Origin of the sequence: Variovorax sp. Root434 (assembly GCF_001426595.1) — a bacterium.
Lineage (GTDB): Bacteria > Pseudomonadota > Gammaproteobacteria > Burkholderiales > Burkholderiaceae_C > Variovorax.
This window is the reverse complement of the sequence record NZ_LMEK01000011.1, coordinates 1-56,812: the sequence shown is the minus strand read 5'-3', so window position 1 is coordinate 56,812 and position 56,812 is coordinate 1. Positions and strand designations below refer to the sequence as shown.

Annotated in this window: 49 protein-coding genes and 4 pseudogenes (1 of these 53 cut by a window edge); 37 read left to right on the top strand and 16 right to left on the bottom strand. The window is 66.8% G+C overall.

Features of this window, described 5'->3' with window-relative positions; all coding sequences use genetic code 11:
• Together istA and istB are read left to right on the top strand one after the other, a co-directional pair.
• Positions 1 to 513: the end of an IS21 family transposase gene (gene istA / locus ASD05_RS10500; RefSeq protein WP_056591479.1), read on the top strand. Its footprint begins 1,014 nt before the window's first position; the window shows 513 of its 1,527 coding nt (coding positions 1,015–1,527); its start codon lies off the left edge, out of view; its stop codon occupies positions 511 to 513.
• A gap of 40 nt (positions 514 to 553) precedes the next feature.
• Complete coding sequence (gene istB, locus ASD05_RS10495) at positions 554 to 1,318, top strand: IS21-like element helper ATPase IstB (RefSeq protein WP_056591476.1); 765 nt, start codon at positions 554 to 556, stop codon at positions 1,316 to 1,318.
• Positions 1,319 to 1,478: 160 nt separating this feature from the next.
• Here the strand turns inward: istB and ligD are convergent, their stop codons facing one another.
• From ligD to ASD05_RS10480, 3 genes are all read right to left on the bottom strand, one after another.
• Entirely contained in the window at positions 1,479 to 4,031 is a 2,553-nt protein-coding gene (gene ligD, locus ASD05_RS10490; RefSeq protein ID WP_056591473.1) for a DNA ligase D, read from the bottom strand.
• A 34-nt stretch (positions 4,032 to 4,065) separates the two neighbouring features.
• Positions 4,066 to 4,998: a Ku protein gene (locus ASD05_RS10485; protein ID WP_056591471.1), complete on the bottom strand. Its 933-nt coding sequence runs from the start codon at positions 4,996 to 4,998 to the stop codon at positions 4,066 to 4,068.
• Positions 4,999 to 5,165: 167 nt separating this feature from the next.
• Positions 5,166 to 5,531: a hypothetical protein gene (locus ASD05_RS10480; protein ID WP_157610066.1), complete on the bottom strand. Its 366-nt coding sequence runs from the start codon at positions 5,529 to 5,531 to the stop codon at positions 5,166 to 5,168.
• 186 nt (positions 5,532 to 5,717) lie between these two features.
• Between ASD05_RS10480 and ASD05_RS10475 the strand changes: the two genes are divergently transcribed.
• A complete protein-coding gene (locus ASD05_RS10475) occupies positions 5,718 to 6,212 on the top strand; it encodes a glycine zipper domain-containing protein (RefSeq protein WP_056591468.1) in 495 nt (164 codons plus the stop codon).
• A gap of 632 nt (positions 6,213 to 6,844) precedes the next feature.
• On the top strand, positions 6,845 to 7,870 hold the full coding sequence (locus ASD05_RS10470; protein WP_056591541.1) for an IS110 family transposase: 1,026 nt from the start codon (positions 6,845 to 6,847) through the stop codon (positions 7,868 to 7,870).
• Positions 7,871 to 8,616: 746 nt separating this feature from the next.
• Here ASD05_RS10470 and ASD05_RS10465 read toward each other — a convergent pair.
• Positions 8,617 to 11,934 carry an EAL domain-containing protein gene (locus ASD05_RS10465; RefSeq protein WP_056591465.1) on the bottom strand — a complete coding sequence of 1,106 codons (3,318 nt, stop codon included), beginning with the start codon at positions 11,932 to 11,934 and terminating at the stop codon, positions 8,617 to 8,619.
• A gap of 1,083 nt (positions 11,935 to 13,017) precedes the next feature.
• Between ASD05_RS10465 and ASD05_RS10460 the strand changes: the two genes are divergently transcribed.
• From ASD05_RS10460 to ASD05_RS10440, 5 genes are read left to right on the top strand one after another with little or no spacing between them, the layout of a single operon-like run.
• Positions 13,018 to 14,805, top strand: a complete 1,788-nt coding sequence (locus tag ASD05_RS10460; RefSeq protein ID WP_056591461.1) for a sensor domain-containing phosphodiesterase — start codon at positions 13,018 to 13,020, stop codon at positions 14,803 to 14,805.
• 35 nt (positions 14,806 to 14,840) lie between these two features.
• Entirely contained in the window at positions 14,841 to 16,526 is a 1,686-nt protein-coding gene (locus ASD05_RS10455) for a PAS domain-containing sensor histidine kinase (RefSeq protein ID WP_056591458.1), read from the top strand.
• Entirely contained in the window at positions 16,523 to 18,787 is a 2,265-nt protein-coding gene (locus ASD05_RS10450) for an EAL domain-containing protein (RefSeq protein WP_056591455.1), read from the top strand. The genes ASD05_RS10455 and ASD05_RS10450 overlap by 4 nt, the downstream gene beginning before the upstream one ends.
• Before the next feature lie 58 nt (positions 18,788 to 18,845).
• Positions 18,846 to 19,289, top strand: coding sequence for a hypothetical protein (locus ASD05_RS10445; protein WP_056591452.1), 444 nt, complete (start codon positions 18,846 to 18,848; stop codon positions 19,287 to 19,289).
• 16 nt (positions 19,290 to 19,305) lie between these two features.
• Positions 19,306 to 19,824, top strand: a complete 519-nt coding sequence (locus tag ASD05_RS10440; protein WP_056591449.1) for a GNAT family N-acetyltransferase — start codon at positions 19,306 to 19,308, stop codon at positions 19,822 to 19,824.
• A gap of 53 nt (positions 19,825 to 19,877) precedes the next feature.
• Here the strand turns inward: ASD05_RS10440 and ASD05_RS29440 are convergent.
• Positions 19,878 to 20,182, bottom strand: a pseudogene (locus tag ASD05_RS29440) (integrase core domain-containing protein); the annotation flags it as partial.
• A gap of 253 nt (positions 20,183 to 20,435) precedes the next feature.
• Between ASD05_RS29440 and ASD05_RS10435 the strand changes: the two are divergent.
• From ASD05_RS10435 to ubiM, 3 genes are read left to right on the top strand one after another with little or no spacing between them, the layout of a single operon-like run.
• A complete protein-coding gene (locus ASD05_RS10435) occupies positions 20,436 to 20,918 on the top strand; it encodes an OsmC family protein (protein WP_056591446.1) in 483 nt (160 codons plus the stop codon).
• Complete coding sequence (locus tag ASD05_RS10430; RefSeq protein WP_056591437.1) at positions 20,915 to 21,559, top strand: hemerythrin domain-containing protein; 645 nt, start codon at positions 20,915 to 20,917, stop codon at positions 21,557 to 21,559. Before ASD05_RS10435 ends, ASD05_RS10430 begins: the two co-directional genes overlap by 4 nt.
• Before the next feature lie 35 nt (positions 21,560 to 21,594).
• The gene (ubiM, locus tag ASD05_RS10425; protein WP_082572024.1) at positions 21,595 to 22,815 is read left to right on the top strand and encodes a 5-demethoxyubiquinol-8 5-hydroxylase UbiM; all 1,221 of its coding nucleotides are present in this window, start codon (positions 21,595 to 21,597) and stop codon (positions 22,813 to 22,815) included.
• On the opposite strand, the gene ASD05_RS10420 is transcribed toward ubiM, so the two are convergent.
• Entirely contained in the window at positions 22,812 to 23,279 is a 468-nt protein-coding gene (locus ASD05_RS10420) for a bacteriohemerythrin (protein ID WP_056591419.1), read from the bottom strand. The two genes, ubiM and ASD05_RS10420, sit on opposite strands and share 4 nt — an antisense overlap.
• Before the next feature lie 35 nt (positions 23,280 to 23,314).
• Positions 23,315 to 23,965, bottom strand: coding sequence for a YitT family protein (locus ASD05_RS10415; RefSeq protein WP_056591416.1), 651 nt, complete (start codon positions 23,963 to 23,965; stop codon positions 23,315 to 23,317).
• A gap of 195 nt (positions 23,966 to 24,160) precedes the next feature.
• Between ASD05_RS10415 and ASD05_RS10410 the strand changes: the two genes are divergently transcribed.
• The 12 genes from ASD05_RS10410 to ASD05_RS10355 are packed head-to-tail and all read left to right on the top strand — an operon-like array spanning position 24,161 to position 40,623.
• The gene (locus tag ASD05_RS10410) at positions 24,161 to 25,426 is read left to right on the top strand and encodes an MFS transporter (protein ID WP_056591413.1); all 1,266 of its coding nucleotides are present in this window, start codon (positions 24,161 to 24,163) and stop codon (positions 25,424 to 25,426) included.
• Positions 25,423 to 27,075, top strand: coding sequence for an MFS transporter (locus tag ASD05_RS10405; protein WP_056591410.1), 1,653 nt, complete (start codon positions 25,423 to 25,425; stop codon positions 27,073 to 27,075). Before ASD05_RS10410 ends, ASD05_RS10405 begins: the two co-directional genes overlap by 4 nt.
• 33 nt (positions 27,076 to 27,108) lie before the next feature.
• Positions 27,109 to 30,897 carry a nitrate reductase subunit alpha gene (locus ASD05_RS10400; RefSeq protein ID WP_056591407.1) on the top strand — a complete coding sequence of 1,263 codons (3,789 nt, stop codon included), beginning with the start codon at positions 27,109 to 27,111 and terminating at the stop codon, positions 30,895 to 30,897.
• Positions 30,898 to 30,914: 17 nt separating this feature from the next.
• Positions 30,915 to 32,447, top strand: a complete 1,533-nt coding sequence (gene narH / locus ASD05_RS10395; RefSeq protein WP_056591404.1) for a nitrate reductase subunit beta — start codon at positions 30,915 to 30,917, stop codon at positions 32,445 to 32,447.
• 15 nt (positions 32,448 to 32,462) lie between these two features.
• On the top strand, positions 32,463 to 33,146 hold the full coding sequence (narJ, locus tag ASD05_RS10390; protein WP_056591401.1) for a nitrate reductase molybdenum cofactor assembly chaperone: 684 nt from the start codon (positions 32,463 to 32,465) through the stop codon (positions 33,144 to 33,146).
• Positions 33,143 to 33,937, top strand: a complete 795-nt coding sequence (gene narI / locus ASD05_RS10385) for a respiratory nitrate reductase subunit gamma (RefSeq protein ID WP_056591399.1) — start codon at positions 33,143 to 33,145, stop codon at positions 33,935 to 33,937. Before narJ ends, narI begins: the two co-directional genes overlap by 4 nt.
• The gene (locus tag ASD05_RS10380) at positions 33,934 to 34,812 is read left to right on the top strand and encodes a peptidylprolyl isomerase (protein ID WP_056591396.1); all 879 of its coding nucleotides are present in this window, start codon (positions 33,934 to 33,936) and stop codon (positions 34,810 to 34,812) included. The genes narI and ASD05_RS10380 overlap by 4 nt, the downstream gene beginning before the upstream one ends.
• Positions 34,809 to 35,489, top strand: coding sequence for a carbonic anhydrase (locus ASD05_RS10375; RefSeq protein WP_056591393.1), 681 nt, complete (start codon positions 34,809 to 34,811; stop codon positions 35,487 to 35,489). The genes ASD05_RS10380 and ASD05_RS10375 overlap by 4 nt, the downstream gene beginning before the upstream one ends.
• Entirely contained in the window at positions 35,473 to 36,705 is a 1,233-nt protein-coding gene (locus tag ASD05_RS10370; protein ID WP_056591391.1) for an NAD(P)H-dependent flavin oxidoreductase, read from the top strand. The genes ASD05_RS10375 and ASD05_RS10370 overlap by 17 nt, the downstream gene beginning before the upstream one ends.
• Positions 36,702 to 39,116 carry an adenosylcobalamin-dependent ribonucleoside-diphosphate reductase gene (locus ASD05_RS10365; RefSeq protein WP_056591388.1) on the top strand — a complete coding sequence of 805 codons (2,415 nt, stop codon included), beginning with the start codon at positions 36,702 to 36,704 and terminating at the stop codon, positions 39,114 to 39,116. The genes ASD05_RS10370 and ASD05_RS10365 overlap by 4 nt, the downstream gene beginning before the upstream one ends.
• Entirely contained in the window at positions 39,113 to 39,751 is a 639-nt protein-coding gene (locus tag ASD05_RS10360) for a nitroreductase (RefSeq protein ID WP_056591385.1), read from the top strand. Before ASD05_RS10365 ends, ASD05_RS10360 begins: the two co-directional genes overlap by 4 nt.
• Positions 39,751 to 40,623 carry an acyltransferase gene (locus ASD05_RS10355; RefSeq protein WP_056591383.1) on the top strand — a complete coding sequence of 291 codons (873 nt, stop codon included), beginning with the start codon at positions 39,751 to 39,753 and terminating at the stop codon, positions 40,621 to 40,623. The genes ASD05_RS10360 and ASD05_RS10355 overlap by 1 nt, the downstream gene beginning before the upstream one ends.
• 10 nt (positions 40,624 to 40,633) lie before the next feature.
• Here the strand turns inward: ASD05_RS10355 and ASD05_RS10350 are convergent, their stop codons facing one another.
• Positions 40,634 to 41,119, bottom strand: a complete 486-nt coding sequence (locus ASD05_RS10350) for a ribonucleotide reductase subunit alpha (protein ID WP_235507932.1) — start codon at positions 41,117 to 41,119, stop codon at positions 40,634 to 40,636.
• A gap of 68 nt (positions 41,120 to 41,187) precedes the next feature.
• Here ASD05_RS10350 and ASD05_RS10345 point away from each other — a divergent pair, with 68 nt between their 5' ends.
• From ASD05_RS10345 to ASD05_RS10320, 6 genes are all read left to right on the top strand, one after another.
• The gene (locus ASD05_RS10345) at positions 41,188 to 41,487 is read left to right on the top strand and encodes a DUF2249 domain-containing protein (RefSeq protein ID WP_056591378.1); all 300 of its coding nucleotides are present in this window, start codon (positions 41,188 to 41,190) and stop codon (positions 41,485 to 41,487) included.
• 33 nt (positions 41,488 to 41,520) lie between these two features.
• The gene (locus tag ASD05_RS10340; protein WP_056591375.1) at positions 41,521 to 43,833 is read left to right on the top strand and encodes a nitric-oxide reductase large subunit; all 2,313 of its coding nucleotides are present in this window, start codon (positions 41,521 to 41,523) and stop codon (positions 43,831 to 43,833) included.
• Between the two features lie 16 nt (positions 43,834 to 43,849).
• Entirely contained in the window at positions 43,850 to 44,317 is a 468-nt protein-coding gene (locus ASD05_RS10335) for an RrF2 family transcriptional regulator (RefSeq protein ID WP_056591372.1), read from the top strand.
• Positions 44,314 to 44,649 carry a metal-sulfur cluster assembly factor gene (locus tag ASD05_RS10330; RefSeq protein ID WP_056591370.1) on the top strand — a complete coding sequence of 112 codons (336 nt, stop codon included), beginning with the start codon at positions 44,314 to 44,316 and terminating at the stop codon, positions 44,647 to 44,649. The genes ASD05_RS10335 and ASD05_RS10330 overlap by 4 nt, the downstream gene beginning before the upstream one ends.
• Before the next feature lie 62 nt (positions 44,650 to 44,711).
• Positions 44,712 to 45,806, top strand: coding sequence for a hypothetical protein (locus tag ASD05_RS10325; protein WP_056591366.1), 1,095 nt, complete (start codon positions 44,712 to 44,714; stop codon positions 45,804 to 45,806).
• A complete protein-coding gene (locus ASD05_RS10320) occupies positions 45,806 to 47,002 on the top strand; it encodes an NnrS family protein (RefSeq protein ID WP_056591532.1) in 1,197 nt (398 codons plus the stop codon). Before ASD05_RS10325 ends, ASD05_RS10320 begins: the two co-directional genes overlap by 1 nt.
• An 11-nt stretch (positions 47,003 to 47,013) precedes the next feature.
• Here ASD05_RS10320 and ASD05_RS29435 read toward each other — a convergent pair.
• A pseudogene (locus ASD05_RS29435) lies at positions 47,014 to 47,466 on the bottom strand (GTP 3',8-cyclase MoaA); the annotation flags it as partial.
• Between the two features lie 32 nt (positions 47,467 to 47,498).
• On the opposite strand from ASD05_RS29435, the gene ASD05_RS10315 reads away from it, so the two are divergent.
• Together ASD05_RS10315 and ASD05_RS30360 are read left to right on the top strand one after the other, a co-directional pair.
• A complete protein-coding gene (locus tag ASD05_RS10315; protein WP_056591364.1) occupies positions 47,499 to 48,266 on the top strand; it encodes an acetate--CoA ligase family protein in 768 nt (255 codons plus the stop codon).
• Between the two features lie 35 nt (positions 48,267 to 48,301).
• Positions 48,302 to 48,751 (top strand): annotated as a pseudogene (locus tag ASD05_RS30360) (histone deacetylase family protein); the annotation flags it as partial.
• Positions 48,752 to 48,787: 36 nt separating this feature from the next.
• On the opposite strand, the gene ASD05_RS10305 reads toward ASD05_RS30360, so the two are convergent.
• Together ASD05_RS10305 and ASD05_RS10300 are read right to left on the bottom strand one after the other, a co-directional pair.
• Entirely contained in the window at positions 48,788 to 50,542 is a 1,755-nt protein-coding gene (locus tag ASD05_RS10305; RefSeq protein WP_235507931.1) for a cation acetate symporter, read from the bottom strand.
• Entirely contained in the window at positions 50,539 to 50,859 is a 321-nt protein-coding gene (locus ASD05_RS10300) for a DUF485 domain-containing protein (RefSeq protein WP_056591358.1), read from the bottom strand. The genes ASD05_RS10305 and ASD05_RS10300 overlap by 4 nt, the downstream gene beginning before the upstream one ends.
• A 124-nt stretch (positions 50,860 to 50,983) precedes the next feature.
• Here ASD05_RS10300 and acs point away from each other — a divergent pair, with 124 nt between their 5' ends.
• Positions 50,984 to 52,960, top strand: a complete 1,977-nt coding sequence (acs, locus tag ASD05_RS10295; RefSeq protein WP_056591355.1) for an acetate--CoA ligase — start codon at positions 50,984 to 50,986, stop codon at positions 52,958 to 52,960.
• A 16-nt stretch (positions 52,961 to 52,976) separates the two neighbouring features.
• Here acs and ASD05_RS10290 read toward each other — a convergent pair.
• Positions 52,977 to 53,207: pseudogene (locus ASD05_RS10290) on the bottom strand (MBL fold metallo-hydrolase); the annotation flags it as partial.
• On the opposite strand from ASD05_RS10290, the gene ASD05_RS30670 reads away from it, so the two are divergent.
• Positions 53,181 to 53,321, top strand: a complete 141-nt coding sequence (locus ASD05_RS30670; protein WP_414930042.1) for a DUF6691 family protein — start codon at positions 53,181 to 53,183, stop codon at positions 53,319 to 53,321. The pseudogene ASD05_RS10290 and the gene ASD05_RS30670 sit on opposite strands and share 27 nt — an antisense overlap.
• A gap of 2 nt (positions 53,322 to 53,323) precedes the next feature.
• Here ASD05_RS30670 and ASD05_RS10285 read toward each other — a convergent pair whose 3' ends face one another.
• Together ASD05_RS10285 and ASD05_RS30665 are read right to left on the bottom strand one after the other, a co-directional pair.
• Positions 53,324 to 53,842 (bottom strand): universal stress protein, encoded by a 519-nt coding sequence (locus ASD05_RS10285; protein ID WP_235507930.1) that lies wholly within the window; start codon positions 53,840 to 53,842, stop codon positions 53,324 to 53,326.
• A gap of 39 nt (positions 53,843 to 53,881) precedes the next feature.
• Positions 53,882 to 54,127 (bottom strand): hypothetical protein, encoded by a 246-nt coding sequence (locus ASD05_RS30665; protein WP_235507929.1) that lies wholly within the window; start codon positions 54,125 to 54,127, stop codon positions 53,882 to 53,884.
• On the opposite strand from ASD05_RS30665, the gene ASD05_RS10280 reads away from it, so the two are divergent.
• From ASD05_RS10280 to ASD05_RS10270, 3 genes are read left to right on the top strand one after another with little or no spacing between them, the layout of a single operon-like run.
• A complete protein-coding gene (locus ASD05_RS10280) occupies positions 54,126 to 54,587 on the top strand; it encodes a universal stress protein (protein ID WP_056591345.1) in 462 nt (153 codons plus the stop codon). The two genes, ASD05_RS30665 and ASD05_RS10280, sit on opposite strands and share 2 nt — an antisense overlap.
• 44 nt (positions 54,588 to 54,631) lie before the next feature.
• Positions 54,632 to 55,255, top strand: a complete 624-nt coding sequence (locus ASD05_RS10275) for a hypothetical protein (protein WP_056591342.1) — start codon at positions 54,632 to 54,634, stop codon at positions 55,253 to 55,255.
• A gap of 31 nt (positions 55,256 to 55,286) precedes the next feature.
• Positions 55,287 to 55,550 (top strand): BON domain-containing protein, encoded by a 264-nt coding sequence (locus tag ASD05_RS10270; RefSeq protein WP_056591339.1) that lies wholly within the window; start codon positions 55,287 to 55,289, stop codon positions 55,548 to 55,550.
• Between the two features lie 24 nt (positions 55,551 to 55,574).
• Here the strand turns inward: ASD05_RS10270 and ASD05_RS10265 are convergent, their stop codons facing one another.
• A complete protein-coding gene (locus ASD05_RS10265; protein ID WP_056591336.1) occupies positions 55,575 to 56,417 on the bottom strand; it encodes a universal stress protein in 843 nt (280 codons plus the stop codon).
• The coding region (locus tag ASD05_RS10260; protein WP_235507928.1) for a hypothetical protein at positions 56,414 to 56,812 on the bottom strand (399 nt) is incomplete at its 5' end. The genes ASD05_RS10265 and ASD05_RS10260, both read right to left, overlap by 4 nt.

Genomic DNA, 56,812 nt, shown 5'->3' with positions numbered 1-56,812 from the left:
GTGGAGATCGAGGGTCACCGCTACAGCGTGCCCCAGAACCTCGTGGGCCTGTTGCTGGAGGCGCGCGTCACGGCTCACGCGGTCGAACTGCTGCACCGCGGACAGCGTGTGGCCGCGCATCAGCGCAGCGCACACAAGGGTGGCTTCACGACCGTCGTCGCCCACCTGCCGGCGGCGCACCGCGCGCATCTCGAGTGGACGCCCGAGCGCCTGGTCCATTGGGGCCAGAGCATCGGCGTGGCCACGGGCCGCCTGGTGACACGTCTGATCGAGGAGCGTCGCCATCCCGAGCACGGCTACCGGGCATGTCTTGGGCTGCTATCGCTGGCGCGTCGCTACGGCAAGGAGCGCCTGGAGGCGGCCAGCCTGATCGCGCTGGAACTGGGCACGGCGAAGTACGTGCATGTGAAGGCCATCCTGGTCAACGAGCGCGACAAGGCGGTCGCGAGCACGGCACCGAGTTGGACCAGTCCGCCTCACGAGCATGTGCGTGGCCCGGCGTATTACCAGTGACCACCGGACTGCATCCGGCACTCGAACCAAAGGAATTCCAATGATGATGAACACGACCCTGGATCAACTGCGCAGTCTGAAGTTGCTGGGCATGGCGGCGGGACTGCAAGACCAGCTCACCAGCGCCGGCATGACGGCCATGAGCTTCGAGGAACGCACGGCCTTGCTGGTGGAGCGCGAAGTGCACTGGCGCGGGGACAAGCGACGCGAGCGGCTCTTGAAGGAGGCGCGCCTGAAGTATCCGCAGGCGGCCATCGAGGACATGGATGCTCGTGCCGGTCGCGGCATTGATCGCAAGGCCTTGATGAGCCTGGCGCTGAGCGACTGGATCGATTCGGGCCACAGCGTGCTGATCACGGGACCGACGGGTGCGGGCAAGTCGTGGCTTGCATGCGCGCTGGCGCAGTATGCGTGCCGGCGCGGTCGTTCCGCCTACTACCAGCGCATGCCGCGGCTGGGCGAGGAACTGCGCATTCGCCACGGCAACGGGACCTTCGGCAAATGGCTGATCCAACTGGCCAAGACCGACGTGCTGCTGCTCGACGACTGGGGCATGGCCGCGCTCGACGTTCAAGCCCGCAGCGATCTGCTAGAGATCATCGACGACCGGGCGGCCAGCAAGGCCACCATCATCACCAGTCAACTGCCGATCGAGCACTGGCATGCATGGGTCGGAGACGCCACCATTGCCGACGCAATCCTCGATCGCCTGATGCAGCAGAACCACCGACTCACCCTCACGGGTGAATCATTGCGGCAGACCGCAAAAACGCCCCAAAAGGAGAAGAACAAAGACCCATCGTGACCGCCACTTCTACAATCTGAACGCGCAACTCAGCACGCATGACGATCGGTCACGATAGAGCGGAATCGACGGTCACGTTCGCCGGAATACGCAACGGTCGGGTGAGACAGGCGGCATCGGCGACAAATGGCCCGGTCGTTCCTGAATCCGGAGGACTCCGTCACGCCCGTCTTTGGTAGCCCGGGCGCTTCATGGGCTCGGCCAGTGCCTGGCGCCTTTTCCAGTAGCCCGCCCAGGGATCCACGGTCTGGAAAGACAGGTGCTCCCGTGCCGTCCGGACATTCCACTGCGATCCGCTCTTGAGCGCGCCCAGGTCGTCCCAGGCGATCGGGATCGAAACGCCCATTCCCGGTCTCGCGCGCGCGGAGAAAGCGGTGGCCGTCGTCGCACCATGGCCGTTGCGCAAATAGTCCACGAACAGTTTCCCGATCCGGTTGCTTGGCCCGCTCTTGGCCACGAAGCGCGAAGGAATCGTCTTGGTCAGGTGCTGCACGATCGCCTGTGAAAACCCCTTGACGGTGTCGTAGTCGTACCGCGGCGCCAGCGGGACCACGACGTGCAGGCCCTTGCCCCCGCTGGTCTTCAGCCACGCCTCCAGGCCGAGGGCTTCGAGCATCGCGCGCACCAGCATGGCCGCTTCCTGGACGTGTTCCCAGCGCGTGCCTTCGCCGGGATCGAGATCGAAGACCATCCGGTCGGGCTTGTCGATGGCCCTGGCCGAGGAATTCCAGGTGTGGAACTCGATCACGTTCATTTGCGCCGCACCGACGAGGGCCTTCGCGTTGCCGATCTCGAGCAAGGGGGCGTGGCCCGGCCACAGGCCGGCCGGCAATTCGATGATGCCCGGGATGCCGATCTTCTCGCCATGCTTCTGGAAGAACAGCTCGCCGGTCACGCCCGTGGGGCCGCGCACCAGGGAGCAGGGGCGCCCTTTCAAGTGCGGCAGGATGAACGCCGCGACGGACTCGTAGTAGCGCACCAGGTCCAGCTTGGTGACGCCCGTGCTCGCGTCGATGACGCGTTCGCCATGGCTGACCTTGATCGACGCGCCCGATCCGGATGCGCCGGCCTTCTTGTCGTTCGCCGAGGCTGCGGGCGCGCCGATCGCCTTGGGCCGCTCGCGCACGATGACTCGCGCTGGCTTGTCGTCGCGCAGTCCGATGAAGGAGGCATGGCGTATCTGGTCATCCGGTGTCCATTCCGCGAAGCTCACCTCCGCCAGCAGCTGCGGCTTGACCCACCGCTCGGTGCCCACCTTGCGCTTGGACCACCGGCCGGGCTTCGAATCGCCTTTCTCGAAGGGCGAACTGGCGGCGGCGAGCGGCAACAGCTTCTGTTTGATGTCGCGGGCTTCCTCGGCGCTCCAGCCCGTGCCGACGCTGCCCACCGACACAAGCTTCCCGGCCGCGTCGTGAATGCCCAGGAGCAGGCTGCCGATCTGATCGGTCTCGTCGGTGCGGTCGATGTACCCGCCGATCACGAACTCCTGGCGCAACTTGCATTTGAGCTTCAGCCAGGTTTCGCTGCGCCTGGAGACGTAGGGTGCGTCGGCGCGCTTCGCGATCACGCCCTCCATCTGCATGCGGCATGCGGACCGGAGGAGCGACGTCGGGTCGGCTTCGAAATCGTCGCTGAACCGCACATGCGCCGTGGCCTTGGCTGCCAAGAAATCCCGGAGCAACTTCCGGCGGTCCCGCAGTGGCACCTGCCTCAGGTCGTGGCCCTCGAAGAAGGGGGCGTCGAACACGAAGAAGACGATGCGGTCGGTGTCCCGGCCGCGGTCGAAGGCGTTTTGCAATGCGTTGAAGTCCGGCGCGCCGGAGGTGCCCAGCACGACGATCTCGCCGTCGAGAAACGAAGCGCGAAGGCCGAGCGTGGCAAGTTCGGACACCAGCGATGGCATCTTCGCGGCCCAGTCGTGCCCGCCACGGGTGATCAACGCGATCTTGCCCTTGTCGAGCCTCGCCATCAGGCGATAGCCGTCGAACTTGATTTCGTAGAGCCACTCGCCGACGGAGGGGACGCCGGCGGCCAAGGTGGCGAGCTGCGGCTTGATCTCTGCGGGAAGGGCCGTCTTGCGTCCGGCCGCAGGTGACCTGGAGGTTGCCCCGGGCGCCTTGGGCGCCGTCGGGGTGGGGGCGCGGCCGCGGGCCTTCTTGAGTGGCTTCGCGATCACGCTGTCGGGCAATGCCGTCACCACGTCGTAGTCGGCGTGCGCGCGCGCGTGTTCGTCCTTCTTCTTGAACAGGATCCACGGCTCCTGCCGCTCGCCGCCCTTGGCGATCTTCACCAACTCCCACAGGCCCTCGAGCTTCTGGCCATGCAGGCGGAACACCAGCTTGCCGGCGGCCAGCCCCGCCCGCGGATCTCCGACCGGCTCCCAGGTGCCGTTGTCCCAGACGATCACCGTGCCGGCGCCGTACTGCTTCGGCGGGATCGTGCCCTCGAAGGAGGAGTAGGAAATCGGATGGTCCTCCACATGGATGGCCATGCGCTTTTCCTTCGGGTCGAAGCTGGGCCCCTTGGGCACCGCCCACGACACCATCACCCCGTCGAGTTCGAGCCGGAAGTCGTAGTGCAAGCGTGTGGCCGCGTGCTTCTGCACGACGAAGGTCAGCGCGTGCGGGCTCGGCCGGCCTCCTTCGGCCGGCTCCGATGTCACGGCAAAGTTCCGTTTGGACTTGTAGGTCGAGAGTGCTCCGGCTTTGGCCATCGGGTCCTCTCTTCCACCCGCGCGACCCGGCGTTCTACGCAGCCTTCCTGGTCTTGGCGCTCGCCGTCTTCGAAGCGGCCTTGCGCGCGGCGCCGGACTTTGCCGCCGGCTTGGCGCTGCGCTTCGTGCCTGCCGCAGCCCTGGCCTTGGGGGCCTTGGGCGTCTTGCCGCCTTTGAGGCTGCGTTGGAGCAGGTCGGTCAGGTCGATCACGTTCGAGCTTTCCTCGGGGGCTTCTTCCTCCGGCTGGATGACGGTTTCCGTATCGCCCGCCTTCACCTTCTTCTGGACGATCTTCATGACCGCGTGCTTGAACTCGTCCTTGAAGTCCTCGGGCTCCCATTTGCCGGACATGTCGTTGACGAGCTGTTCCGCCATCTTCATTTCGGCCGCCGTCACGTTGGCGCCTTTGACGCCGGCCGCGGGCAGGTCGAGTCCTTCGAGCGACTTGACCTCGTCGCCCCAGCGCAGGAGGTTGAGGACCAACGCCTTGCCTGAGGGCACAAGGACCGCCAGGTGCTGCTTGGTGGCAATCACCACCTTCGCGAGACCGACCTTGCCCGTCTTGATCAGGACTTCGCGCAGCAGCGCATAGACCTTCTGACCCTTGTTGATCGGTGCCACGTAGTACGGACGCTCCAGGTACACGAAGGGAATCTCGTTGGCGTCGATGAAGCGCTGGATTTCGATGGTCTGGGTGGTGCGTGGGTACACGGCTTCGATCTCTTGCGGCGAGATCACGACGTACTTGCCGTCCTCGTATTCGAAGCCCTTGACGATGTCGTCCTTGTCGATCTCCCGGCCGGTCTTCTTGTTGATGCGCCTGTAGCCGACCGGGTCCATGCTGCGCTTGTCGAGCCAGTCGAAGTCCACACCCTGTTCGATGCTCGCCGTGTGCAGGCCGACAGGGATGTGAACCAGCCCGAAGGTGATCGCGCCTTTCCAGAGGGTTCTGCTGCTTGTGGCCATTGGGAAGTCCTTGTATCGCTGCACGGAAATTGGAGGCCAGCGCGCGCTGGCGCATGCCAGCATCCAATCGACCATCATGCGGCGTTGTGGGACATGGCCGGAGCCAGCGGGAGGACTGGCCGTACATCCTGGGTGGCGGGACCCCAAGCTGAGAGGGCCAGGGCGCTCTATTCGAGGACGCCAAACCCGAACGCCGTACGTCCAGGGGGCTTCGCGGGTGCCTCCGCAGTCCTGGCACCTGCCACCGATCGGGCCGCGCGCTTGTCGGCCTGTCGACGTGGTGGCTCAGGTTCAAGCGCCGCCGGCGCCCGCGGCCCGGTGTCGAGATCTTCGATCAGGGATTGAAGCGCGATCAAGCCGTCGGCCATCGATACCTTGTACGTCGCACTTGCCTTGCGAGCGCGCTTCAGGACTTTCCATTGACCGCCGCCGAGGGAGTCTGCCTCGGTGAGCACCCATTCGAACGCCCCAGGGCGCGGCTCCTCGACGTGAAGAGCGACGCGGCGCAGGACATCTTGACTCTTTGCGCTCACCAGAATTTCTCCTTAGGTTCGGGCCGCAATGACCCCTGGATCGGCGCGCCACGTCGCGCAAACGTGTAGGTTGGCACTGTCTTGCCGCGCGGTCCGCATCCTGCAGTCTGATGCGGCCATCGGCCCTGGCTTCTGGTCGCGGCGAGCAGAACCTTGGTTTTCCATTATCAAACCAAGGAGACTTTGATGACCGAACGGAATGAAGACAAGGCGAAGGCCACAGGGATTGGCGCCGTGGTGGGCGGCACTGCAGGCGGCGTGGTTGGAGGCGCAGCCGCCGGAGCGGCCGCGGGCGGCATGACAGGTCCCGTGGGCGCTGCCGTTGGGGCGGCGGTGGGCGCGGTGGCTGGGGCGATCGCCGGCCGCATGGTCAAGGCCGATCCCGTAGCGGAAGATGCCTATTGGCGCGACAACTACACCGCGCGGCCCTACGTCCAGAGCGGGTCGAGCTACGACGAATATGCGCCCACGTACCGCTACGGAGTCGACGCGTATTCGCGTTACCCCGGCCGCAGCTTCGACGATGTCGAGCCGGACCTGGGCCGCGGCTGGAGCGCATCGCGCGGACGTTCTTCGTTGGAATGGGAGCGCGCCAAGCATGCCACCCGCGATGCCTGGCAACGCCTGAGCGACAACGTGGAACGTGCCATTCCGGGTGATTCCGATCACGACGGGCGCTGATCGGTGAGATGCGAAACGGCGGCGCGCCGCCGCCGTTTTCGACAGTGGGGAAGCTCGACAAGCGAACTAGGGGGTCGTCTCGGCGTCTGCATGCCGTTCGCAGATGAGGCCGGCGACGCCCCGTTTTGAATCGGCACAGGAAATACGTCTTCAGCCACCATCACGCCGGGCGTGCTTCGAAGATCTCGCTGAGCACGCCCATATGCTTGAGCTCGCCGCTGGTCTCAGCGTTGGCGTGACCTCTCCTCCTATCGGGCAAGAAGGCTGCGAACGGCCGCAGCGGGCGCTGGCAAGTCGACGTCGAGCATGGGGACCTTGGTTGAGGCGTGGGCGCGAATCTTACGTAATTCTTCCTGTGCTCCGGAACGGGGTTTGACCCTCATCTTGTCAACGCAAACCCTTAGAAGTGTGGCTGCGGTCGTGGCGCTCGCAACGGCTTCGGCTCCCTGAGCTTCCCGCCCCACAGGCTGCGGTACTGGAAATGGGGAGAGGCCAGACCGTCCTCCATGGCCAGCGTCTCGAGGGTCTTGTTCAGATGGTATGGGCGCCTCCCTCCTGCGACTGCTACTTGCACCGCACAAGGGGCAGTGCCAGATTGACGATTCCACTGTCAACATCGAATGGAGACCATCATGGAACGCACCGTCATTGCCGTCGACATTGCCAAGAAGGTGTTTCAGCTGCACTGGGTCGAGATGGACACCGGCTGCATCGAGCGATTGCAGTTGAAGCGCGCAAAGCTGCTTGAGTGGTTTGCTAGCCGTGCAGCTGCGCTGGTCGTGATGGAAGCATGCGGCGGCGCACATGACTGGGGCCGAGCTCTGATGGGACTGGGCCACGAGGTACGACTCATCTCGCCCAGGAAGGTACGTCCGTTCGTGCAGCGCAACAAGACCGACGCTGCGGACGCCCAAGCGATCTGGACCGCATGCCAGCAGCCGGGCATGCGCTTCGTTCCCGTCAAGACCGAGGCCCAGCAGATCGTGCTGTCACTGCACCGGCTGCGCGCACAACTCATGAAGACCCGCATCATGCAAACCAACGAGCTGCGGGGGCTGCTGTATGAATTCGGCATCGTGCTGCCGGAAGGTCACGCGGCGCTGCTCAAGGCATTGCCCGCTGCCATGAGCGACGCAAAGACGCGGCTGCCAGCGATGCTCGTGGACAGCCTAGACGAGCAGCTCAGGCGAGTCCGGCAACTGCAGGCTGACATCGGTCTCATCGAGCGACGGCTCTCGCAGCAGATGCGAGAAATGCCGGCATGCAAGGCCGTCGCTGAAATCCCCGGCATTGGTCTTCTTACGGCGACGGCCGTGGTCGCCTGCATGGGCACGCCGTCGGCATTCAAGGATGCTCGGGAGTTTGCCGCATGGATCGGATTGGTTCCGCGCCAAACTGGCACGGGTGGGCGAGTGAGACAGCTCGGCATCAGCAAACGTGGCGATGCCTACCTGCGAACGCTGCTGATGCACGGTGCCCGAGCCGTCGTGATCAGATCAAAGGACAGCTCGACATGGCCATGGGTGGCAGCACTGTTGCAGCGCCGACCTTATAGCGTGGCCGTTGCCGCGGTAGCGAACAAGCTGGCGCGAACGATCTGGGCCGTACTGGCACGCGGACAAGCCTGGCGCCCCGAGGCGTGGCAGCCCGCGCGCTGATACGGATTGATAGACGACCGCTTTTGAAGGAGAGCAAGCGACCACGCGTGTGATGGGACAGACAGGTTGGACCGGGACGGGGACACTCCGATAGGGAATGAGAGCACCAAGCTCGATGTTCAGATGGGAACCTTGTCAGCGAAAACCATCAGGGCCAGCGGGCATATCAGCCTGCACAACAGGCCGGATATAAGACTGCAGCCCTGCCTCCTGCTTCTTCACGCTACGAGTTGCTTGTGATCCGGGAGGCGCCCATATAAGCGCTTCCCTAGAGGAACGTGGCTTTTCCTGCCACGACGTGCAGGACTATGAAGGCACCTGCGCCTGTACCAGTTGCGGAAAGATCGACATGTACGAATGGCACCCCACCTACTTGATCGCGGTCAATGTTTCGATGAAAAGTATCGCGATACGGCAGAGGAAACAGTGGTCGTGATTGCATGTGTGGCATGCGAAGCATGCGTACGGCCTGCCGCCTCCTCGACACCCCTTTGATGGATTGGGCCGCGGCCGCCTTCAAAAGCATCTAGATCATTGTCCGTTTCCTCCCCGGACTTGCAGCGACGAGACAAAATTTCCAACCCGCACACTCGCGCTTTCGCCCATTTCGCTCGGGTGGTGCACTCCACCGCAGCTGCCGCGCGATTGGCTCCGCCCTGACATCTGCGCCATCTACCAACTCTGTGGACCGCTTTTCTCGCTTGGTATTCAGCCGCTGTTTCGGGTGACGCGCGAACGCTCGGCTTTCAGGCCACCACCGACGGGACAAATTGGTTGCGCAGGTGACGCGCCATAAAATCGCGTGCCTCGTCGGCAGGCATGGGCCTGCACAGCCAGTAGCCCTGAGCCTCGTCGCATCCGCGGCTGTGCAAGTAGTTGATCTGGACTTCGGTTTCGACACCCTCGGCCACCACCTTCATCCGCAGCCCGTGGGCTAGCGTAATGATTCCGTCGATGAGCGCGCGCGCGTCGGCGTCCTGCGAAAGGTCGTTGATGAAGGAGCGGTCGATCTTGACCGTCGACAGCGGGAAGTGCTTCAGGTAGGACAGCGAGGAATACCCTGTCCCGAAGTCGTCCATGGCCAGCCCCACGCCCATGTCCCGGATCGTCTGCAACAACGTCACCGCGTTTTGGGGATCTGCCATCATCGCGCTTTCGGTGAGTTCCAGCTCCAACAGCGACGGATCCAGACCCGAGGCGTCCAGCACGGCCTCTATGTCGGTGATGAGCGTGCGGCTTTCGAACTGGCGTGGCGACAGATTGACGCTCATCAACACCTCCGGCAAGCCGTGCTTCTGCCATGCGAGCGCATCGGCACAAGCCTTTCCCAGCGCCCACTTGCCCATCGACACGATCAGGCCGAGTTCCTCGGCGATCGGAATGAACTGCACGGGCGGAATCAAGCCCAGCACCGGATGGTGCCAGCGCATCAGCGCCTCGACGCCGACGATGCTTTGGGTCCGCAGATTCATCTTCGGCTGGTAGTGCATTTCCAGTTCGCCGCGATCCAGGGCGTGGCGCAGCGCGCTCTCCAGCATCAGCTGCTCGGTGCTCTGCGCATTCATCTTCGCCGCGTAGAAGCGGTAGGTGTTGCGGCCTTTTTCCTTGGCGCGATACATGGCGGTGTCGGCGTTCTTCAGGAGAATTTCTGCATCACCGCCATTTTCCGGGTAGATGCTCACACCGACGCTGGCGCTGACGTGCAGCTCGCGCCCCCCAATGACAAAGGGCTCGGCGCAACGCTGGAGGACCCTTTCGGCGACCACTGCGGCATCGTTCGCGCTGTCAAGGTTTTCCATCAGCAGCACGAATTCGTCGCCACCGAAGCGCGCCACGACATCGGTATCGCGCAGCAGCGCCGCGAGACGCTGGCCGCAGATCTTAATCATCTCGTCGCCCACGCCGTGGCCCAGCGTGTCGTTGATCTGCTTGAAGCGATCCAGGTCGACGAACATCACCGCGAACTGCTTCTGGTGGCGGTTGCTGCGCCTGATGGCGCGGGCAAGCTCGAGCTGCAGCGACGCCCGGTTGAGCAGGCCCGTCAGTTCGTCATGGCTGGCCATGAAGCGAAGGCTGCGCTCGGCCAGCTTGCGCTGCCTGTACTGAGCGATCTGCAAGACGATCACGCGCAGCGACTCCAGCGTCTCGACCTCGACAATGGAGGGCTTAGCGCTGAAAAGCTCCAGTGCCGTGGTCGCTTCGGGGGCAACGATCGGCACGACGAGGCCAGTGGTCAGCCCCGCCTCACGGGCCATCGCATCGCGAGCGAAATGGGCCGGCGACGCCTGCGTGTCGATGCGCACCACGCCGCCGATACCGAACGCGCGGCCCAGCGAGCCCTCGTCGGGCCGATGTTCGCGCGACCGGCTGTCGCAGGCGAATTGCGTCACCGCAGGCCCCTTCTCTTCAGCATGCCAGACGGCATCGCAACGGGCCAGACCGTCCTCGCCGACGCTCCACAGCGCACCGCAGTCCCAGCACAGGTCGGTGCATATCGCCTCGAGCGCCAACGCGATCACCGTCTCGGCCCTGCCATCGCCGGCAAGCAGCCGAGCAATCTTGTATTCGAGCTTCTGTCGCAGCGCATCCTTACGCGGACGCGTGGCATCGCGCACCGTGCCACGCACCAGCTTCTTGCCCGCCTCTTCGCCCGACTGCGCGATGACATGGAGCCAGCGTTCTGTGCCATCGGCCAGGCACAGACGGTGCTCGAACTCGCTTCGCTCGGTGGTTCGGGAGACTAATGTGATTTGCTGGTGGACTGCGGCGCGCTCCAAAGCCGGCACACGCGAGAGCAGCGCGTGCAGGTCCGGCGGCGAGGGATCGTCCCCGAAACCAAAGATGCGCAGCGCTTCCTCGGAGCATTGCAGGGCGCCGGTCTCGGGATCGAGGGTCCAGCCACCCAGGCTGGCCAGCTGCTGGGCGTCCTTCCACTGCCGGTCGCTGACGCGCAAATGGCTGGTCATCTCGGCAGCAAGGACATGAGCCCGGCTGCGCGAGGTGATCAGCGAAAAGACAATGCCCGCGAGCAGCGTGCTGGTGGCAAGGCCGCCGAGAACGATGAACCACGGAATGGCCTTGTCCAGAGGACCGAGGATTTGGCTTTCGTTCTGCCTCACCTCCACCAGCCAGGAGTGGCCGCCAAGCTCGAAGCCGAGCATGCGCTGCAGACTATTCGCCGGTCCGGGAACCGGCTTAGTCAGCGTTGAACTGTCGAACAGAAGCTCGCGCTCGCCGAGTTCGACCGGCGCCACGAAGCGAGTTTCGATGCGCGTCCCGATCGGTCCCCTGCCTGGCCCGGCGTCGGCCAGGCGCAGCCGCAGCGTCTTCGCTGCCTCGGTGCCGACGATGTCTCGCAGCATTGCGGAGATGCTAAGGCCCGTGCCCACCGAGCCCATGTAGGCGTGGCGCCGCTGCTCGAGCGTATCGAGCGGCATTTGCGGGCGATAGACCGGCAGCCGCATCGCCAATCCGATGTCAGCCTCGCGACCCGGGATGCGGACCTTGCGACCGGAGGTGACGAGCCCGCCGGTGTCGCGCCCCTGTTCGAGCGCATTCCCCCGGTCGGGCATCGCGCCCAAGTCGTTGCCGAGCAGCATCTCGTTGCCGGCTTGGGGTTCGATGTAGAGCAGAGGATAGTAGAAGTCCCGCTCGCCGGGCGGCTTGATGGCGAAGCCGGAGACAACGCCAAGGTTCGCCTCGCGGCGGACCTGCTCCTCGAAGGCGCTCTTCTCGTCGAAGGCAACGAAGGGTGCGTAGGTGGCGGCCTGAAACCCAGGGTACGCACTCGCCAGATTGAGCCCCGCGACGTAGTTCCTGAAATCGCTTCGCGTCACCGCCTCGGGGGTATTGAACCGCGCCCGCAGTCCAGTCAGGACGGCGACATAGTCGTCGAAGCGGTCTTCGACCTTTCGCGCCAGGTCGAAGGCGGTTGCGTCGAATCGCGTCTGCGCGCTGCGCTCGATCTCCTGGTGGACAGAGACACCGAGGGCGATCGAAAGCGCGGTACCGATCACAAGAATCGCCAACGGGAGGCGAATCTTGACCCAGATGAACATTGACATTGGACTTGCCCTCGTCGCTGGCTCAGACCATTACATCGTTGCCGCAATATATAGATGCAGCGCAGAACCGTCACGCAATTCATTACGAGGATGCAAGGTCTGAATTCGGACGATCCGTCCAACTCTCAATCTAAGTATTGGTCGAAACGGGTGACGCTTGAGTCCAAAGGGGGGGAATAGCAAGCGGTTCCACTTGGAAAGAACCCTCGACGACTCTGCTCGGTTCGTACGAAGGCGTTCCAACTCGCACGTCGTTCAAGAAGTTGGTGGACGTGCCGCAGCACAGATGCGATCACGACCTTCGATTTTGGATTGGTAGAGGACCCTGTCGGTCGCTCCGATAAGTTCCTTTGATGGCACATGCGGGGATTCGCGCCCGGACGACAAAGCCAGCCACGGAGTTGGCGAAATCGGAGAAACGCCCGCGGGTCCTTCGCATCATTCGAAGCCGCGCATCGAAATTGAGGACGGTCACTGGTGTCCCGCTCACATTCGAATTCCGCATTCTCAACTCCCGATTGAAGACCGATTGCAAAATTTCTTCTACCGTTGGAATGCCTGCCCTGTCGGATTCCGCAGCGCGCATTCGCGCTCTCTTGATGAACGGCTGCGTTGTCTCCAAGGAGGTGCTCATGCGAAAGCATCCGCAGTTGAATGCCCCGGATGCCCCTGTCTTCAAGCTCAGGCGCGCATGGGCCGCGCCTGCACGAATCGTCAATAACGCATAAGCGATCGTCACTCCTTCTTACGCGTCAATGTCGATGCCCTGGGGCCGGCGGCATTTCACGAAGAGCACAAACGGGATGACTCCAAGATTCAGGATCAACAGCAGCCGGAAGTCGAACTGATACGCGAGGAATGCTGTGCCGTGATCCGCGAGGTTGACAAACTGCGCATCCGGTCGCGAACCTCCATGAAGCCGAAGGTCTGCATACGGTGCCGATGTCGCCTAATTTCTTAAAAAAAGTTTAAAAGCAAATCCGCCAGCAGGATCAGAGCAGCGAGCTTTTGGCGGCGCCTACAGACACAGCAGGAAGATGTGGCTATAAGCGGTCAAGAACCTCGAGGGACGAAATTTCTTTCATGAGAATTTCCGCATCGACTGCTGAATCCGAAAGGCGTCGTGAGTCCGAGCGCCTGTTCGCCCTGCGTTCCACACATATGCTGGATACGGCACCGACAGAGAACTTCGATCGGATCATGCGCTTGGCCGCCGAGCTTTTCGATGTTCCCATTGCGCTGATATCCCTCCTCGACGAGGATCGCCAGTGGTTCAAGGCCCGCGTGGGCCTGGACCTTCCCGAAACGCCTCGGGAATACGCCTTTTGCGACTACACCATCCGCCAAACCGATGTGATGGTGGTCGAGGACGCATTGCAGGACGACAGGTTTGCGAACAATCCATTGGTCGCGGGCGACCCGGGCATCCGCTTCTACGCCGGTGCACCGCTCATCCTGCATTCGGGTCACGCAATAGGAAGCCTGTGTCTTGTCGACCGCCGCCCTCGCCTGTTTTCTGCGAAGCAGCGCAAACAACTCAAGGATCTTTCCGCCCTCGTGCTGTCACAGATCGATCTCTATCGCACGGCGGGGAGAGTCGACGAGGTCACTCAACTACCCAATCAAGCGCAGATGTCCGAGGATCTTCATGACCTCGCCCTGCGCTTTCCCGAAGGAAGGTACACCCTTGCGCTCGTGGATATCTTGGATCGCAACGCGCTGCGAGACGCCGTTCTGGCAGTCGGGATCCGGCCGCTGGAAATCTTTCAGCGAGATCTGTCGATTCAGCTTCAGTCGCTCTTGAGTGCCGGCTCAGGGCTCTATTGCGTTGATGACGGACGATTTGCCTTCCTTATAAAGCGTGAGGGGGAGGCGAGCGACCGTTTCATCGATCGGCTCGTCATGGTCTTGAAACAACCAGTCGCAAGCGGCAGTCTACTGATCGAACTCGACGCGCGCGTGGGCGTCGTGCAGATCAACCTGGAAGCGAGCGAAGAAATCGACGATGCACTGCGCAAAGCCATGACGGCTGTTCACCAGGCAAGGACCTTGGGTCTTTCTCGAGTCCTCTATGTGTCGGAATTCGATATCCGTCATCAGCGTGCGTATGCCATCCTGCGTGATATCCCTCGGGCCATCGCCCATGACGAGTTCCATCTTGTGTTTCAACCAAAGCTGCGCGTGAGCTCGGGCGCGTTCGAGGGTGTCGAAGCTCTGATCAGGTGGCAGCATCCGATATTCGGCAACATTGCGCCCGCCGAGTTCATACCGTTGGCAGAAGGCACGACGCTCATCCATGAGCTTACGAGTTGGGTCATCGCAGCCGCGCTGAAGGAACTGGCAGAGCTTCATCACGAAGGATTCCGGATCGCGATCGCCGTGAACGTGTCCGCGCGTAGCCTGGAGCGCCCGCAGTTTGCGAATGACCTGAAGACCATCTGCGCGAGATACGCGGTGTCCCACGACATGCTTCACATCGAATGCACCGAATACAGTGGCTTGACGGCTCCAGCGACCCTGGAATCTCTGAGGCAGATCAGAGCCTTGGGAATGCAGCTCTCTCTGGACGACTTCGGCGCGGGCTACTCCAACTTGACATGTTTGGAGAACCTTCCCTTTCAGATGCTGAAGGTCGACCGAGGGCTCGTGGCGCATGTGGTGGCAAATCCCCGGGCACACCAGTTGCTCCAAGGCATCGTCAGCCTTGGCCATGCCATGGGTTTTCGGATGCTCGCCGAAGGGGTCGAAACGAGGGATGTGTTCGAGTGCATCGTGTCGATGGGCTTCGACCACGTGCAGGGCTACTACCTCTGCAGACCACTCTCGGCTTCCGCGCTCAGGAAGTTCCTGCGTCTTCCCCCTCGGTTCTAGAAAAACGAACGAATCATCGCTCGGCCATACTCTTCATGCGAACCCAACCTGCCTTCACCACAAGCTCGCCCCTCCTCGCGGAAACAGCGCCGATCGTCGAGCAGATGCCCGTCGGCATTTTTCGCAAGGACGCTGCCGGGCGCTTCGTTTTCGTCAACCCTCGGTTCTGTCAACTCAAGAACACGCCTGCAGACCAGGTTCTGGGCCGCACGGCAACCGAGATCGCTTCCAGTGTGGCACTGGAAATGAACGCGATGTGGCGGTCTGATCTCGCCGCGCAGGAAAGCCTTCACCACACGCTGATCATGCAGACCGGGCAGCATGTCGAGCGGGAGGAGGCTTTTTCTGGCACGGGCGGCCACCCGCTGTTCTTGCAGGTTGTCGAGTCCGCAGTGATGGGGCCTGGCGAGACGGTCGTCGGCAGCCAGGGGGTCCTTTTCGACATCACCCAGCGGATGCAGGCGGACGAGGACCTGGTCAACGAGCGCGAACTGCTTCGTGCGCTGCTGGACAACTCTCCGGACCACATCTATTTCAAGGACGCCCAGTCTCGATTCATCAAGTCCAGTACAGCCCAGGCTCTCGAGTTCGGAATGGCCACGCCCGACGGGCTGGTGGGGAAGTCGGATTTCGACGTCTTTTCCGACGAGCACGCCCGTCCGGCGTTCGAGGACGAACAGGAAATCATCCGCACGGGCTTGCCCATGATCGGCAAGGTGGAAAGGGAAACCTGGATAGATGGGCGGCCGGACTCTTGGGCCTTGACCACGAAGATGCCTCTGCGCAACCGTGCAGGCCAGATCATCGGAACCTTCGGCATCACCAAGAACATCTCCGACCTGAAGGAAGCCGAACGCCAGGTCGCCGAGGTGAACAAGCAGTTGATCGAAGCCTCGCACCTGGCTGGCATGGCCAGGATCGCGATCAATGTGCTGCACAACGTCGGCAATGTGCTCAACAGCGTGAACGTGTCCACGGCGATGATTCTTTCGGGCCTTCGCGCCTCGAAGATCCACGGGCTCACGCGGGCGGTCCAACTGATGGAAGAGCACGCGGATGACTTGGGGGCATTCCTGGCGTCGGACGCCAGGGGCAAGGTGCTTCCCACCTACCTGTGCCAACTGGCCCCGGTACTGGTGGCCGAGCAGCACGACGCCATCAAGGAGCTGACGGCTCTGAGCAAGAACGTGGAATATATCAAGGAGGTCATCGCTGCGCAGCAGGCCCATGCCGGAGCGTCCAGACTGCAGGAGACGGTGCGGATCCACGAACTGGTGGAAGACGCATTGCGCATCAACGCGCAGCCGTTGGCGCGACGCCATATGGTGGTGGACAAGGAGATCGCGGCGGTTCCCGAATTGCTGCTGGACAAAGGCCGGGTATTGCAGATTCTGGTGAATCTGATCGCCAATGCCGAGCAGGCCATGGAGGGTGTGGCAGATCGAGAGCCGAGGCTCGCACTGCGGGTGGAACTGGCGCAAGGCCGGCGGTTGCGCATCCGGGTCGCGGACAACGGGGTGGGCATCGCGGCGCAGACCTTGCCCCAGTTGTTCGCGCACGGGTTCACCACGAAAAAGACCGGGCATGGATTCGGGTTGCACAGCGCAGTGATCGCCGCCCATGAAATGGGCGGAACGCTCACGGCCCACAGCGACGGGCCGAACACCGGAGCAACATTCACGCTCGAACTTCCGATCGACGAGGCCGGGGAGATCCAATGAGAAAGCAACACAATCGGCGCATTCTTCTGGCGGACGACATGCCGGCCATCCATGAGGACTTCAAGAAAATCCTCCTCCCGGCAGGAGCCTCGGCGAATCTGGACGACCTGGAATCTGCGTTGTTCGGCACCACAGCCAAGGCATCCGCCGAGGAGTTCGTGCTGCACAGCGCCTACCAGGGGCAGGAAGCGCACGCGATGGTTCGCAAGGCATTGGAGACCGACGAGCCTTATGCCATGGCGTTCATCGACATGCGCATGCCTCCGGGGTGGGACGGCGTCGAGACCATCGAGCAGTTGTGGCTGGCAGACCCGCGCCTGCAGATCGTGATCTGCACGGCCTATGCAGACCAGTCATGGGTCGAGGTCTTCGATCGCCTGGACGCACGCGACCGCCTGCTCGTTCTCAAGAAGCCCTTCGATCCGATCGAAGTGCGCCAGTTGGCAAGCGCGCTCACCATGAAGTGGCAAATGACGGAAGATGCCGCCTTCAAGATGAACCTGCTCGAGCAGGCTGTCGAAGAGCGCACGCGGGAGCTGTCCGATGCCAACATCATCGTCCAGAACAGTCCGACCATCCTCTACCGCTTGCGCGGCGAGCCTGCGTTCCCGCTGATCTACATCTCGCACAACATCACCAAGTTCGGCCACGAACCGGCGGCCCTGTTGGCCAACCCGGATTGGGCGGATGTGCTGATCGACCCCGCCGACCAGCCCGGGGTCGCTGCAGCGATGGCGCGCGTGCTGGAAAAGGATGCCGAAGGCGCTTCGATCGAATACCGCCTGTGCACCGGGGACGGCGCACGTCGCTGGGTCGAGAACCGCTACGTTCCGGTTCGCGACAAGGAGGGCCGGCTCATCGAGGTCGAGGGCATCGTCATCGACGTCACCGAGCGCAAGGCGGCGGAGGAACAGCTGGCAAAACTTGCGCGCACCGATGGGCTCACGGGCCTGGCCAACCGCGCCACGCTCACGGAACGCCTTCACCAAGCCCATGGCGCAGCGCAACGGGGCTCCTTGCCGTTCGCGATCCACTGCCTGGATCTGGACCATTTCAAGCCGGTCAACGACACATTCGGCCATCCGGGCGGCGACCTGCTGCTGCGCGAGGTGGCGCAGCGATTGAAGAATTGCACGCGGGAAACCGATCTGGTGGCACGCCTGGGCGGCGACGAATTTGCCGTGCTCCAGAGCGAGATGGCCGAGCCCGCCGCCGCCGGCGCATTGGCTACGAAGATCCAGCAAGAGCTGGCCCGCCCGTACATGATCGATGGCAACGAGGTGCATGCCTCGGCCAGCATAGGCATCTGCCCCTACATTCCAGGCAGCGAAAGCCCGGAGGAAATGATGGCGCAGGCCGACCTGGCGCTCTACCGCTCGAAGGAACAGGGGCGCAACCAATACCACTTCCACTCGGAAGAGCTCGACCGGGAAGTCCGCGACCGGGTTGCGCTGGGCGAAGATCTGAAGAAGGCCATCGAACGCGAGGAGCTGGAGCTGTACTACCAGCCTCAGGTCGAGCTGTCCTCCGGCAGGATCGTGGGCGTGGAAGCACTGCTGCGCTGGAACCATCCGGGGCGGGGCTTGCTCGACGCGAATGTGTTCGTGCCGATTGCGGAGCGCACCGGCGGCATCGTCATGCTGGGCCGCTGGGTGCTGAACCAGGCGTGCAGGCAGATGAGCCTGTGGCGCGAACAGGGAATGGCGCCCCCTGTCGTCGCGATCAATCTGTCACTCGGCCAGCTCAGGAACGGCAGCGAGCTGATCCGCGATGTGGTCGACTGCCTCGCGAAATGGCAGCTCAAGGCTTCCGACCTGGAGTTCGACGTGACCGAGTCGACCTTGGCACAGATGACATGGGCTCACAACGACGTGCTGCCGCAGTTGCGGGCACTCGGCGTCCGGATTGCCATCGATGACTTCGGCACCGAGTATTCGTCGTTCGAATACCTTCGGACCTATCGCGTCAATCATCTGAAGATCGCGCAGTCGATGCTCAAGAGAGCCGTCGACGACCCCGACAGCGCAGCCACCGTCCGCGCCATCATGAACCTGGCGCGGGAGGCCCGCATCGGCATCATTGTCGAGGGGCTGGAAACTGAAGCGCAACGCGCCTTCCTCCACTCGACGGGCTCCACGACCCTTGCACAGGGCTACTATTTCAGCGAGGCCGTGGTCGCCAACGAGGCAGGCGACCTTCTGCGCTCCGGCACCATGGAACAGAGCGAGCGCAGCAAGGGCGAGAGCCGGGGCGCTGCTTGAAGGTCGATCGGGAACGAAGACATCGCCCCGCCGGATTTTGCTCAAAGAAAAGACTCGAATGATCCGCCTGACCCGCGCTGCGCTGAGTGTTGCCGTCTCCCTGCTGGCGTTGCAGCATGTGTTTGCAGAACCCTCAGCAGCTGTCCAGACGCGCTGCTTTCGGTTCTCTGACCAACCCGGCAAGCTTGTGCAATTGCGGCTAATCGGCACACAGGACGACAACAAGGCGGGCTTCGTGCTCTACGCAGGTTCCAAGGCCTGGATCCCCCTTGTGCTGTCGCGCAGCCAGGTCATTCCCATGGCCGATAGCGGCCGCAACCAAGTCGACGAGGAGTGGGTAGAGATCGTCCACGACCAAGTCACCGGTCGCTACTTGCTCAGCATGTTCGGCAACGAGGTGAACTCGTTCGAGTACGTCAACCGCAAGAATGGCGCGAAGACCGAGTTCACACTCGCTCCAAGGCTGCACGACATCAATCCTTGTGAAGCGAGATGGCAATAAACACATAATTGCTTCGATGCACAAAGCCATTTCCACCGCCGAAGACACCGATGCCGAACAGATTTCTGCACTTGTCAACAATGCCTATCGCCCCAGCGCGGCGGAGGCCGGATGGACCCATGAGTCCGCGCTCGTTTCGGGCGAAAGAACCTCAGCAGTTCAAGTGCGAAGGCTCTTCAAGAAAGACTCAACGGTCCTCGTCATGAAACATGACGAGTCCATCGTCGCGTGTGTCCATGTAGAGCGGGTCAATGATGTCTGCTGGATAGGCATGCTGGCCACCAAGCCCGACCTGCAGGCTGGAGGCCTTGGCAAAGAGATGCTCGCGGCAGCGGAAGCATTGGCAGCAAGCGAACACGCACCGCAAGCGCTAAAGATGGCTGTGCTTTCATCGCGTCCCGAACTTCTCAGCTTCTATCAGCGCAGAGGCTTCGTGCTGAACGGCAACATCGGGGCCTATCCCGCGGACGCCGGCGTCGGCACGCCTCGACAAGACGGTTTGCAAGTGTTCGAGCTAGAAAAAAAGATCGGTTGACCTCTCAGCCTTGAGTCATGTCGGCCCGGTCGAAATACGGTGCGCCTGTCCGCCTAGGTGTGAAGCGTCAAGAGGTTGTTTCTTGACGATTTGATTCTGGACATGGGCGCGAGGCCTCCGATACCGCTGTGCGGGCGGTGCCAGTTGTAGTGGTGCTGCCAGCTTGCCAGGGCATCGGTTCGATGAGCTGAGTTCTGGTAGGTCCAGCCGTAGGCCCACTCGCGCAACGCGGACGGATGAACCTCTCGGCTTTGCCGTTGGTTTGCGGTCTGTAGGGCCGCGTGAAGCTGTGCTTGATGCCCAGTTCAGTGCAAGTCGCCTTGAACTCACGCGAGCGGAAGGCCGGTCCGTTGCCCGTCCTGCAAGCACGCAACGTTGAAGGATTGGGAAATCAAGGTTCCCTGTGACCAGCAGCGTAGCGGTCGGTGGCGGCTCGCATCATTCCGATGCAACGCCATGGTTTGAGAACTCGTGTCAGCCTGCCGGCGCCTCGATCGAGGCTTGCGCCATGTCAAACCCGCGCACCCGCACGCACCCGATACTGGCATTGATATGAAAGACCGGAAGGCAACGAAAGCAAACGAGGCGGCGCCGTTGATGCGGCTCCGTAGATGATGGACGAATCGAACGCCGTCGCGCTGGTGTTGCGGGAAGCGTACCGGTTCGCTGTCGATTTCGGGCAGCCCGGCGCAGCCGCGCTCTTGACGGACGTGCAGCCACCGCTGGGAACCGGGGCCGGGCCCGATTCGGAGCAACTGCTGGTGGCGGCGGTGGCCAACTGCCTGTCATCGAGCCTCCTGTTCTCGCTGCGCAAGTTCAGGAACGAAACCGTTCCCATGCGAACGCAGGCCGATGTCACGCTGTCGCGCAACCCGCAGGGCCGCCAGCGCGTGGCGAGCATCCAGGTCGCCATACACCTTGGCGTTGCGGCATCAACACTCAGGCAACTCGAACGGGCGCTTGCCCAGTTCGAGGACTTCTGCGTCGTGACACAAAGTGTGCGCACCGCCGTTCCAGTCGAGGTGCGCGTTCTCGACGGCAGCGGCGCATTGCTGAGCTTGAAAGCGAATTCAGTCCCAGGAGGTGCGCCATGACCCACAGCAGCCTGAACATCATCCGCCACGAGCACCGCGCCCTGTCGGCCATGCTGCGCTCGATCACGCTGCTCCTGCGCGAACACAGGCGGCACGGCACCCTTCCCGACTTCGACGCCCTGCAGGCCATGCTGTTCTACGTCGACGAGTTCCCGGAAAAACTGCATCACCCGAAGGAGAGCCTGTTGCTGTTTCCGAAGCTGCGCGGACGCAGCGCGCACACCGATGCGGTACTCGACCGGCTCGACCGCGACCATGCGCGCGGCGAATGCGCCATTCGCGAGCTCGAGCATGCGCTGCTGGGGTTCCACACGATGAGCGGGACCGCTCAGTGCGACATGCGGCGCGACAACTTCGAGCAGCTGATGCAGCAGTACGCCGACTTCTACCTGGAGCACATGCGCGTCGAGGAAACGGAGATCCTACCGCTCGCCGAGTCGGTGCTCGACGCCGGCGAATGGGCCGAACTCGATGTCGCCTTCCTGGCCAATCGCGATCCGCTGGCGGGCTACGAAGCCGACGAGCCGTACAAGCCGCTGTTCCGCACGATCGTCGGCGCACTGCAGCATTCCGGCAATGTCGGCTCGGTGCTCGAAGCGTTCGCAGGCGCCGCGCTGCCGACGTTCACGCCGAACCGCTAGCGCGCCCTCCCCTCCTCATCGACACAGAAAACCATATGCAGCAAGATCGCGACGCCCTCATCGTCGGCGCAGGACCGGCCGGCCTGGCCCTGGCCATCGCCCTGGCCGATGCCGGCTTCACCGCCACCGTTCTGGACGCCCAGCCGCGCGAGGCCCTGGCCGCCCCGGCCGAAGACGGGCGGGACATCGCGCTGACCCACGCCAGCGCGGCGACCTTGCGCGCACTGGGCTTGTGGCAACGCCTCCTGCCCGAGGAGATCGGATGCATCAAGGAAGCGCGCGTCATCGATGGCGACTGGCAGGATCGGGCGCTCAGTTTCTCCCCGCAGGGCAGCGGCTCCGACGTCCTGGGCTGGATCGTGCCGAACCACGCGCTGCGCCGCGTCAGCTTTGCCGCCGCGGCGGAACGCCCGGGGTTGCAACTGCTCGATAGTGCCCAAGTGCTTCGCGTCGGCACCGAGCCCGGCCGCGTGCAACTGGATTTCGAAACCTCGCCCGGCATGCCGCGGCAACTGCAGGGCCGCCTGTTCGTCGCGGCCGACAGCCGATTCTCCTGGTCGCGCAAGCAGCTCGGCATCGCCGCCGACATGCACGATTTCGGCCGCGTCATGATCGTGTGCCGGATGCGGCACGATTTTCCGCATGGCGACGTGGCCTACGAGTGTTTCGGGTACGAACGCACGCTCGCGGTGTTGCCCGCCGTGGGTCATGTCTCGTCGGTCGTGGTGACCGCCGATGCCGCAGCCGCGAGCCAACTTCTCGCGTTGCCCGAACAGGCTTTCGCGGCGCTCGTGGAGCGCCAGTTCCGCAGCCGGCTGGGACGGATGCAACTGCTCGGAAAGCGCTTCCCCTACCCCCTCGTTGCCGCCTATGCCCGGCGCTTCGTGGCCCAGCGCAGCGCGCTGGTCGGCGATGCCGCCGTCGGCATGCATCCGGTCACGGCCCATGGCTACAACCTCGGCTTGCAAAGCGTCGCATCCCTTGTGCACGCGCTGTGCGAAGCCCGCGCGGCCCAGCAGGACATCAGCGCCGCCGAGGTCCTGGCGGGCTACGAACGCGCGCACCGCCGGGACGCGGCCCCGATCTACCACGGCACGAATGCGGTCGCGAGACTCTATGCCAGCACCGGCGCACCGCAGCGCCTCGCGCGGCAACTGCTCCTTCGCGGCGCCCAGCATCTCCCGCCGCTGAAGGCGGCGATCACCGCGCGCCTCACGGGCCGCGGCGGCCTGCAGTTGCCTGGCACCACGGCCTAGCGCGGGGACGGGTGCTGTGCGGCTGCGCGCAGCGGCAGGCGTGCCGCAAGAGAGGCCCGCGGTTGCACACCGGCGTTCCTGCGGCCGGAGCGCAGATGGCGCGCCAGCGGCGCATCCATGGTCCGGACATGCCGCTCATACCAGTCCCGCAACTGGCACGCCATTTCCCGCACCTGCGAAAGCCGCCCCTGCGCGGCATGCACCGCGCCTTCGCGCATCACCTCGAGCACCACGCGGTGCTGGGCCGCGTGATCCTTGCGCGATGCGAAACCGGACGCCCGCATCCAGATGTCTTCGCACGCGAAGTGTTCGGCCGCGCACGCGAGCAGATCGCGCCAGGCCTCCGGCAACGCGGCGTTGCCAGCCTCATCCACCCGCGCCAGGCGCTTGACGAATCGCTCGCGCGCCCGGTCCATGAAGGGCAGGCCGAGCGAAATTGCATCGGATCGGTCCAGGACAGCCATGCGATCTCCTCTGAGGATAGGGCCAGGCCGCAAGGCTATCGAGGGCCGGCGGGCGGTTCCTTGATCTCGCTCAACGATCGCGCGTCCGGCCGGTGGTTCCACATCAGGACCAGGTTCACCATCACCGCCGAGACGATCGAGTAGCCGACCCGGCTCGGTTCGACAAGCGCGAAGGCCGAGGCGACGATGGCGGCATCGCAGGCCATCTGCACGGACCCCGCGCTCCACCCGTAGCGGCGCTGCAGGAACAGCGCCAGCACGCCAAACCCACCCAGGCTGCCACCGTGGCGGAACAAGACGAGCAAGCCGACGCCGATCAGCAGGCCGCCGGCGATCGCCGCGAACAGCGGGTGTGCCGGCTGCACGCCGAGAGCCGTCCCTATGCCCTCGACGCTGAGCGACAGCCCGGCAACGACGAGGAGCGTCTTCCAGGTGAATCGCAACCCGAATGCGCGCCAGCCGAACGCGATGAAAGGCAGGTTCACGACAAGCAGGGTCCATCCCAGGGACCAGCCCGACGCATAGTTCAGCACAAAGGCCAGGCCAGGGATGCCGCCCGTCAGCAGATGGGCGCTGCGAAGTATGGCCAGCCCGAGGCCGACCAAAAGGATGGCCGTCCCGAATCCCTGCGCATCGTCCAGCACCGGGTATCGCCGTTCGGCCTCGAGGCGCGAGTCTTGATCCATGGCCCAGTGTCTCCTCGCGCGGCCATGCAGACCTTGCGCCAGGACAAGGTTGCGCAGGCTCCCCGCCGCTTGATGTGGATCAAGGCGGCCGGAAAGCCCGCTTCTAAGCTCGGGCAGCCCTTCAGGAGACCCATCGTGCAGCAGCGCGCAACCGCAACCAGTCAAGATCTTTCGCCGTCATCGGCGCACCAGGCCATGCCCGCCAAGGCCTGGCGCGTGCTGGCGGTGAGCACGCTGGCGTTCACGGTCTGCTTCATGGTGTGGATGATGTTCGGCGTGATCGGCATCCCGATCCGCAAGGCGCTCGCGCTCAACGCGACCGAGTTCGGCCTGCTGACCGCGATGCCGGTGCTCACGGGTTCGCTGGTGCGCGTGCCGCTCGGCATCTGGACCGACCGCTTCGGCGGGCGCATCGTCATGACGCTGCTCATGGCCGCCACCGTGCCGGCCATCTGGCTGATGTCCTATGCCACGCAGTACTGGCACTTCATCGTGCTGGGCATGTTCGTCGGACTCGCGGGCGGCTCCTTCTCGGTCGGCACGCCCTACGTGGCGCGCTGGTTTCCGCGCAGCCGGCAAGGCTTCGCGATGGGCATCTACGGCGCCGGCAACTCGGGCGCCGCCGTCAACAAGTTCGTGGCGCCGGCCATCGTCGTGGCCTTCGGCTGGGCCGTGGTGCCGCAGGTCTACGCGGCGATCATGCTCGGCGCTGCGCTGCTGTTCTGGACGCTGAGCGCCAGTGACCCCCGCCATTTGGTGAGCCACAGCGCCAGCTTCGCCGACCAGCTCAGGACGCTCAAGGACCCGCGGGTGCTGCGCTACTGCCAGTACTACAGCATCGTCTTCGGCGGCTACGTCGCGATCTCGCTGTGGATGGTGCAGTACTACGTCGGCGAATACGGACTGGACATCCGCGTCGCCGCGCTACTGGCCGCCTGCTTCTCACTGCCGGGCGGCGTGCTGCGGGCCGTCGGCGGCTGGCTGTCCGACAGGTACGGCGCTCACAGCGTCACCTGGTGGGTGATGTGGGTGTGCTGGATCTGCTTGTTCCTGCTGAGCTACCCGCAGACCGATCTCACGCTGCTCACGGTGAACGGACCGCGCACCTTCCACATCGGGCTGAACGTCTACAGCTTCACCGCGCTGATGTTCGTGCTCGGCATCGCCATGGCCTTCGGCAAGGCCAGCGTCTTCAAGTACATCAGCGACGACTACCCCAGGAACATCGGCGCCATCAGCGGCATCGTCGGACTCGCCGGCGGCTTGGGCGGTTTCGTGCTGCCCGTCATGTTCGGTGCGCTGATGGACCTCACCGGTATCCGGTCCAGCGCCTTCATGCTGATGTACGGCGTGGTCTGGGTCTCGCTGATCTGGATGTACTGGACCGAAGTGCGCGCCACCCAGGTCATGGGCGGCCTGCGCGCGCGGACCTCGAATCTCAACCTGGAAACAAAATCATGAGCACCAGCACCATCGCCGTTCCCCCGGGGACGACCGGCGGCCGCGCCGACATCGCCGACTGGCGCCCCGAGGACGAACAGTTCTGGGAAAGTACCGGCCGGCACGTGGCATGGCGCAATCTGTGGTTGTCGGTCCCTGCCCTGCTGTGCGCCTTCGCCGTCTGGGGCATGTGGGGCATCATCACCGTGCAGATGAACAACCTGGGCTTCCCCTTCGCCCAGGCCGAACTGTTCACGCTCACCGCCATCGCGGGCCTGGCCGGCGCCACCATGCGCATCCCGGCCTCGTTCCTGATCCGGCTGGCGGGCGGGCGCAACACCATCTTCCTGACCACGGCGATGCTGCTGGCGCCGGCCATCGGCACCGGCATCGCGCTGCAGCACAAGGAGTGGCCGCTGTGGGTGTTCCAGCTCATGGCGCTGTGGTCGGGCGTGGGGGGCGGCAACTTCGCCAGCTCGATGTCCAACATCAGCACCTTCTTTCCCAAGCGCCTGCAAGGCACGGCGCTGGGCCTGAATGCCGGCATCGGCAACTTCGGCGTGACGACCATGCAGATCGTCATCCCGCTGGTCATGACCGTGGGTCTCCTGGGCGGCATCGGCGGCGAGCCCATGACGCTGCTCAAGGACAGCGGCTGGATCCTGGGCAAGATCACCGCAGGCACGCCCACCTGGATCCAGAACGCGGGCTTCGCCTGGGTGCTGTCGCTGGTGCCGCTGTCGATCCTGTGCTGGTTCGGCATGAACAACCTGAACACCGTCTCGCCCGACACCGGTGGCGCGATCCGGGCCTTCATGAAGATCATCTGGCTCTACACACTGTCGTTCGCCCCGGCGATCGCAGGGCTGTACCTGTACCTGCCGGCGCCCACGGGCTTGGGCCTGCTCAACATGTGGGTGGCCATGCCGCTGATCATCGTGGCCACGCTGTTCACCATGAAGCTCGCCGCGTTCGGCGCCATGAAGGAGAACATCGCCAAGCAGTTCGAGATCTTCCGCGACAAGCACACGTGGTCGATGACGGCGCTCTACATCGTGACCTTCGGCTCCTTCATCGGCTTCTCGATGGCGCTGCCTTTGTCGATCGCGGTCATCTTCGGCATCAGCCACGTGCCCGACGCCGCCGGCGTGCTGCAGCACACGCTGAAGAACCCGAACGCGCCCTCGGCTTTCACCTACGCCTGGATCGGGCCCTTCGTCGGCGCGCTGATCCGCCCGGTGGGCGGCTGGATCTCGGACAAAGTGGGCGGCTCGATCGTCACGCAGGCGATCTCGGTGGTGATGGTGATCGCGTCGGTCGCCGTGGGCTACGTGATGCTGCTGGCCTACAGCTCGCCGCAGCCGGAGCAGTATTTCCTGCCCTTCATGCTGCTGTTCGTGCTGCTGTTCGCGGCCAGCGGCATCGGCAACGGCTCCACCTTCCGCACCATCGGCGTGATCTTCGACCGCGCCAAGGCCGGCCCGGTGCTGGGCTGGACCTCGGCCATCGCCGCCTACGGCGCCTTCATTGCACCCGTGGTCATCGGCGCCCAGATCAAGGCCGGCACGCCCCAGTACGCGATGTACGGCTTTGCCGTGTTCTACGCGCTGTGCCTCGTTCTCAACTGGTGGTTCTACCTGCGCCGCGGCGCCTACGTGAAGAACCCCTGAGCCAGCCAATCGAATCCAGACGAAAGACACACGATGAGCCACTTTCTCGACCGCCTGACCTACTTCGCGCAGCCGCGTGAATCCTTCGCCGAGGGCCATGGCCAGGTCACCGGCGAAGACCGCACCTGGGAAGACGCCTACCGCGCGCGCTGGGCGCACGACAAGATCGTGCGCAGCACGCACGGCGTGAACTGCACGGGCTCCTGCTCGTGGAAGATCTACGTCAAGGGCGGCATCGTCACCTGGGAAACCCAGCAGACCGACTACCCGCGCACCCGCTGGGACATGCCCAACCACGAGCCGCGCGGCTGCGCGCGCGGCGCGAGCTACAGCTGGTACCTCTACAGCGCCAACCGCGTGAAGTACCCGATGGTGCGCGGCGCCCTGCTCAAGGCGTGGCGCGAAGCGCGCAAGACGCTCGGGCCGGTCGAGGCCTGGGCCTCCATCGTGCAGGACGACGCGACGCGCCGCAGCTACCAGAGCGTGCGCGGCCTCGGCGGCTTCGCCCGCTCGGGCTGGGACGAGGTCAACGAGATCGTCGCGGCCAGCAACATCCACACGATCCGCCGCCACGGCCCGGACCGCATCATCGGCTTCTCGCCGATTCCCGCCATGTCGATGGTGAGCTACGCCGCGGGCAGCCGCTACCTGAGCCTGATCGGCGGCGTGTGCATGAGCTTCTACGACTGGTACTGCGACCTGCCGCCGGCCAGCCCGCAGGTGTGGGGCGAGCAGACCGACGTGCCGGAGTCGGCCGACTGGTACAACTCCAGCTACATCATCGCCTGGGGCTCCAACGTGCCGCAGACGCGCACGCCGGACGCGCACTTCTTCACCGAGGTCCGCTACAAGGGCGCCAAGACGGTCGCGATCACGCCCGACTACGCCGAGGTCGCCAAGCTGTCGGACCTGTGGATGCATCCGAAACAGGGCACCGATGCCGCGGTCGCCATGGCCATGGGCCACGTGATCCTCAAGGAGTTCTACTTCGACAGGCGCACCGCGTACTTCGACGACTACGCGCGGCGCTACACCGACCTGCCGATGCTGGTCATGCTGAAGGAACACACCCTGCCCTCGGGCGAACAGGTGATGGTGCCCGACCGCTACGTGCGGGCCTCGGACTTCGACGACCGGCTCGGCCAGCCGAACAACCCCGAATGGAAGACCGTCGCGCTGGCGGAGGACGGCCGCGTGGTGGTGCCGCAGGGCGCCATCGGCTTTCGCTGGGGCGCGGACGGCCGTGCCGATGCCGGGCAATGGAACCTCGAGGCCAAGGAAGCGGAGCACGGCGGGGCGGTGAAGCTCACGCTCTCGCTGCTCGACGATGCAGCCACGGCAATCCAGACGGCGCGGATCGGATTCCCCTACTTCGGCGGCATCGAGAGCGAACACTTCCCGAACAACGCGCAAAGCGACGTGCTGGTGCGCACGGTGCCGGTCCAGCGCATCGCGCTCGGTTCCGAAGGCCAGAGCGCGCTGGTCGCCACGGTCTTCGACCTGCAGGCCGCCAACTACGGCGTGGCGCGCGGCCTCGCGGGCGAGCTGGCGGCCGCCAGCTACGACGACGACACGCCCTACACGCCGGCCTGGCAGGAGAAGATCACCGGCGTGCCGCGCGACCAGGTCATCACCGTGGCGCGCGAGTTCGCGGCCAACGCCGAGAAGACGCACGGCAAGTCGATGGTGATCATTGGCGCGGCCATGAACCACTGGTACCACAGCGACATGAACTACCGCGGCGTCATCAACATCCTGATGATGTGCGGCTGCATCGGCCAGAGCGGCGGCGGCTGGGCCCATTACGTGGGCCAGGAAAAGCTGCGTCCGCAGACCGGCTGGACCCCGCTGGCCTTCGCGCTCGACTGGATCCGGCCGCCGCGGCAGATGAACTCGACCAGCTTCTTCTACGCGCACACCGACCAGTGGCGCTACGAGAAGCTCGGCATGGAGGAAGTGCTGTCTCCGCTGGCCGACAAGGCGGCGTTCGCGGGCACGATGATCGACTACAACGTGCGCGCCGAGCGCATGGGCTGGCTGCCCTCGGCGCCGCAGCTGCAGACCAACCCGCTGCAGGTGGCGCGCGACGCGCAGGCCGCCGGCGTCGACGGCGCGGCCTACACGGCCAAGGCGCTGAAGGACGGCACGCTGCGCATGAGCTGCGAGGACCCCGACCACCCGTCGAACTGGCCGCGCAACATGTTCGTCTGGCGCTCCAACATCCTGGGCTCTTCCGGCAAGGGCCACGAATACTTTCTCAAGCACCTGCTGGGCACCACGCACGGCGTGCAGGGCAAGGACCTCGGGCCCGGCGACGCCAAGCCGGCCGAAGTGGTCTGGCACGACAAGGCGCCCGAGGGCAAGCTCGACCTGCTGGTGACGCTCGACTTCCGCATGAGCACCACCTGCCTCTACTCCGACATCGTGCTGCCGACCGCCACCTGGTACGAGAAGAACGACCTCAACACCAGCGACATGCACCCCTTCATCCATCCGCTGTCGACCGCGGTCGACCCGGCCTGGCAGGCGCGCAGCGACTGGGAGATCTACAAGGGCTTCGCCCGCACCTTCAGCGCGCTGTGCCCTGGCCATCTGGGCGTGGAGAAGGAAGTGGTGCTCACGCCGCTGATGCACGATTCCCCCGCCGAGCTGGCCCAGCCCTTCGGCGTGGCCGACTGGAAGCGCGGCGAGTGCGAACTCATCCCCGGCAAGACCGCGCCGCAGATCGCGGTCGTGGAGCGCGACTATCCGAACCTCTACAAGCGGTTCACCGCCCTGGGCCCGCTGCTCAAGAAGATCGGCAACGGCGGCAAGGGGATCGGCTGGAACACGGACGTCGAGGTGGACGAACTCGGCCAGCTCAACGGCCGCGTCGCCGAGCCCGGCGCCACGCAGGGCATGCCGAGCATCGACACCGACATCGACGCCTGCGAGGTCGTGCTGCAGCTGGCGCCCGAAACCAACGGCCACGTGGCCGTGAAGGCGTGGGAGGCGCTGGGCAAGCAGACCGGGCGCGACCACACGCACCTGGCGGTCTACCGTGAGGACGAGAAGATCCGCTTTCGCGACATTCAGGCGCAGCCGCGCAAGATCATCTCCTCGCCCACTTGGAGCGGCATCGAGAGCGAGAAGGTCTCCTACAACGCCGGCTACACCAACGTGCACGAGCTGATCCCATGGCGCACGCTGACCGGGCGCCAGCAGTTCTACCTGGACCACCCGTGGATGCGCGCCTTCGGCGAAGGCCTGGCGGCCTACCGCCCGCCGGTCGACCTGAAGACCACCCGGGACATCCACAACATCCGCAGCAACGGCCACAAGGAGATCCAGCTCAACTTCATCACGCCGCACCAGAAATGGGGTATCCACTCGACGTACACCGACAACCTGCTGATGCTCACGCTGAACCGCGGCGGGCCGGTGGTGTGGCTGTCGGAGGACGACGCGAAGAGCGCCGGCATCGCCGACAACGACTGGGTCGAGCTGTTCAACATCAACGGCGCCATTTCGGCGCGCGCGGTGGTGAGCCAGCGCGTCAATCCGGGCATGGTGATGATGTACCACGCGCAGGAGAAGATCATCAACACGCCGGGCTCCGAGATCACCGGCACGCGCGGCGGCATCCACAACTCGGTGACCCGCATCGTGCTGAAGCCCACGCACATGATCGGCGGCTACGCGCAGTTCAGCTACGGCTTCAACTACTACGGAACCATCGGCACCAACCGCGACGAGTTCGTGGTGGTGCGCAAGATGAACAAGGTCGACTGGCTCGACGCGCCCGCGGACGCGCCCGTCGCGGCCACCGCGGCGGCGGCCTGAACGAGGAGGAACCCACGATGAAAATACGCGCGCAAATCGGCATGGTCCTAAACCTGGACAAGTGCATCGGCTGCCACACCTGCTCGGTCACCTGCAAGAACGTCTGGACCAGCCGGCCCGGCGTGGAGTACGCCTGGTTCAACAACGTCGAGACCAAGCCCGGCATCGGCTACCCCAAGGAATGGGAGAACCAGGGCAAGTGGCAGGGAGGCTGGGTGCGCAAGCCCGACGGCTCAATCGAGCCGCGCCAGGGCGGCAAGTGGAGCCTGCTCATGCGCATCTTCGCCAACCCCAACCTGCCGCAGATCGACGACTACTACGAGCCCTTCACCTTCGACTACGAACACCTGCAATCCGCACCCACGACCAAGGCGCCGCCGACGGCGCGCCCGCGCAGCCTGATCACCGGCAAGCGCATGGAGAAGATCGAGTGGGGCCCGAACTGGGAAGAAATCCTCGGCGGCGAGTTCGCCAAGCGCAGCAAGGACGCCAACCTCGACGGCTTCGAAGCGGTGCAGAAGGAGATGGTCGGCCAGTTCGAGAACACCTTCATGATGTACCTGCCCAGGCTGTGCGAGCACTGCCTGAACCCGGCGTGCGTGGCCTCCTGCCCCTCGGGCTCAATCTACAAGCGCGAGGAAGACGGCATCGTGCTGATCGACCAGGACAAGTGCCGCGGCTGGCGCATGTGCGTCTCGGGCTGCCCCTACAAGAAGATCTACTACAACTGGCAAAGCGGCAAGGCCGAGAAGTGCATCTTCTGCTACCCGCGCATCGAGGCCGGCCAGCCCACCGTCTGCTCGGAGACCTGCGTCGGGCGCATCCGCTACCTCGGCGTGGTGCTCTACGACGCCGACCGCATCCAGGAAGCGGCCAGCGTGCCGGACGAGAAGGATCTCTACGAGGCCCAGCTCGGCATCTTCCTCGACCCGCACGATCCGCAGGTGATCGCGCAGGCCCGGCGCGACGGCATCCCCGAGGCCTGGCTCGAAGGCGCCAGGAACAGCCCGGTCTACAAGATGGCGATGGAGTGGAAGGTGGCGCTGCCGCTGCACCCCGAGTACCGCACACTGCCGATGGTTTGGTATGTGCCGCCGCTGTCGCCGATCACGGCGGCCGCCAATGCCGGCCACGTCGGTGCCAAGGGCGCGATCCCCGACGTCACGCAGATGCGCATCCCGGTGCAGTATCTGGCCAACCTGCTGACCGCGGGCGCCACCGAGCCGGTGATCCGCGCGCTCGAGCGCATGCTGGCCATGCGCACCTACCAGCGCGGCAAGCACGTCGACAACGTCGCAGACCCGGCCGTGCTGGCGCAGGTCGGCCTGAGCGCCGCGCAGGTGGAAGAGATGTACCAGGTGATGGCCATCGCCAATTACGAGGACCGCTTCGTCATCCCCTCGACGCACCGCGAGTACGCCGAGAACACTTTCGACATGAAGGGCGGCTGCGGCTTCTCGTTCGGCAACGGCTGCTCCGACGGCAGCTCCGAGGCCAGCCTGTTCGGCGCCGCCAAGCGCCGCACGATTCCCATCCATGCCAAGGTTTGACGCCGGAGCGCCACGATGAATACCCCACGCCACACCCTTCGCGCACTGGCCCTGCTGCTCGGCTATCCCGATGCGCAGGCGCGCGCCCTGATGCCCCAGCTGGCCGATGCGATGGACGCCGAGGCGGCGCTGTCACCGGCGCGCCGCCGGGAGCTGCACGCACTGGCCCGCGCCTTGGCCTCGATGGACCCGATCGACGCCGAGACGCAGTTCGTGGAACTGTTCGACCGCGGCCGCAGCACCTCGCTGCACCTCTTCGAGCATGTGCACGGCGACTCGCGCGAGCGCGGCCCGGCGATGATCGACCTGACCCAGACCTACGAGCAATGCGGGCTGCTGCTCGGCCCGCACGAAGTGCCCGACCACCTGTGCGTGGTGCTCGAGTTCGCCTCGACGCAGCCGCCGGAGGTGGCGCGCGCCTTCCTCGGCGAGATGGCCCACATCCTGGCGTCCATCTTCAGCGCGCTGCGCAAGCGCGAGAGCGCCTACGCCAGCGTGCTGGCGGCGGTCATCGAGCTGGCCGGCCACGAGGCCGAAGCGGTGGCGGTGGCCGACGACCGGCCGATCGACGAGAGCTGGGCCGAGCCCATCGTCTTCGAGGGCTGCAGCACGAAGGGCCAGGCGCGGCCCGGCGATGCGCAGCCCATCCACATCGTTCGCAAGGCGGCAACGCCCGCCGCCAGTGGAGCCCCCGTATGAATGCCCTCGACAATTTCCTCTTCGGCATCTACCCGTACATCTGCCTGAGCGTGTTCTTCATCGGCAGCCTGATCCGGTTCGATCGCGACCAGTACACCTGGAAGAGCGACTCCTCGCAGCTGCTGCGCGCCGGCCAGCTGCGCTGGGGCAGCAATCTGTTCCACGTGGGCGTGCTGTTCCTGTTCTTCGGCCACAGCGCCGGCATGCTGACGCCGCACTTCCTGTACGAGCCCTTCATCGCTGCCGGCAGCAAGCAGCTGATGGCCATGGTCTCGGGCGGCATCGCCGGCCTGCTGGGCTTCGCCGGCGTCACGATCCTGCTGCACCGCCGGCTCGGTGACGAGCGCATCCGCGTCAACTCCAAGGCCAGCGATATCGTGCTGCTGGTCCTGCTGTGGCTGCAGCTGGCGCTCGGCCTGGCGACCATCCCGCTGTCGGCCCAGCACCTGGACGGCGGCATGATGATGCGGCTGGCCGAATGGGCGCAGCGCATCGTCACCTTCCGCGGCGGCGCGGTGGAACTGCTGGACGGTGCGAGCTGGGTGTTCAAGGCGCACATGTTCCTCGGCATGTCGATCTTCCTGGTCTTTCCGTTCACGCGGCTGGTGCATGTGTGGAGCGGCTTCGCCACGGTGGTGTATGTGTTCCGCCCCTACCAGGTGGTGCGCAGCCGCCGCGCGCTGGCGTCCGGCAGGCAGGCCTCGGCCGGTGTGCGGGACACCGCGCCTCATGCGCCGCCGAAGGCGATGCCGGCCAGCGCCGTCGCCAAGACCACCGGGGTGGGCCGGTGAGCGCCGGCGGATGCGGCGGCGGGGCCTGCCAGTGCCACGAAGCCGCGGCGCCGGCGTCGGGCTCCGTGGCCGTCGAGACGGCAGCGGGCGTCGTTCCGGCCGAAGCCGCATGCGCGGCGATCAACGGAATTGTCCTGCACCGGCCCGGCGAACGCCCGGACGAATACAGCCTGCGCGAGCTGGCCTGGGCCGAACTGCTGCGCCAGGAGGCCGTCGCGCGCCGCCTGCTGCCGCCTTCCCAAGCGCGCATGGCGCCCCGCCTGGGCACGGCTGAACAGGCCGTGATCCAGCAGATGCTCGACGACGAGATCGAGGTGCCCGCGCCCAGCGAGGACGAATGCCGCCGCTACCACACGGCGCGAAGCGCGCACTTCGCCATCGGCCGCCGGGTGCATGCACGCCACATCCTGTTTGCCGTGACCGACGGCATCAACGTCGCGGCGCTGGCGGCGCGCGCCGAGCAGGCCCTGCTCGAACTGCGTCACAGGGATGCCGCGCCCAGCCGCTTCGCCGAACTCGCCCGGACCCTGTCGAACTGCCCGAGCGGCGCCGAGGGCGGCGACCTCGGCTGGATCGGCCCCGACGATTGTGCCGACGAACTCACGGCCGAGCTGTTCCACAACACCGAGCGGCTCGACGCGCTGGGCCTGCATCCGCGCCTGGTGCACAGCCGCTACGGCTTCCACATCGTCGACGTGCTCGCGCGCGATGCGGGCCGCCGGCAATCCTTCGAAGAAGTGAAACCGCGCATCGCGGTGCAGCTCGCCCAGCAGTCGCGCGCCAAGGCCCTGCACCAGTACATGCAGCTGCTGGCCGGACGCGCCGACGTGAGCGGCCTGGTGCTCGAAGGGGCGGATTCCCCGCTGGTGCAATGACCGCGCAGGAACCGGACGACCTGCTCTTGCGCCTGCGCAGGTTCCGGTCCGACTATTTCCCGCGGCACCAGCAGCGCTTCCAGGACCTGGTCGCCGAAGGCCAGCATCCGAAGACGCTCTTCATCGGCTGCTCGGACTCGCGGCTCATGCCCTACCTGCTGACCGGCACCGGCCCCGGCGAGCTTTTCATCATTCGCAACGTCGGCGCGTTCGTGCCGCCCTGCGACGGAATGCACGGGCTGCATGGCACGGTGGCCGCGATCGAATTCGCCCTGCTCGAGCTGAAGGTGGAGCGCATCGTCGTGTGCGGCCACAGCCACTGCGGCGCGATCCGCGCGGCCTACGAAGGCGTGGCCGACGAAGCGGTTGCGCTCCGGTCATGGTTGCGGCTGGCCGACGAGGCGCTGCTGCCGGTGCGTGCCAGCGCCGCCGCGCTTCGGCGCAGCGAGCAGCGCGCGGTGGTGCTGCAGCTCGAACGCCTGATGGCCTACCCGATGGTGCGCAGCCGCGTCGAGTGCAACGCGCTCACGCTGCATGGCTGGCACTACGTGATCGAGGAAGGCGAAGTCCATGTGTTCGATGCACAGGCGGGCGACTTCCTGCCGGCCTCGCTCGCCTCCAACGCCGGTACCGGCCCTTATCAACCTTATGTGGAACATGATGGATCGATCCTCTGACGAGACAGCAATCGCCCTGCAAGCGCTTTCGCGCGCTTCGGGCCTGCGCAACTGGCGCCTCAAGGGCGTGAAACTCCTGCCCGTCATCCAGGGCGGCATGGGGGTCGGCGTGTCGGCCGGCGGGCTCGCCGGCACGGTCGCCGGGCTGGGCGGCATGGGCACGATCTCGGCGGTCGACCTGCGCCGGCTGCATCCCGACCTGATGGCCCGCACGGCCCACCTGAATGCCGAGCCCGACGCCGGGCAGCGTATCGATGCCGCCAACCTGGAAGCGCTGGGCCGCGAGATCGCGCGCGCCCGCGAACGCTCCGGCGGGCGCGGCCTCCTGGCCGTGAACGTGATGAAGGCGCTGACCGCCTACGAGGCCTACCTGCGCCATGCCATGGCCTGCGGCATCGACGCCCTGGTGGTGGGCGCGGGCCTCCCGCTGGACCTGCCCGAACTCGCGCGCGACCATCCCGAGGTGGCGCTGATCCCCATCCTCTCGGATGCGCGCGGCGTGCAGCTGGTGGTGCGAAAGTGGGAGAAGAAGGGGCGCCTGCCCGACGCCATCGTGATCGAGCATCCGCGGCTGGCGGGCGGCCACCTGGGCGCCGCCAAGGTCGCCGACCTGCAGGACCCGCGCTTCGACTTCGACGTCGCCATTCCGCAGGTGCTCGAATTCTTCAAGACCGCCGGCATCGAGGGCCGCATTCCCCTCATCGCGGCCGGCGGCATCGGCAGCCTGGAAGACATCCGGCGCCTGCAGGGCATCGGCGCCGCGGCGGTGCAGCTCGGCACCGCGTTCGCGGTGACCACCGAATGCGATGCGCACCCGGCCTTCAAGCAGGTGCTGGCCGACGCCAAGCCCGCCGACATCGTCGAGTTCGTCAGCACGGCGGGCCTGCCGGCGCGCGCGGTGCGCACGCCGTGGCTCGATAAGTACCTGCGGCTGGAGCCGCGACTGCAGCACAAGGCGCACAAGAAGGACAGCTGCACCATGCGCTTCGACTGCCTGGCGCACTGCGGCCTGCGCGACGGCAACGCCAGCTGGGGCCAGTTCTGCATCGACAAGACACTGGGGCACGCCCTGGAAGGCCACCTCGACCGCGGCCTGTTCTTCCGCGGTGCGGGGGCGCTGCCGTTCGGCAGCGAGATCCGCCCCGTGCGCGACCTGCTGCGATGGCTGCTCGGCGGTATCCGCCCGGCCGTCTCCACCGGGGAGGCCGCGGCATGAAGCGCGAGGAAAACGCCACGATGGCGCCGCTGCCCGTGCAGCCCATCAGCCGCGACGTGCTGCGGGAGAAATACCTCAAGCCCGGCGAAGCCGACGCCGAGGACCTGTTCGCGCGCGTGGCCCGCGCGCTGGCTTCGGTCGAGGCCGAAGACCAGCGCGCCCAATGGGAGGCGCGCTTCCTGGCCAACCTGCGCGCCGGCGCGATCGGCGCCGGCCGCATCATGAGCGCCGCCGGCACCGACCTGGAGGCCACGCTGATCAACTGCTTCGTGCAGCCGGTGGGCGACTGCATCCAGGGCCGGGACGACGGCGGCTACGCGGGCATCTACGAGGCGCTGCGCGAAGCGGCCGAAACGATGCGCCGCGGCGGCGGCGTCGGCTACGACTTCTCGCGCATCCGGCCGCGCGGCGCGCAGGTGCGGACCACCGCCTCCACCGCATCGGGACCGTGCAGCTACATCGACGTGTTCGACCGCTCCTGCGCCACGGTGGAGAGCGCGGGCGCGCGCCGCGGCGCGCAGATGGGGGTGCTGCGCATCGACCACCCCGACGTGCTGGACTTCATCACGGCCAAGCGCACCCCCGGACGCTGGAACAACTTCAATGTGTCGGTGGCGGTGACCGACAAATTCATGCGCGCCCTGGCGGACGACGAGGAATGGCCCCTGGTGCACAGCGCCAGGCCGGGCGCCGAACTGATCGCGCGCGGCGCGGCCCAGGCCAGCGATGGCAGCTGGGTCTACCGCAGCCTGCCGGCGCGGGAGCTGTGGGACCTGGTGATGCGCTCCACCTACGACTTCGCCGAGCCCGGGATCCTGTTCACCGACACCATCAACAACGACAACAACCTGCGCTACTGCGAGCACATCGAGGCGACCAACCCCTGCGGCGAACAGCCGCTGCCGCCCTACGGATGCTGCGACCTCGGGCCGATCGTGCTGACGCGCTTCGTGGACCATCCCTTCGGCATCGGCGGTGCGGCGCACTTCGATTTCGGGCGCTTCGGCGAATCGGTGGCGCTCCAGGTGCGGGCGCTGGACAACGTGCTGGACCTCACCTTCTGGCCCCTGCCCCAGCAGCGCGCCGAAGCCATGGCCAAGCGCCGCATCGGTGTGGGCTTCACGGGCCTGGGCGACACGCTCGCCATGCTGTGCCTGCGCTACGACCAGCCCGAGGGACGGGCCATGGCCGTGCGCATCGCGCGCTGCCTGCGGGACGCCGCCTACGCCGCCTCAGTGGCGCTGGCGCGCGAGAAAGGCGCCTTCCCGCTGTTCGACGCGGAGCGCTACCTGGCACGCGGCACTTTCGCCAGTCGCCTGGACCAGGCGCTGCAGGAACAGATCCGCATGCACGGCATCCGCAACAGCCACCTGATCTCGATCGCGCCGACGGGCACTGTGAGCCTGGCGTTCGCCGACAACGCCTCCAACGGCATCGAGCCGGCGTTCTCCTGGACCTACCGGCGCAAGAAGCGCGAGGCCGACGGCAGCACCTCCGAGTACGACGTCGAGGACCACGCCTGGCGGCTGTACCGCTTCCTGGGCGGCGACACCGAACGGCTGCCGGCGTACTTCGTCTCGGCCCAGTCGATGCCCGCGGCCGGCCACCTGGCCATGATGGAAGCGGTGCAGCCCTTCGTCGACACCGCCATCTCGAAGACGGTGAACGTGCCCGCCGACTATCCCTACGAGGACTTCAAGGGCCTCTACCTGCAGGCCTGGACCGCGCGCCTGAAAGGCCTGGCGACCTACCGGCCCAACAGCATCCTGGGGTCCGTGCTGGAGGTGGCGCCGGCCGCGCAGCCGCAGCCCCGCCCCGCCGCCGACGGCGCCGCGGCCGACCCGATGCGCGCAATGATCGAGAGCCGCCCGAAAGGCGCGCTGGACGCCGTCGCCGAGAAGATCGAGTACTGGACCCAGCAGGGGCGGCAGACGCTCTACCTGGTGGTGTCGTTTCTGCCGCTGGCCGACGGCCGCGAGCGGGCCGTGGAATTCTTCATGCCGGTGGGCCAGAGCGGCGAATCCCAGCAATGGATCACCGCGAGCATGCGACTGCTGTCGCTGGCCGCGCGCGGCGGTTTTCTCGAACGCGCGCTCGCTGACATGCGCAAGGTCGCGTGGGACCGCGGGCCGGTGCGCCTGGGCCACCACCTGAAGGCCGACGGCACCCAGGTGCCCATGTGGCACGACTCCGAAGCGGGCGCCATCGCCTATGCGATCCAGCAGCTGATCGCGCACCGCAGCGGCCAGGCGCCCGCGGCACCGGTCGCGCTCGACGCCTCGGCGCCCCCCATGGCCGCCGCGGCAACGATGGCGGGTGCCAAGTGCCCCGAATGCGGCGCCCACGCGATGATCCGCAAGGACGGCTGCGACTACTGCACGCAGTGCGGGCACCTGGGAAGCTGCGGATGAACCCGGCCGCCGACGCCGCGGCCGAGCCGCCCGTGAGCGCGCGGCAGCTGGCCGCGCTCCTACAAGCGCGCCGCACGGTGCTGCCCAAGCGGCTCGGCGCGCCGGGGCCCGACCGTGCCGAGTTCGAACAGATCCTCGGCGCCGCGGCCTCGGCCCCGGACCACGGCGGCCTGGTGCCGTGGCGCTTCGTCGTCGTGCCGCCGCCGCAGCGCGGGCGGCTCGCCGACGTGTTCGTGCAGGCCCTGCTGCAGCGCGACGCCGCCGCCACGCCCGGCCAGCAGGACCAGGCGCGCGAGAAGGCCTTCCGTGCGCCGCTGCTGATGCTCGCAATCGCGCGGCTGGACCCCGGCAACGCGGAGATTCCGGCCGCCGAGCGCATCCTGGCGGCCGGCTGCGCCATCCAGAACATGCTGCTGGCCGCCACCGCGCTGAACTACGGCTCGGCGCTGACCACCGGCAAGGCGCTGCAGTCGGACGAACTGCGCGCCCTGTTCGCGCTGGACCGGCACGACGAGCCGCTGTGCTTCATCAGCGTGGGCTCGGCGACGGCCCGCAAGGCCGGCCCCGAACGGCCCACGCTCGGCCGCTACGTCAGCGAACTGGGCAGCGCACCTTCCCTCGCGCTGTACGGCTGATGCCTTTGCTGCGCGGTGCGTTCAACGGGCTGCTGATCGGCGCGAACACGCTGCTCGCGTTCGCGCTGATGGTGCCGCCGGCGCTGCTCAAGCTGCTCGTGCCGGTCGAGGGCGTGCGCACCGGCTGCGACCGCTTGCTGAACCGGCTGGCCGGCGGCTGGGTCGTCGTCAACAACGCATGGATCGCACGGGCGTGCCCGGTGCCATGGCAGATCCGGGGCATCGAGGGCCTGAACCCGCGCGGCTGGTACCTGGTGTCGAGCAACCACCAGAGCTGGGTCGACATCCTGGTGCTGCAGCGCAGCTTCCACGGGCGCATTCCGTTCCTCAAGTTCTTTCTCAAGCGCGAACTCATCTGGGTGCCCTTCATCGGACTGGCATGGTGGGCGCTGGACTTTCCGTTCATGAGGCGCGGCCGCGGGTCGGGCCGCGGAGATTTCGCCACCACGCGACGTTCCTGCGAGAAGTTCAAGCGCGTGCCGACGGCCGTCATCAATTTCGTCGAGGGCACGCGCTTCACCGCGGCCAAGCATGCCGCGCAGAGCAGCAGCTACCGCCATCTGCTCGAACCCCGCTCGGGCGGCCTCGGCGTGGCGCTGGCCGCCATGGGCGAGCAGTTCGAGGCGATGCTCGACGTGACCATCGTCTATCCCGAGGGGACGCCCAGCTTCTGGACGCTGCTGTGCGGCCGCATGGGGGCCGTCACCGTCGATGTCCGCCGACGCGCCATTCCACCGCATCTGCTGGGCGGGGATCCGTCGGGCGACAAGGCGCGCCGCCAGCACATCCGCAAGTGGATCGAGGCCCAGTGGAAGGACAAGGACCGCCTGATCCAGGGACTGCTGGCCTCACACCGCGGCGCTCGAAGGTAGCTTGGGCACCTCAGCCGAACTGCAGCGGCCGGCCTTCGGTGTCGAGCGCGAGATAGCCGCCGAAGGCCCCGCTTCGAACGTTCTCGACCATGGCCTGCAGCGCGCTGTCGATGCGTTCCGGCGACGGCGGCCGGCCGTTCGCGCCCGGCAGGCCGGCCGCAAACATCACCCGCCAGGGCAGGCTGGCGCGGCGGGATTCGGCCACCAGCGCGGCAAAGGTGGTGAGCTCCGGCAGGCTCTTCTCCACGCATGCCACGGGCGTCAACGCACCGCCCTGCCCCGCCTCGAAGCGCGTCCGCTGCGCCGCATCCGCATCGCCGGGCAGTTCGGCCTCGGCGAACACGAACAGCAGGCGCTGGGGTTCGGGCTGCGCCGCCGCGGCCAGCAACAGCTGATCGAAAAGAGATGAGGAAGAGGCAGAAGAAGGAGAAGGCATGCCGCGAGCGTCGCCGCTGCCTTCGCTCTCGTTGTTGATGCAGATCAAGGGATGCCGCATGCGCCTTCCTAGCATAGGTGCATTCGAAATACACCTTTCAAATCCACCTGCTCCCACCTAGAAAACCCATGAAATCTGCAGCGCCCTCCTCCTCTTCCGTCATCGATGCCCGCCGGCTCGAGCCGCGCTTTCGTCATGCGCACATCTTCTCCACCTTTGCGGCCCTGGACGTCGGCAGCGCCATCGAACTGGTGAACGACCACGACCCCCAGCCGCTGTATGCGCAGTTCCAGTCGCAATGGCCTGACCGGTTCGCGTGGAACTACCTCGAGCAGGGTCCTTCGACCTGGCGCGTCGCCATCACCAAGGTGCCGGCCTTCGATGCGCATGCGCGCGGCGGCTGCTGCGGCGGCTGCGGCGGCGCCTGAGCGGCGCCCCCCTCGACGAATCAAGGAACCGTCATGACAAACAACAACCGGCTGTGGCGCTGGCTCGCCTTCATCTTCGTGCTGTCGTTCGGTGCGCTCGGCTACCTGGGCGTGCAGATCTACCTGACCGCGCCGCCGATCCCGAACGCGGTCGTCAGCGCCGGCGGCGAGCCGATCTTCACCGGCGAGCAGATCCGGCGCGGCCAGCAGGTCTGGCTCTCGGCCGGCGGCCAGCAGCTGGGCTCCGTGTGGGGCCACGGCAGCTACGTCGCGCCCGACTGGTCGGCCGACTGGCTGCACCGCGAGGCCGTGGCGCTGCGCAACCGCCATGCCCAGGCGTACCGCAAGGACTTCGATTCGCTGGGCCCGTCGGACCGCGGTGCGCTCGCGGCCACCGTGCTCGACGAAATGCGGCGCAACAGCTACGACAGCACCAGCGGCACGATCACGGTTTCCGCCGACCGCGCGCAGGCGATCCGGGAGGTGGCGGCTCACTATGACGCCCTGTTCGGCAGCGACAGCGCGCTCGCCACGCTGCGCGGCCAGTACGCGATGACGACGGGCACGCTGCCCGAGCGCGCCGACCGCCAGGCCCTCACCGCCTTCTTCTTCTGGACTTCATGGGCCGCCGCCACCGACCGGCCCGGGGAAACGGGCCTGAGCTACACCAGCAACTGGCCGCACGAGCCGCTGGTGGGCAACACCATGACCAGTTCGGCCGCTGTCTGGTCGATGACCAGCATCTGCCTGTTGCTGGCGGCCATCGCGGCCATGCTGTGGCTGCACGGCAGCCGCAAGCACGAGCCCGAAGCGCAGCCGCCCAAGGCGGACCCGCTCCTCGGCGCCGTGGCGACGCCCTCCATGAAGGCCACGCGCAAATACTTCTTCGCGGTGATCGGGCTGATGCTGCTGCAGATTGCGATGGGCGTCATCACGGCCCACTACGCGGTCGAAGGGCAGTCGTTCTTCGGGCTGCCGCTGGCGGAGCTGCTCCCCTACGTGGTGAGCCGCACGGTGCACACGCAGATCGGCATCTTCTGGATCGCCACCGCATGGCTGGCCACGGGCCTGTACATCGCGCCGCTGCTGTCGGGGCGCGAACCCAGGCTGCAGAAGCTCGGGGTGGACGTGCTGTTCTGGGCGCTGATCGCCATCGTGGTCGGCTCTACGCTGACCGGCTGGCTCGGCACGCTGCAGCATCGCGGCATCGACTTCAGCTTCTGGCTGGGCAACCAGGGCCTCGAATACACCAGCATGGGCCGCTTCTGGCAGGTTCTGCTGTTCGTCGGCCTGCTGTTCTGGGTCTTCCTGCTGGGCCGCGCGCTGTGGCCCGCCCTGGTCAAGCCGTCGGCATCGCGCGGTCTGATCGCGATGGTGTTCCTGTCGGCCACTTGCATCGGCGGCTTCTATTCGACCTCGCTGGCCTGGGGACAGCACACCCACTACTCGATGATCGAGTACTGGCGCTGGTGGCTGGTGCACCTGTGGGTGGAAGGCTTTTTCGAAGTGTTCGCCACCGCCGTCGTCGCGCTGATCTTCACGCGCCTGGGGCTGGTGCGCACCGAGAGCGCCAACCGCGCCATCATCGCCGAGACCATCGTCTTCCTGTTCGGGGGCATTCTCGGCACGCTGCACCACCTCTACTTCACCGGCACGCCCACATCAGTGATCGCCGTGGGCGCCGTGTTCTCCGCGCTCGAGGTGGTGCCGCTCACGTTGATCGGACTGGAGGCCCTGCAGACTTACCGCCGCTCGCAGGCCCTGCCCTGGCTCGCGGCCTACAAGTGGATTGTCATGTGTTTCGTGGCCGTCGGCTTCTGGAACACGATCGGCGCCGGCGTGCTCGGCTTCGCGATCAATCCGCCCGCCTCGCTCTACTACGTGCAGGGGCTCAACATGACGGCCGCGCATGGCCACGCCGCCCTCTTTGGCGTCTACGGCATGCTGGGCATCGGGCTGATGCTGTTCTGCCTGCGCGGCCTGTACGAGCGCCAGCTGCACGCCGACCGGCTGCTCCGGCCCGCGTTCTGGAGCCTCAACATCGGCCTGGCGATGATGGTGTTCCTGTCGCTGCTGCCCGCCGGCATCTACCAGGCCTGGGCCAGCGTCACACGAGGATTGTGGTACGCGCGCTCGGCCGAGATCGTGCATTCCCGCGTGATGGAGATGCTGGTGTGGATGCGGGTGCCGGGCGACATCGTCTTCGCCGTGGGCGCGGTGCTGCTCGCGGCCTATGCGCTGCGCCTGCTGCGCCGCCCGGCGGCACAGGCCGCGCCACAGGCACCGGTACGTGGCCAGGGCCGCAAGGGGCTGGCGGTGCAGGCCGGCCACGCGGCCGAGCAGTGACACGGCGATCGCAGCCATGAAGCTCACCGCCTTCACCGACTACAGCCTGCGCGTGCTGATCTACCTGGCCGCGCAGCCCGAACGGCGCGCCACCATCGGCGAGATCGCGGCCGCCTTCGCGGTGTCCGAGCATCACCTGACCAAGGTGGTGCACTTCCTGGGCAAGGAGGGGTGGCTGGCCAATGTCCGCGGCAAGGGCGGCGGGCTGGCGCTCGCGAAGCCGCCCGAGGCAATCAACGTCGACGACGTCGTGCGCCGCACCGAGGGCGGTGCCATCGTGGAATGTTTCGGGGAAAACGGCGGTGCCTGCCGCATCACCGGCCTGTGCCGCCTGCAGGGCGTGCTGGGCGAAGCCCTGGCGGCGTTCCACGCGGTGCTGCAGCGCTACACGCTGGCCGACCTCGTGCACAACCGGGAGGCCTTGTCCCAGGTGTTCCTGGCAAGCCGCATCGGCGTGCGGCAACCGGCGGGGAGGAATGCATGACGGCCGCGGCGCCTTTTCCGTACGACGGGCCGGAACATCTGCGCGAGCCGTTGGCCGCGGCGCTGTCGCGCGTCGTCGATCCGGAGATCTCGATGAACATCGTCGACGTCGGCCTGGTCTATGGCGTGACGGTGGACGCAGCGAGGGCGCACGTGCGGATCACGATGACCTCCGCGGCCTGTCCGGTGGCCGAGCTCATCATCGACGAGGCGGAAGCCGAGCTGGACAAGGTCGTCCCGGCCGAGCTGCAAATCCGCGTCGAGCTGGTGTGGGAGCCGCCGTGGAGCCCGGAGCGCATGAGTCCCGGTGCCAAGCGGGCCATGGGATGGTAGGCGCAGCCCGCCCGGCCGTCCGCCGCAGATGGCCCATTCGGACCTCGCCCGCGGGCAGCGGGATGCTCGCGCGCGCGCTGTTCGGCGCGCTGGCCGGCGTGTCGCTGGCGGCCGGCATCGCGGGCGGGCTCTGGCGGCTCGGTGTGGCGGTGCCGGACCCGCTGTCGTTCGCCTCGGCCGGCCAGGTGCTGCTGGTGCACGCTGCGCTGATGGTCTGCGGCTTCCTGGGCACCGTCATCGGCATCGAACGCGCCGTGGCCGTCAAGCAGCGCTGGGCGTTTCTCGCGCCGCTGGCGTCGGGCACCGGCGCGCTGTGCCTGGCCTTCGGCCAGCAGGCCGCCGGCGCGTGGCTCGGCGTGGCGGCGGCGATGGTCTTCCTGGCGGTCAACGCGCTGGTCGTGCGGCGCCAGCGCGCGGCGCACACGCTGCTGCTGGCCCTCGGCGCGGCCGCGTGGGTGGCGGGCAACCTGCTGTTCGCCGCCGGCCGCGACGGCGGCGCGGTCTTCCCGTGGTGGTTCGCCTTCCTCGTCATGACCATCGCGGCCGAGCGGCTCGAAATGACGCGGCTCATGCGACGGCGCCCTGCCGCTGGCGCGGCGCTGCATGCCTTGCTGTTGCTGCTGCTGGCGGGCGCCGCTTGCTCGGGCGCGGCCCCGCTTGCCGGCGGGCTCGCCTACGGCGTGGCGCTGGCGCTGCTGGCCGCGTGGCTGGCGGTGTTCGACATCGCGCGGCGCACGCTGTTCACGCACGGCATCAGCCGCTACATGGCGGTCTGCCTGCTGGGCGGCTATGCCTGGCTCGGCATCGCCGGCGTGGCCTGGGCCGCGGCCGCGCTCGGATGGCCGGCGCGCGATGCCGCGCTGCACGCGCTGGGGCTGGGTTTCGTCGTCAGCATGGTGATGGGGCACGCGCCCGTCGTGCTGCCGGCCATCGCACGCATCAAGCTGCGCTTCGGCGCCTTCTTCTACCTGCCGCTGGTCGCACTGCACCTGTCGCTCTTCGTGCGGCTGGCACTGGGCAGCTTCAGCGTTCCGCTGCGTGCCGCCGGGGCTTCGCTCAATGCGGCCGCGATTATTTTCTTTGCCGTCACCGTGGCCGGCGCGGCCGTCGCGTGGCGCATCCAACATGGCGCCGAGGGCGCCCGAAAGGCCAGATGATGGCAAGCTTCATTCCGCTCGAACCCGCACAGCCCCCTTCGGCTCATGCGTCCGGCTTTGCCCTGTGGCAGCTCGGCTTCCGGCCCTTCTACCTGCTCGCCAGCGCCTTCGCGGCCCTGTCCATCGCGCTGTGGGCTGTGCAGTTCGCCGGCTGGCTGCCGCGCGCCTACCTGCAAGGGCCGATGTGGCATGCGCACGAGATGCTGTTCGGTTTCACACTGGCCGTGATCGTCGGATTTCTGTTCACTGCGGGGCGCAACTGGTCGGGCCAGCCCACGCCCACGGGCCTGCCACTGGCGGCGCTGTCGGCGCTCTGGGTGGCGGGCCGCGTGCTCGTGCTAACGCCCTTCGCCTGGACTGCCGCCACCGTCAACGCGGCCTTTCCACTGGCCTGCGCCCTGGCGCTGGCGCGCCCGTTGGTGGCGGCGCGCAACCGGCGCAACTACTTCTTCGTCGGATTGCTGCTGCTGCTCTCGGGCGCCGCATTCGCCTTTCACCTGGCCGCGCTCGGCGTGCTCGAGGTGCCGGGGTGGCTGGGCATCCAGGTGGCGCTGGACGCCGTGTTGTTCATCATGGCGGTCATGGGGGGCCGGGTGATTCCAATGTTCACCAACAACGCCATTTCGGGCGCCGGTGCCACGCGGCACCCGCTGGCCGAGAACGCCGCGCTGGGGTCGGTGCTCGCACTGCTGCTGGCCGACGCGACGGGCCTGCCGCCGATCGCCGGGATGGCCATCGCGCTGCCTGCGGCGCTCGCGCATCTGGCGCGCTGGCTGCTGTGGCGGCCTTGGAAGGCGCCGGCCAACACGCTGGTGCTCGTGCTGCATGTGGCCTACGCATGGATTCCGGTTCACCTTGTACTGCGGGTGCTGGCGCTATACGGCGTGGTGCCGGCATCGCTCGCCACCCATGCGCTGACCGTGGGCGCCGCGGGCGGCCTCATCATCGGCATGATGGTGCGCACGTCGCGAGGCCACACCGGCCGGGTGCTGCGCGCCGACCAGGTCGACACCGCATGCTTCGTGCTGGTGCTGCTCGCGGCCGTGATCCGGGTTCTCGTTCCGCTTGTTGCGCCGGCCCACGCGATCGCCGCGGTCCTTGGTTCCGCGGCATGCTGGAGCCTGGGCTTCGGCCTGTTTGCGGTGCGGTACTGGCCCGCGCTGAGCCGGGCCCGGCCGGACGGAATGCCAGGCTGAGCTGCAGCCTGCCCGCCGATGTAGCTCATCTCGGCGTGTGGCGGGCGCGCGGCATGCCGGTTGCCGTTGCGCACGTCGCGCAGCTCGGAATACCGGTCGCTGCGGCCGGACCAAATGTGCGCAATGCTTGAGGCGAGAACTTCGTCGTTCACGCCTGCGCGAACCATTGCCCTCAGGTCATGCCCTTCACCGGCGAACAAGCATGTGTAGAGTTGCCCATCGGTCGACAGGCGCGCGCGGCTGCACGTGCGACAGAAGGCCTGCGTCACGCTGCTGATGACACCGATCTCGCCACCGCCGTCGGCATAGGCCCAGCGCTGGGCGGTCTCCCCCGGCGCGCTTGCGTCTAATGGCACGAGCGGCCACTCGGCGGTGATCCGCCCGATGACCTCGGCCGACGGCAGGACTTCGTCCATCCGCCAACCGTTGGTGGCGCCGACGTCCATGTATTCGATGAATCGCAGCGGTCTACGACGCCGCGCTGCGGCGCGCCGGAATGCTGCGCGTCGACACGCTGCAGGAGCTCTTCGTCGCCGCGGAAACCCTGTCGCGCTTCCGGGCCAACGGCCACGGCAGGCTCACGGTCATGACCAATGCCGGAGGCGCCGGCGTGATGGCGGCCGACGCGGCGGCGCACGAGGGCGTGGCGCTGGCCGACCCCGGCTGCGCGCTGCTCGCCCGCCTCGACGCGCTGCTTCCGGCGAACTGGTCGCGCGCCAACCCCATCGACATCATCGGTGACGCGCCAGCCGAGCGCTATGCCGAGACGCTCGGCGCGCTGCTGGCCGACGCGTCGGCCGGCGCGGTGCTCTTCATGCATGCGCCCACGGCCATCGTGCGCAGCGAGGATGTCGCGCGCGCCTGCCTGCCGCTGTTGCGCGGCCACGCCTCGCGCGTGATGAGCGCCTGGCTCGACGACGATGCGGTTGCCCAGGCGCGCAGGCTCTTCGAGGATGCCGGCGTGGCCGACTACGCCACGCCCGAAGAAGCGGTGCACGCCTTCGCGATGCTGCAGACCTACAGGCGCAACCAGGAGATCCTGATGGAGACGCCGGGCGCCGACCAAGGCGCCGTGCCGGACGCCGCCGCGGTGCACGCCACGCTGGGCGCGGCGCTGGCCGAGCAGCGCGAATGGCTCGGCGAACAGGAGGCCAAGTCGCTCTTGCGGGCCTACGGCATCGAGACGGTGCCCACCGTCGCCCTCGCGCCAACGGCCGAGGCGGCCGTCGAGCTGCCAAGGGGCTGGGATACCCGGTGGCGCTGAAGATCCTCTCGCGCGACATCACGCACAAGTCGGACGTCGACTTCGACGTGCATCACGGCAACGGCAGCGCGGACATCTTCCGCGACGACGAGCGCGTGCTCATGTGCTCCATCTTCGAGAAGGGCATCTATCCCTTTGCAGGCGAGGAGGACAACGGTCCGCGGATGGTGAACGTCGGGCTGCCCTCGCGCTCGGGCGGCGATGCTTTCAGGGCGGCCGTCACAGGCCACTGGCTGCCGGCGCTCGAAGCCTTCGCCCCGCAGCTCGTCTACGTCTCGGCGGGCTTCGACGGACACCGGGAGGACGACATGGGCAACCTCGGCCTGGTGGAGAACGACTACGCCTGGGTCACGCGGCAGATCATGGACGTGGCGCAGCGGCATTGCCGCGGCCGCGTCATCTCTTGCCTCGAAGGCGGCTATGCGCTCAGCGCGCTCGCCCGCAGCGCCGCCGCGCACGTCAAGGTGCTGATCGGCGCCGACTGACCGCGGCGCCGGGCCGCGGCCAGCATGCGGCCTCGTTCAGTGCCCGCTCGCGCCATGCGCGCCGATGCCCGTCTCGGAACGCACCTGCTGCGCGAGGAAACCGCCCCGGTCGACCTGCGCGCGCGCGCTGAGGTCCAGCACCGAGAACAGCCAGATGCCCACGAAGGCGATGCTCATCGAGAACAGGCATGGCGAGGTGTACGGGAACGGAGCCGACCCCGCCGGATAGCCGAAGGTGGCCTCCCAGACCGAGGGCGAAACCACCGTCAGCACCACAGAGGACACCAGCCCCAGGAAGCCGCCGATCACCGCTCCGCGCGTGGTGCAGCCCTTCCAGAGCACCGACATGAAGAGCACCGGGAAGTTGGCCGAGGCCGCGATGGCGAAGGCCAGCGACACCATGAAGGCGATGTTCTGCTTCTCGAACACGATGCCCAGCAGCACCGCCAGCGCACCGAGCGCCAGCGTGGTGATCCTGGAAACCCGCAGCTCGGCCGCACTGCCCGCGTCGCCCTTCTTGATGACGGTGGCATACAGGTCGTGCGACACGGCGGAAGCGCCTGACAGCGTGAGGCCCGCCACCACCGCGAGGATGGTCGCGAAGGCCACCGCCGAGATGAAGCCGAGGAACACGTTGCCGCCCACCGCATTGGCGAGGTGGATCGCCGCCATGTTGCCGCCGCCCTTGAGCACGCCCTTGGCGTCGAGGAAGTCCGGGTTCGTCAGCACGAAGGTGATGGCGCCGAAGCCGATGATGAAGGTCAGCAGGTAGAAGTAGCCGATCCAGCCGGTGGCCCACATGACCGACTTGCGCGCCTCCTTGGCGCTGGGCACGGTGAAGAAACGCATCAGGATGTGCGGCAGCCCGGCCGTGCCGAACATGAGCGCCATGCCGAAGGAGATGGCCGAGATCGGGTCCTTTACGAAATTGCCCGGGCCCATGATCGACTGCCCGATGCTCGCGGCCACCTCGGCGGTCTTGCCGTCCTTCAGCGCCAGGTCGGTCTTGACCTTGACCGCGCCGGCGAACATCGCCTCGGGGCTGAAGCCGAAGTGCCAGAGCACCGACACCGCCATGAAGCTCGCACCGCCCAGCAGCAGGCCGGCCTTGATGATCTGCACCCAGGTCGTGGCCGTCATGCCGCCGAAGAGCACGTACACCATCATGAGCGAGCCCACGATGACCACCGCGATCCAGTACTCGAGGCCGAAAAGCAGCTTGATGAGCTGCCCCGCCCCCACCATCTGCGCGATGAGATAGAACGCCACCACCACCAGCGTGCCCGAGGCCGCGAAGATGCGCACCGGCGTTTGCTTGAAACGGAATGCGGCGACGTCGGCGAAGGTGAACTTGCCGAGGTTGCGCAGCCGCTCCGCCATCAGGAAGGTGATGACCGGCCAGCCCACGAGAAAGCCGATGGAATAGATCAGCCCGTCATAGCCGGTGGCCATCACCGCCGCCGAGATGCCGAGGAACGACGCCGCGGACATGTAGTCGCCGGCGATGGCGAGCCCGTTCTGGAAGCCGGTGATGCCGCCGCCGGCCGTGTAGAAGTCGGACGCCGAGCGGGTGCGCGCGGCGGCCCACTTGGTGATGAAGAGCGTTCCCACCACGAACAGCGCGAACATGCCGATGGCAGTCCAGTTGGTGGCCTGCTTCTGCAGCTGGCCCAGGTCGGCGCCGGCCGCGAAAGCACCCACCGAAACGGCGCACAGGGCGAGGAAGGCGGCGGCGGATCGCACGCGCGGGACGCGGGGGACGCGCGGGGCGTGCAGGAGAGTGGCGCTCATTGCCTGGCCTCCTTCTGGACAGCCTTGACCACGGCGTCGGACAGGTTGTCGAACTCCGCGTTCGCGCGGCGCACGTAGTAGCCGGTGATCACCACGGTGAACATGATCACCCCGAAGCCGATCGGCATGCCCAGGGTCATGACGCCGTCGCCGATGCGCCGCGCCAGGAACTCCTTGTCGAAGGCCACCAGCAGCACGAAGCCGTAGTACGCGATGAGCATCAGCACCGCCAGCGTCCAGCCGAAGCGGTCGCGCCGGCGCTTGAGTTGCCTGTATTGGGGATGCGCGGCGACGCGCGCGACCAGATCGTCTTCCATCGGGGGTCTCCTTGTTTGCAATGGGCGGATTAGGAACGCGCGCGCCGTGCCGAAGCTTGCGCTGGCGCAAGGTTTTCTTCTTCGCCGCCGGCAAGATCGGGCCCCCAAACGAAAGCCACGAGACATGAACGCACCCGATCTCCCGTCCCGTCTTCCGACCTACGCACCACCGGAGGCGCTCGCCCGATCCGCCCACGTTGCCGGCCGCGCCGCCTACGACGCGCTGGTGGCCGAAGCCGATGCCGACCACGAGGGCTACTGGGCCCGCCTCGCGCGCGAATTCATCGGCTGGAAGACGCCGTTCACCAAGGCGCTGGACAGCAGCGATGCGCCCTACTACCGCTGGTTCGAGGACGGCACCCTCAACGTCTCGTGGAACTGCCTCGACCGCCAGGTGGAGGCCGGCCGGGGCGACAAGGTGGCGATCGTCTTCGAGTCGGACGACGGCAACGTCACCCGCACGACCTATGCGCAGCTGCTGGCGCAGACCTGCCGCATGGCCAACGCCCTGAAGGCGCGCGGGGTGAAGAAAGGCGACCGCGTCGTCATCTACATGCCGATGTCGGTCGAAGGCGTGGTCGCGATGCAAGCCTGCGCGCGGCTGGGCGCGGTGCACTCGGTGGTGTTCGGCGGCTTCTCGGCGCATGCGCTGCGCGACCGCATCGCCGACACCGGCGCGGCGGTGGTCGTCACCGCCGACCAGCAGGTGCGCGCGGGCAAGCAGCTGCCGCTCAAGGCGATGGTCGACGAGGCGATCGCGCTGGGCGGCTGCGAGGCGGTGGAATCGGTCATCGTGTACCGCCGCACCGGCGAGCCCATCGCTTGGACGCCGCGGGATCTGTGGATGCACGAGATAACCCAGGCACAGGACGACGGCTGCGAACCCGAATGGGTCGGCGCCGAGCATCCGCTGTTCCTTCTCTACACATCAGGCTCCACGGGCAAGCCCAAGGGCGTGCAGCACTGCAGCGGCGGTTATTTGCTGCATGCGGCGCTCACTACCAAGTGGACCTTCGACATGCACGACGGCGACGTGTTCTGGTGCACGGCCGACATCGGCTGGGTCACGGGCCACACGTACATCGCCTACGGCCCGCTGGCCATCGGAGCAACGCAGGTGGTGTTCGAGGGCGTGCCCACCTATCCCGATGCGGGACGCTTCTGGCAGATGATCGAGCGGCACCGCGTCACGGTGTTCTACACAGCACCCACAGCCATCCGGTCGCTGATCAAGGCGGCGGAGGGCAATCCGGCGGTCCACCCCGATCGTCATGACCTCGGCAGCCTGCGCGTGCTGGGCTCGGTCGGCGAGCCGATCAACCCGGCCGCCTGGGAGTGGTATCGGCAGCACGTGGGCGGCGGCCGCTGCCCGGTGCTCGACACCTGGTGGCAGACCGAGACCGGCGGCCACATGATCACGCCGCTGCCCGGCGCCACCGATCTCGTGCCGGGCTCCTGCACCCTGCCCCTCCCCGGCATCGCGGCGGCCATCGTCGACGAGACGGGCAACGACGTGCCCGATGGCGAGAGCGGCCTGCTGGTCATCAAGAAGCCATGGCCGAGCATGATCCGCGCGGTGTGGGGCGACGACGCGCGCTACCGATCGAGCTACTTTCCGCCGGAGCTGCGCGGCTACTACCTGGCGGGCGACGGTGCCGCGCGCGACAGGCTCACGCGCTACTTCACCATCGGCGGGCGCATCGACGACGTGCTGAACGTCAGCGGCCACCGCATGGGCACGATGGAGATCGAATCGGCGCTCGTGGCCTGCACGGCGCTGGTGGCCGAGGCGGCGGTGGTGGGCCGTCCCGACGAGACCACGGGCGAGGCGATCTGCGCGTTCGTGGTGCTCAAGCAGCCGCGCCCCACGGGCAAGGAAGGAGACCGCCTGGCCGCCGAACTGCGCGCGTGGATCGGCAAGGAGATCGGCCCCATCGCCAAGCCCAGGGAGATCCGCTTCGCCGACAACCTGCCCAAGACGCGCAGCGGAAAGATCATGCGCCGCCTGCTGCGCTCGGTGGCCAAGGGCGAAGCGATCACGCAGGACGTGTCGACGCTGGAGAACCCGGCGATCCTCGATCAGCTGACCGAGACGCACTGAGGCGACCGGCGGCTGGCTATCCGCCCGCCGGGCGCCGCTGCGCGGGAAGCGCATCCACCGGGATGCGCAGATACGCGACGCCGTTGTCGTCGGCAGGCTGGAGCCGCCCGCCGCGCACGTTCACCTGGATCGACGGAAGGATGAGCGTGGGCACGTCCAGCGTTGCGTCGCGCGCCGTGCGCATCGCCACGAACTCGTCGGCGCCGATGCCGTCGCGCACGTGGATGTTGCGGGCTTCTGTCCCGGCCCGGGCCTGCTCGCCCTGGGCATGGGCGAAACCAAGGCCCATGTCTTCGTGCTCGCGATGCTCGCGGGCATGGGAATCTTCGAACTCATCGAGCACCGCGCGCGACAAGGCTGAGGCTACCCGGCGCCCGCCTGCTCGCTCCCGGCCGCATGCACCAGCAGTACGGGAATGCAGGAGCCGCGCACGATCCGCTCCGTGCTGCTTCCCAGCAGCAGTTGCCCGAGGCTGCGCCGGCCTCGCGTGCCCGCAATGATCAGGTCGGCATGCCATCCCCGTGCTTCGTCGGCGACGAGGCTTGCCACCGTGCCGTCCGATTCGTTGTAGAGCACGGTGTCGACCTCGACGCCGGCGCAACGGACGCGCTCGGCACTTAGGGCGAGCATGCGCTCGGCCTCCGCCTGCAGGTCCGACGACCCGTCGCGGGCGTAGCCGGCCCGCGAGACCGAAAGCTCGTCGATGGCATGGAGCAGCCGCACCCGGCTTCTCATCGGCCTGGCGAGGCGGATCGCCTCCTCGACGCCCTGGGCCGATGCCGGGCTGCCGTCTATGGGAACGAGTATTCGTCGGTACACGGATTGCTCCTTGCCGAGCAAGGCTGCGTCTGCAACCGCGATGCCTGCCCGTTCTTCACTCATCCATTCTGGCCATGCGGGCGGCCTTCGAATTGACATGCATCAATCGCGGATCATGCCGTCCATGGCCTGGAGGATGCGATCGCGGCGTCCGGCCAGCTCGGGGTTGTGCGTGACGAAGAGAACAGCCACGCCGCACTCGCGGTTGGCTTCGTCCAATCCCCGCAGCGGGGCGATGTTGATGTGGCGCAAGCCCGGCCGCGGCAGGCGACGAAAGAATCTGCTTGCCCGTCGCGCCGGGGCCGGCGGCAGGTGCCTGTTGAAGGCGGCCCCGAGGAGAAAACCCATGTCCGTCTACAAGCACGTGCTGGTTCCGCTGGACGGCAGCCCCACTGCCGACTGCGGCCTGCAGGAAGCCATCCGCCTGGCCGGCGAACTCGGAAGCAGGCTGCGTCTACTCCACGTTGTCGACGACTTTCCGATGCTGATGGAAATGTCGAGCGTCTCCAGCTTCGAGGCCGGCCTGCAGAAAGTGCGCGAATACGGCGAATCGGTCCTCTCGCGCGCTCGGGCCAAGGCGACGGCGGCTGGGGTCGAGGCCGAGACCGTGCTGCGTGAAGTCACGCAGGAGCGCATCGCCGAAGTCGTGACCGAAGAGGCCGCGAAGGCTGCTTGCGACCTGATCGTGATGGGCACCCACGGCCGCCGCGGCCTCAGCCGGCTAGCGCTCGGCAGCGATGCCGACCGCGTTGCGCGAAGCAGCCCCGTGCCGGTGCTGCTGGTGCGTGCAGCGGCGGCAGCGGGCTGAACGCAGCTCCCGCCACACACCAATCCAACCTATCGGAAAAGAACATGACATCCAACACGCTTCGCAACCTGATCGCGTCCACGATCCTCGCCACCGGCGCCTGCACATTCGCCGCCGACTACACGGCACCCGGGCAGTTCAGCCCGCCGGAAAGCGCTGTGCAGAAAGCGGGCGACGCGACGCGCGCGTCGGCCGGCCGGGCCGCGCGTGACGCGGAAGAGGCTGCCCGACAGGCAGTGGACGCCGCCAAGGCTGCTGCCGACAAGGGCAAGGCCACCACCGGCCAGGTATCGGAGACCCTGGCCGAGGGCATCCGCAAGGCCGCGCGAAAGGCGGCCCAGGCGGCGACGCGCCTGGAAGAAAAAACCGCCGCCTCCGCAGCCAGGGCGCTCGACGAAGGCAAGGACACCGCGCTGGCCGCCCAGGAAGAAGGCCGGAAGGCGGCCCAGGCCTCCAGGGAGGCCCTCGCCCGGGCGGAGGAATCGGTGAACCGGTCCGCGCAAGCCGGCAAGGAAGAAGCCGAGACGGCAGCGCAGGCTACGCGCGAAGCGCTCGACAAGGCGGAAGAAGCCATGCAATCGGCCGCCAGGGCAGCCGCCGACGCCTCGGCGCGCACGCTCGAAGCGGCGAAGCGCAAGGCCCGTCCCGCGGGCTCCGATGGAAAGTAATGCCCGCGCCCGATCACCGGAGAGAACGACCATGAACCCCGACATCCAACTCAGGCATGACGTCTTCGCCCAACTCAAATGGGACCCGGCCGTCAACGGCTGCGACGTCGACGTGTGCGTCAAGGACGGCGTCGTGACCCTTCGCGGCCAGGTGATCGACGAGGCGCGGCGTGCCGCCGTGGAGCGGGCCGCGCGCCGCACCGAAGGGCTGACGATGCTGCTGAACCGGCTCATCGTGATGCCGTCGCCGCAGGACGCGCCGGCGTCCACCCCGGCCGGCGCGCACTCGTCCTGAGCTCGAAACGGCGGCAAGGCGCCGTCAATGCGCCATCAGCAGGGGAACGCTTGTGCGCATCAGCACTTCGCGGGTCACTCCGCCCAGCAGTTGTTCCTGCGCGCGGGCATGGCCATAGCCTCCCATCACGAGCAGGTCGCTGCCGAGCACGTCCGCGCGGTCGAGCAGCGCGTCGGAGATGCGTAGCGACGTCACCAGGCGCTCGACGCTGGCCTGGACACCATGGCGCAGGAGCCAGCCGCTCAGGTCCTCGGGATCCGGCGCATCCGGTGGACCCGCGGCCGTGTCCCTGCGCAGGGACAGCAGCGTGACGTGCGTGGCACCGCGCAGCAGCGGGATCGCGCCGCGTAGCGACATGGATGCTTCCCGGCTGCCGTCCCAGGCCACGAGGATCCTGTCCAGACCCCGGGAGATGCGGCGATCCGCGCGCGGAACGATCAGCACCGGTCGTCCCGCGTTCAGCATGACCTGCTCGGGCAGCCGGCTCGCCGCTTCGCACAACGCCGCCGCCTCGTCAGCCTGCCCGACAACGATCAGGTCGCTGGCCCGGCCGTGGTGGACCACGGCCTGCACCGGATCGCCGTCCACCAGCCGTGCATCGCTGGAGGACGCAGCCGGCCGTATCCGGCTGTGGAACACGTGAGCGACAGTCTCGGCCCGCCTGCGCAGGTACAGCGAGGCCTCGACGATCGTGCGGTCCAGCTCCCCGGAAGCTCGCGGAGCCGGGCCTGTTCCGGCCGGAGCCCAGGTGGGCACGATGCCCATCAGGTGGCTCCCATGCAGCCTCGCGAGCCGTGCCGCCAGCCGGGTGCGGACCTCGCAGCACTCGGTGTGGTCCAGGTGCACCGAGATGGTCGAAAGCGTCATGCCTGCCGCCTTGCCCGGGCGGCCTTGCGGCCGGCTTTCATCCGGTGCGCGGAAGGCGCGGACGCCAGGGCACCGTGCAGCGTGTGCAGGGCTTCGCTCACCACGGCCTTTCGCGAAGGCTGGGCCGGTGCGGCCTCGTGGGCGGCCGCCGCAGGCGCGGGGTGATCCGGTCCCTGAGACCGCAGCACCTGCATCGGCGCCGTGGCGAGCGCGTGCCAGTCCTCGGCGCGCATGACGGCGTCCGTCTCGGCGCGGGTCAGCGCAATGCAATCCTGCAGCGCCCGCGATCCGATCGACTCGAACATCTCGAGCGAGTGCAGCCAGATGCTGCATTGCGCCTTGCACAGCGCCAGCGGAAAAGTGAAGTCGGTGCTCATGGTGTGTCCTCTCGCCCG

Bases quoted from the DNA above. Each gene is read 5' to 3' on its own strand.
- ASD05_RS10400 (WP_056591407.1), top strand. From the start codon at position 27,109: ATGAGCCACTTTCTCGACCGCCTGACCTACTTCGCGCAGCCGCGTGAA.
- ASD05_RS10460 (WP_056591461.1), top strand. From the start codon at position 13,018: ATGAGAATTTCCGCATCGACTGCTGAATCCGAAAGGCGTCGTGAGTCC.
- ASD05_RS10305 (WP_235507931.1), bottom strand. From the start codon at position 50,542: ATGAGCGCCACTCTCCTGCACGCCCCGCGCGTCCCCCGCGTCCCGCGC.
- ASD05_RS10375 (WP_056591393.1), top strand. From the start codon at position 34,809: ATGACCGCGCAGGAACCGGACGACCTGCTCTTGCGCCTGCGCAGGTTC.
- ASD05_RS10405 (WP_056591410.1), top strand. From the start codon at position 25,423: ATGAGCACCAGCACCATCGCCGTTCCCCCGGGGACGACCGGCGGCCGC.
- ASD05_RS10350 (WP_235507932.1), bottom strand. From the start codon at position 41,119: ATGCGGCATCCCTTGATCTGCATCAACAACGAGAGCGAAGGCAGCGGC.
- ASD05_RS10315 (WP_056591364.1), top strand. From the start codon at position 47,499: ATGCTGCGCGTCGACACGCTGCAGGAGCTCTTCGTCGCCGCGGAAACC.
- ASD05_RS10340 (WP_056591375.1), top strand. From the start codon at position 41,521: ATGACAAACAACAACCGGCTGTGGCGCTGGCTCGCCTTCATCTTCGTG.
- ASD05_RS10320 (WP_056591532.1), top strand. From the start codon at position 45,806: ATGGCAAGCTTCATTCCGCTCGAACCCGCACAGCCCCCTTCGGCTCAT.
- ASD05_RS10435 (WP_056591446.1), top strand. From the start codon at position 20,436: ATGATGGACGAATCGAACGCCGTCGCGCTGGTGTTGCGGGAAGCGTAC.
- ASD05_RS10360 (WP_056591385.1), top strand. From the start codon at position 39,113: ATGAACCCGGCCGCCGACGCCGCGGCCGAGCCGCCCGTGAGCGCGCGG.
- ASD05_RS10410 (WP_056591413.1), top strand. From the start codon at position 24,161: ATGCCCGCCAAGGCCTGGCGCGTGCTGGCGGTGAGCACGCTGGCGTTC.
- acs (WP_056591355.1), top strand. From the start codon at position 50,984: ATGAACGCACCCGATCTCCCGTCCCGTCTTCCGACCTACGCACCACCG.
- ASD05_RS10330 (WP_056591370.1), top strand. From the start codon at position 44,314: ATGACGGCCGCGGCGCCTTTTCCGTACGACGGGCCGGAACATCTGCGC.
- ASD05_RS10415 (WP_056591416.1), bottom strand. From the start codon at position 23,965: ATGGATCAAGACTCGCGCCTCGAGGCCGAACGGCGATACCCGGTGCTG.
- ASD05_RS10465 (WP_056591465.1), bottom strand. From the start codon at position 11,934: ATGTCAATGTTCATCTGGGTCAAGATTCGCCTCCCGTTGGCGATTCTT.
- ASD05_RS10440 (WP_056591449.1), top strand. From the start codon at position 19,306: ATGCACAAAGCCATTTCCACCGCCGAAGACACCGATGCCGAACAGATT.
- ASD05_RS10280 (WP_056591345.1), top strand. From the start codon at position 54,126: ATGTCCGTCTACAAGCACGTGCTGGTTCCGCTGGACGGCAGCCCCACT.
- ASD05_RS10420 (WP_056591419.1), bottom strand. From the start codon at position 23,279: ATGGCTGTCCTGGACCGATCCGATGCAATTTCGCTCGGCCTGCCCTTC.
- ASD05_RS10475 (WP_056591468.1), top strand. From the start codon at position 5,718: ATGACCGAACGGAATGAAGACAAGGCGAAGGCCACAGGGATTGGCGCC.
- ubiM (WP_082572024.1), top strand. From the start codon at position 21,595: ATGCAGCAAGATCGCGACGCCCTCATCGTCGGCGCAGGACCGGCCGGC.
- ASD05_RS10445 (WP_056591452.1), top strand. From the start codon at position 18,846: ATGATCCGCCTGACCCGCGCTGCGCTGAGTGTTGCCGTCTCCCTGCTG.
- ASD05_RS10455 (WP_056591458.1), top strand. From the start codon at position 14,841: ATGCGAACCCAACCTGCCTTCACCACAAGCTCGCCCCTCCTCGCGGAA.
- ASD05_RS10265 (WP_056591336.1), bottom strand. From the start codon at position 56,417: ATGACGCTTTCGACCATCTCGGTGCACCTGGACCACACCGAGTGCTGC.
- ASD05_RS10345 (WP_056591378.1), top strand. From the start codon at position 41,188: ATGAAATCTGCAGCGCCCTCCTCCTCTTCCGTCATCGATGCCCGCCGG.
- narJ (WP_056591401.1), top strand. From the start codon at position 32,463: ATGAATACCCCACGCCACACCCTTCGCGCACTGGCCCTGCTGCTCGGC.
- istB (WP_056591476.1), top strand. From the start codon at position 554: ATGATGATGAACACGACCCTGGATCAACTGCGCAGTCTGAAGTTGCTG.
- ASD05_RS10470 (WP_056591541.1), top strand. From the start codon at position 6,845: ATGGAACGCACCGTCATTGCCGTCGACATTGCCAAGAAGGTGTTTCAG.
- ASD05_RS30665 (WP_235507929.1), bottom strand. From the start codon at position 54,127: ATGGGTTTTCTCCTCGGGGCCGCCTTCAACAGGCACCTGCCGCCGGCC.
- narH (WP_056591404.1), top strand. From the start codon at position 30,915: ATGAAAATACGCGCGCAAATCGGCATGGTCCTAAACCTGGACAAGTGC.
- ASD05_RS10365 (WP_056591388.1), top strand. From the start codon at position 36,702: ATGAAGCGCGAGGAAAACGCCACGATGGCGCCGCTGCCCGTGCAGCCC.
- ASD05_RS10285 (WP_235507930.1), bottom strand. From the start codon at position 53,842: ATGAGTGAAGAACGGGCAGGCATCGCGGTTGCAGACGCAGCCTTGCTC.
- ligD (WP_056591473.1), bottom strand. From the start codon at position 4,031: ATGGCCAAAGCCGGAGCACTCTCGACCTACAAGTCCAAACGGAACTTT.
- narI (WP_056591399.1), top strand. From the start codon at position 33,143: ATGAATGCCCTCGACAATTTCCTCTTCGGCATCTACCCGTACATCTGC.
- ASD05_RS10450 (WP_056591455.1), top strand. From the start codon at position 16,523: ATGAGAAAGCAACACAATCGGCGCATTCTTCTGGCGGACGACATGCCG.
- ASD05_RS10370 (WP_056591391.1), top strand. From the start codon at position 35,473: ATGGATCGATCCTCTGACGAGACAGCAATCGCCCTGCAAGCGCTTTCG.
- ASD05_RS10300 (WP_056591358.1), bottom strand. From the start codon at position 50,859: ATGGAAGACGATCTGGTCGCGCGCGTCGCCGCGCATCCCCAATACAGG.
- ASD05_RS10355 (WP_056591383.1), top strand. From the start codon at position 39,751: ATGCCTTTGCTGCGCGGTGCGTTCAACGGGCTGCTGATCGGCGCGAAC.
- ASD05_RS10335 (WP_056591372.1), top strand. From the start codon at position 43,850: ATGAAGCTCACCGCCTTCACCGACTACAGCCTGCGCGTGCTGATCTAC.
- ASD05_RS10485 (WP_056591471.1), bottom strand. From the start codon at position 4,998: ATGGCCACAAGCAGCAGAACCCTCTGGAAAGGCGCGATCACCTTCGGG.
- ASD05_RS10275 (WP_056591342.1), top strand. From the start codon at position 54,632: ATGACATCCAACACGCTTCGCAACCTGATCGCGTCCACGATCCTCGCC.
- ASD05_RS10430 (WP_056591437.1), top strand. From the start codon at position 20,915: ATGACCCACAGCAGCCTGAACATCATCCGCCACGAGCACCGCGCCCTG.
- ASD05_RS10325 (WP_056591366.1), top strand. From the start codon at position 44,712: ATGCTCGCGCGCGCGCTGTTCGGCGCGCTGGCCGGCGTGTCGCTGGCG.
- ASD05_RS10270 (WP_056591339.1), top strand. From the start codon at position 55,287: ATGAACCCCGACATCCAACTCAGGCATGACGTCTTCGCCCAACTCAAA.